This window comes from Neobacillus ginsengisoli (assembly GCF_030813055.1).
Map to the genome: position 1 here is coordinate 57,672 of NZ_JAUSTW010000011.1, position 50,262 is coordinate 107,933.

Annotated in this window: 50 protein-coding genes and 1 pseudogene (1 of these 51 cut by a window edge); 45 read left to right on the forward strand and 6 right to left on the reverse strand. The window is 37.0% G+C overall.

The features are described 5' to 3' along the window. From J2S10_RS24265 to J2S10_RS24370, 22 genes and pseudogenes are all read left to right on the forward strand, one after another. Positions 1 to 1,133, forward strand: the 3' portion of a protein-coding gene (locus tag J2S10_RS24265; protein WP_307413249.1) for a glycine C-acetyltransferase. It extends 64 nt beyond the left edge of the window; only the last 1,133 of its 1,197 coding nucleotides appear in the window; its start codon lies beyond the left edge, outside the window; its stop codon occupies positions 1,131 to 1,133. 102 nt (positions 1,134 to 1,235) lie between these two features. Further along, positions 1,236 to 2,213 (forward strand): L-threonine 3-dehydrogenase, encoded by a 978-nt coding sequence (locus J2S10_RS24270; RefSeq protein ID WP_307413251.1) that lies wholly within the window; start codon positions 1,236 to 1,238, stop codon positions 2,211 to 2,213. Between the two features lie 64 nt (positions 2,214 to 2,277). After that, the gene (locus J2S10_RS24275; RefSeq protein WP_307413253.1) at positions 2,278 to 3,681 is read left to right on the forward strand and encodes an amino acid permease; all 1,404 of its coding nucleotides are present in this window, start codon (positions 2,278 to 2,280) and stop codon (positions 3,679 to 3,681) included. Between the two features lie 81 nt (positions 3,682 to 3,762). Beyond that, positions 3,763 to 5,325 (forward strand): L-serine ammonia-lyase, iron-sulfur-dependent, subunit alpha, encoded by a 1,563-nt coding sequence (gene sdaAA / locus J2S10_RS24280; protein ID WP_307413256.1) that lies wholly within the window; start codon positions 3,763 to 3,765, stop codon positions 5,323 to 5,325. 1,570 nt (positions 5,326 to 6,895) lie between these two features. After that, positions 6,896 to 8,425 carry a PucR family transcriptional regulator gene (locus tag J2S10_RS24285; RefSeq protein ID WP_307413257.1) on the forward strand — a complete coding sequence of 510 codons (1,530 nt, stop codon included), beginning with the start codon at positions 6,896 to 6,898 and terminating at the stop codon, positions 8,423 to 8,425. A gap of 160 nt (positions 8,426 to 8,585) precedes the next feature. Then, positions 8,586 to 9,236, forward strand: a complete 651-nt coding sequence (locus J2S10_RS24290) for an aspartate/glutamate racemase family protein (protein WP_307413258.1) — start codon at positions 8,586 to 8,588, stop codon at positions 9,234 to 9,236. A 75-nt stretch (positions 9,237 to 9,311) separates the two neighbouring features. Beyond that, positions 9,312 to 10,235: a DMT family transporter gene (locus tag J2S10_RS24295; RefSeq protein WP_307413261.1), complete on the forward strand. Its 924-nt coding sequence runs from the start codon at positions 9,312 to 9,314 to the stop codon at positions 10,233 to 10,235. Positions 10,236 to 11,642: 1,407 nt separating this feature from the next. Next, complete coding sequence (locus J2S10_RS24300) at positions 11,643 to 13,211, forward strand: glutathione ABC transporter substrate-binding protein (RefSeq protein WP_307413263.1); 1,569 nt, start codon at positions 11,643 to 11,645, stop codon at positions 13,209 to 13,211. A gap of 87 nt (positions 13,212 to 13,298) precedes the next feature. Further along, positions 13,299 to 14,222 (forward strand): nickel ABC transporter permease, encoded by a 924-nt coding sequence (nikB, locus tag J2S10_RS24305; protein ID WP_307413265.1) that lies wholly within the window; start codon positions 13,299 to 13,301, stop codon positions 14,220 to 14,222. A gap of 12 nt (positions 14,223 to 14,234) precedes the next feature. Beyond that, positions 14,235 to 15,131 carry an ABC transporter permease gene (locus J2S10_RS24310; protein WP_307413268.1) on the forward strand — a complete coding sequence of 299 codons (897 nt, stop codon included), beginning with the start codon at positions 14,235 to 14,237 and terminating at the stop codon, positions 15,129 to 15,131. Between the two features lie 15 nt (positions 15,132 to 15,146). Beyond that, positions 15,147 to 16,136 (forward strand): ABC transporter ATP-binding protein, encoded by a 990-nt coding sequence (locus J2S10_RS24315; protein WP_307413272.1) that lies wholly within the window; start codon positions 15,147 to 15,149, stop codon positions 16,134 to 16,136. Next, a complete protein-coding gene (locus tag J2S10_RS24320; RefSeq protein ID WP_307413274.1) occupies positions 16,129 to 17,097 on the forward strand; it encodes an ABC transporter ATP-binding protein in 969 nt (322 codons plus the stop codon). Before J2S10_RS24315 ends, J2S10_RS24320 begins: the two co-directional genes overlap by 8 nt. Before the next feature lie 32 nt (positions 17,098 to 17,129). Beyond that, the gene (locus J2S10_RS24325; RefSeq protein ID WP_307413277.1) at positions 17,130 to 18,002 is read left to right on the forward strand and encodes a sugar phosphate isomerase/epimerase family protein; all 873 of its coding nucleotides are present in this window, start codon (positions 17,130 to 17,132) and stop codon (positions 18,000 to 18,002) included. A gap of 36 nt (positions 18,003 to 18,038) precedes the next feature. Then, positions 18,039 to 19,097 (forward strand): Gfo/Idh/MocA family protein, encoded by a 1,059-nt coding sequence (locus J2S10_RS24330; protein WP_307413280.1) that lies wholly within the window; start codon positions 18,039 to 18,041, stop codon positions 19,095 to 19,097. A 3-nt stretch (positions 19,098 to 19,100) separates the two neighbouring features. Further along, positions 19,101 to 19,988 carry a sugar phosphate isomerase/epimerase family protein gene (locus tag J2S10_RS24335; protein WP_307413283.1) on the forward strand — a complete coding sequence of 296 codons (888 nt, stop codon included), beginning with the start codon at positions 19,101 to 19,103 and terminating at the stop codon, positions 19,986 to 19,988. Between the two features lie 170 nt (positions 19,989 to 20,158). Next, positions 20,159 to 21,313: an ROK family transcriptional regulator gene (locus J2S10_RS24340; RefSeq protein ID WP_307413285.1), complete on the forward strand. Its 1,155-nt coding sequence runs from the start codon at positions 20,159 to 20,161 to the stop codon at positions 21,311 to 21,313. 36 nt (positions 21,314 to 21,349) lie between these two features. Next, on the forward strand, positions 21,350 to 22,387 hold the full coding sequence (locus J2S10_RS24345; protein ID WP_307413287.1) for an asparaginase: 1,038 nt from the start codon (positions 21,350 to 21,352) through the stop codon (positions 22,385 to 22,387). A 56-nt stretch (positions 22,388 to 22,443) separates the two neighbouring features. Then, positions 22,444 to 23,091, forward strand: a complete 648-nt coding sequence (locus J2S10_RS24350) for a copper homeostasis protein CutC (protein ID WP_307413289.1) — start codon at positions 22,444 to 22,446, stop codon at positions 23,089 to 23,091. Positions 23,092 to 23,558: 467 nt separating this feature from the next. Continuing rightward, positions 23,559 to 24,082, forward strand: a pseudogene (locus J2S10_RS24355) (glycoside hydrolase family 38 N-terminal domain-containing protein); the annotation flags it as partial. Between the two features lie 861 nt (positions 24,083 to 24,943). Next, the gene (locus J2S10_RS24360; protein ID WP_307413291.1) at positions 24,944 to 25,423 is read left to right on the forward strand and encodes a DUF6530 family protein; all 480 of its coding nucleotides are present in this window, start codon (positions 24,944 to 24,946) and stop codon (positions 25,421 to 25,423) included. Between the two features lie 28 nt (positions 25,424 to 25,451). Continuing rightward, positions 25,452 to 25,808, forward strand: a complete 357-nt coding sequence (locus J2S10_RS24365) for a GIY-YIG nuclease family protein (protein ID WP_307413294.1) — start codon at positions 25,452 to 25,454, stop codon at positions 25,806 to 25,808. A gap of 575 nt (positions 25,809 to 26,383) precedes the next feature. Continuing rightward, positions 26,384 to 26,890, forward strand: coding sequence for a reverse transcriptase domain-containing protein (locus J2S10_RS24370; protein ID WP_307413296.1), 507 nt, complete (start codon positions 26,384 to 26,386; stop codon positions 26,888 to 26,890). Positions 26,891 to 26,954: 64 nt separating this feature from the next. Here the strand turns inward: J2S10_RS24370 and J2S10_RS24375 are convergent, their stop codons facing one another. The 3 genes from J2S10_RS24375 to J2S10_RS24385 are packed head-to-tail and all read right to left on the reverse strand — an operon-like array spanning position 26,955 to position 28,295. Next, positions 26,955 to 27,482 (reverse strand): permease, encoded by a 528-nt coding sequence (locus J2S10_RS24375; protein WP_307413298.1) that lies wholly within the window; start codon positions 27,480 to 27,482, stop codon positions 26,955 to 26,957. Next, a complete protein-coding gene (locus tag J2S10_RS24380; RefSeq protein WP_307413300.1) occupies positions 27,479 to 27,961 on the reverse strand; it encodes a hypothetical protein in 483 nt (160 codons plus the stop codon). The genes J2S10_RS24375 and J2S10_RS24380 overlap by 4 nt, the downstream gene beginning before the upstream one ends. Then, entirely contained in the window at positions 27,954 to 28,295 is a 342-nt protein-coding gene (locus J2S10_RS24385; RefSeq protein WP_045524374.1) for a PadR family transcriptional regulator, read from the reverse strand. Before J2S10_RS24385 ends, J2S10_RS24380 begins: the two co-directional genes overlap by 8 nt. 396 nt (positions 28,296 to 28,691) lie before the next feature. On the opposite strand from J2S10_RS24385, the gene J2S10_RS24390 reads away from it, so the two are divergent. The 4 genes from J2S10_RS24390 (at position 28,692) to J2S10_RS24405 (ending at position 32,311) form a co-directional block, all read left to right on the forward strand. Then, positions 28,692 to 29,159: a UPF0158 family protein gene (locus J2S10_RS24390; protein ID WP_307413302.1), complete on the forward strand. Its 468-nt coding sequence runs from the start codon at positions 28,692 to 28,694 to the stop codon at positions 29,157 to 29,159. 84 nt (positions 29,160 to 29,243) lie between these two features. Then, positions 29,244 to 29,813, forward strand: a complete 570-nt coding sequence (locus J2S10_RS24395) for a hypothetical protein (protein ID WP_307413303.1) — start codon at positions 29,244 to 29,246, stop codon at positions 29,811 to 29,813. Between the two features lie 252 nt (positions 29,814 to 30,065). Further along, a complete protein-coding gene (locus tag J2S10_RS24400; RefSeq protein WP_307413305.1) occupies positions 30,066 to 31,352 on the forward strand; it encodes an IS110 family RNA-guided transposase in 1,287 nt (428 codons plus the stop codon). Between the two features lie 521 nt (positions 31,353 to 31,873). Further along, positions 31,874 to 32,311 (forward strand): VOC family protein, encoded by a 438-nt coding sequence (locus J2S10_RS24405; protein ID WP_093274033.1) that lies wholly within the window; start codon positions 31,874 to 31,876, stop codon positions 32,309 to 32,311. Positions 32,312 to 32,512: 201 nt separating this feature from the next. On the opposite strand, the gene J2S10_RS24410 is transcribed toward J2S10_RS24405, so the two are convergent. Next, positions 32,513 to 32,899 carry a peptidoglycan-binding domain-containing protein gene (locus tag J2S10_RS24410; protein ID WP_307413353.1) on the reverse strand — a complete coding sequence of 129 codons (387 nt, stop codon included), beginning with the start codon at positions 32,897 to 32,899 and terminating at the stop codon, positions 32,513 to 32,515. A gap of 462 nt (positions 32,900 to 33,361) precedes the next feature. Further along, positions 33,362 to 33,754, reverse strand: coding sequence for a hypothetical protein (locus tag J2S10_RS24415; protein WP_218350943.1), 393 nt, complete (start codon positions 33,752 to 33,754; stop codon positions 33,362 to 33,364). A gap of 425 nt (positions 33,755 to 34,179) precedes the next feature. On the opposite strand from J2S10_RS24415, the gene J2S10_RS24420 reads away from it, so the two are divergent. The 16 genes from J2S10_RS24420 to wrbA (J2S10_RS24495) all read left to right on the forward strand — a co-directional run bounded on the left by J2S10_RS24420 (position 34,180) and on the right by wrbA (J2S10_RS24495) (position 44,999). Further along, positions 34,180 to 34,605 carry a hypothetical protein gene (locus J2S10_RS24420; protein WP_307413308.1) on the forward strand — a complete coding sequence of 142 codons (426 nt, stop codon included), beginning with the start codon at positions 34,180 to 34,182 and terminating at the stop codon, positions 34,603 to 34,605. 360 nt (positions 34,606 to 34,965) lie between these two features. Then, on the forward strand, positions 34,966 to 35,328 hold the full coding sequence (locus J2S10_RS24425; protein WP_307413310.1) for a DUF3231 family protein: 363 nt from the start codon (positions 34,966 to 34,968) through the stop codon (positions 35,326 to 35,328). 626 nt (positions 35,329 to 35,954) lie between these two features. Beyond that, positions 35,955 to 36,431, forward strand: a complete 477-nt coding sequence (locus J2S10_RS24430; RefSeq protein WP_307413312.1) for a hypothetical protein — start codon at positions 35,955 to 35,957, stop codon at positions 36,429 to 36,431. Between the two features lie 227 nt (positions 36,432 to 36,658). Continuing rightward, on the forward strand, positions 36,659 to 37,213 hold the full coding sequence (locus J2S10_RS24435; RefSeq protein ID WP_307413314.1) for an NADPH-dependent FMN reductase: 555 nt from the start codon (positions 36,659 to 36,661) through the stop codon (positions 37,211 to 37,213). A gap of 209 nt (positions 37,214 to 37,422) precedes the next feature. Continuing rightward, positions 37,423 to 37,845, forward strand: coding sequence for a MarR family winged helix-turn-helix transcriptional regulator (locus J2S10_RS24440; RefSeq protein WP_307413315.1), 423 nt, complete (start codon positions 37,423 to 37,425; stop codon positions 37,843 to 37,845). A 65-nt stretch (positions 37,846 to 37,910) separates the two neighbouring features. Next, the gene (locus tag J2S10_RS24445) at positions 37,911 to 38,309 is read left to right on the forward strand and encodes a DoxX family protein (RefSeq protein WP_307413317.1); all 399 of its coding nucleotides are present in this window, start codon (positions 37,911 to 37,913) and stop codon (positions 38,307 to 38,309) included. Between the two features lie 128 nt (positions 38,310 to 38,437). Continuing rightward, positions 38,438 to 39,376 (forward strand): ring-cleaving dioxygenase, encoded by a 939-nt coding sequence (locus J2S10_RS24450; protein ID WP_307413319.1) that lies wholly within the window; start codon positions 38,438 to 38,440, stop codon positions 39,374 to 39,376. A 22-nt stretch (positions 39,377 to 39,398) separates the two neighbouring features. Beyond that, positions 39,399 to 40,007 carry a flavin reductase family protein gene (locus tag J2S10_RS24455; protein WP_307413355.1) on the forward strand — a complete coding sequence of 203 codons (609 nt, stop codon included), beginning with the start codon at positions 39,399 to 39,401 and terminating at the stop codon, positions 40,005 to 40,007. Between the two features lie 25 nt (positions 40,008 to 40,032). Continuing rightward, on the forward strand, positions 40,033 to 40,977 hold the full coding sequence (locus J2S10_RS24460; RefSeq protein ID WP_307413321.1) for a ring-cleaving dioxygenase: 945 nt from the start codon (positions 40,033 to 40,035) through the stop codon (positions 40,975 to 40,977). Then, complete coding sequence (locus tag J2S10_RS24465) at positions 40,977 to 41,585, forward strand: alpha/beta hydrolase (RefSeq protein WP_307413322.1); 609 nt, start codon at positions 40,977 to 40,979, stop codon at positions 41,583 to 41,585. Before J2S10_RS24460 ends, J2S10_RS24465 begins: the two co-directional genes overlap by 1 nt. An 18-nt stretch (positions 41,586 to 41,603) precedes the next feature. Then, positions 41,604 to 41,885 (forward strand): hypothetical protein, encoded by a 282-nt coding sequence (locus tag J2S10_RS24470; protein ID WP_307413324.1) that lies wholly within the window; start codon positions 41,604 to 41,606, stop codon positions 41,883 to 41,885. 64 nt (positions 41,886 to 41,949) lie between these two features. Then, entirely contained in the window at positions 41,950 to 42,084 is a 135-nt protein-coding gene (locus J2S10_RS24475) for a BA3454 family stress response protein (RefSeq protein ID WP_307413326.1), read from the forward strand. Between the two features lie 50 nt (positions 42,085 to 42,134). Further along, positions 42,135 to 42,833 (forward strand): pirin family protein, encoded by a 699-nt coding sequence (locus J2S10_RS24480; RefSeq protein ID WP_307413328.1) that lies wholly within the window; start codon positions 42,135 to 42,137, stop codon positions 42,831 to 42,833. A gap of 99 nt (positions 42,834 to 42,932) precedes the next feature. Beyond that, positions 42,933 to 43,544, forward strand: coding sequence for an NAD(P)H:quinone oxidoreductase (gene wrbA / locus J2S10_RS24485; protein ID WP_307413329.1), 612 nt, complete (start codon positions 42,933 to 42,935; stop codon positions 43,542 to 43,544). Positions 43,545 to 43,821: 277 nt separating this feature from the next. After that, the gene (locus tag J2S10_RS24490; protein WP_307413331.1) at positions 43,822 to 44,253 is read left to right on the forward strand and encodes an organic hydroperoxide resistance protein; all 432 of its coding nucleotides are present in this window, start codon (positions 43,822 to 43,824) and stop codon (positions 44,251 to 44,253) included. A gap of 122 nt (positions 44,254 to 44,375) precedes the next feature. Continuing rightward, a complete protein-coding gene (gene wrbA, locus J2S10_RS24495; RefSeq protein WP_307413333.1) occupies positions 44,376 to 44,999 on the forward strand; it encodes an NAD(P)H:quinone oxidoreductase in 624 nt (207 codons plus the stop codon). A gap of 225 nt (positions 45,000 to 45,224) precedes the next feature. Here the strand turns inward: wrbA (J2S10_RS24495) and J2S10_RS24500 are convergent, their stop codons facing one another. Beyond that, positions 45,225 to 46,460 carry an IS110 family RNA-guided transposase gene (locus tag J2S10_RS24500; RefSeq protein ID WP_307413335.1) on the reverse strand — a complete coding sequence of 412 codons (1,236 nt, stop codon included), beginning with the start codon at positions 46,458 to 46,460 and terminating at the stop codon, positions 45,225 to 45,227. 425 nt (positions 46,461 to 46,885) lie between these two features. On the opposite strand from J2S10_RS24500, the gene J2S10_RS24505 reads away from it, so the two are divergent. The 3 genes from J2S10_RS24505 (at position 46,886) to J2S10_RS24515 (ending at position 49,955) form a co-directional block, all read left to right on the forward strand. Then, entirely contained in the window at positions 46,886 to 48,295 is a 1,410-nt protein-coding gene (locus J2S10_RS24505) for a M1 family metallopeptidase (RefSeq protein WP_307413337.1), read from the forward strand. Between the two features lie 273 nt (positions 48,296 to 48,568). After that, positions 48,569 to 49,042 (forward strand): GNAT family N-acetyltransferase, encoded by a 474-nt coding sequence (locus J2S10_RS24510; RefSeq protein ID WP_307413339.1) that lies wholly within the window; start codon positions 48,569 to 48,571, stop codon positions 49,040 to 49,042. Positions 49,043 to 49,373: 331 nt separating this feature from the next. Beyond that, positions 49,374 to 49,955 (forward strand): DUF1003 domain-containing protein, encoded by a 582-nt coding sequence (locus tag J2S10_RS24515; RefSeq protein ID WP_307413341.1) that lies wholly within the window; start codon positions 49,374 to 49,376, stop codon positions 49,953 to 49,955. Positions 49,956 to 50,262: the final 307 nt, after the last annotated feature.

The following is a 50,262-nucleotide window of genomic DNA, read 5'->3' on the forward strand; positions in this document are numbered from 1 at the left end:
TATATAACGTCATTGATACAGTAGAAGGCCCCAATGGCCCAATCGTGACAATCAATGGCAAAGATGTCATCAATATGTCATCCAACAATTACCTTGGGTTAGCAAACAATGAAAAATTAATCCAAAAGGCGAACGAAGCGACGAAACAGTACGGTGTGGGTGCCGGTGCCGTTCGGACAATTAACGGAACTATGACCATCCATAATGAATTGGAAAAAAGGATTGCCGAATTCAAGCATACGGAAGCGGCAATTGCTTTCCAATCAGGATTTAATTGCAATATGGGCGCAATCTCGGCGGTCATGACGAAGAAGGATGCGATTATTTCCGACGAATTGAACCATGCATCGATTATTGATGGCTGCCGTTTGTCCGGAGCAAAAATCATCCGGGTCAAACACCAGGACATGGATGACCTAAGGAGGGCTGCAAAAGAAGCGGTCGAAAGCGGTGCCTATGAAAAAATTATGTATATCACCGATGGCGTTTTTTCAATGGATGGGGATGTGGCGAAGCTTCCTGAAATCGTGGAAATTGCCGAGGAATATGGCTTGCTTACATATGTTGATGACGCACATGGTTCAGGCGTCATGGGCAATGGCGCCGGCACGGTTAAACATTTTGGCCTTTCCGATCAAATTGATTTTCAAATCGGAACGCTTTCCAAGGCCATTGGTGTCGTGGGCGGCTATGTGGCCGGTACCCAGCAATTGATTGATTGGTTAAAAGTGCGTGCCCGTCCATTCCTATTTTCAACATCGCTGACGCCAGGAGCTGCCGCTGCCTGCATTGAAGCCATCAACATCATGACGGAATCAACGGAGAGAGTCGATCAGTTATGGGAAAATGGCCGCTATTTAAAAGAAGGCTTGATAAACTTAGGGTTTGATATTGGCCACTCGGAAACACCGATTACACCATGTATCATCGGCGAAGAAACATTAACGCAGCAATTATCCCGCCGCCTAATGGAAGAGGGGGTTTACGCCAAAGCCATCACCTACCCAACGGTGCCAAAGGGAACAGGCAGAGTGCGCAATATGCCGACAGCGGCCCATACAAAAGAAATGCTAGACCAAGTGCTTGCTGTATATGAAAAGGTTGGAAAAGAACTGGGTGTCATCCAAGTTTAAAAGATAGACAGGGGAGGGCCCCGTTTTCAGAATGGGTCCTTCCCTGTTACAACTTGATACCATGTTCATTTTTTGAGGAAAATACTCAGGAGGTTGTTTACGATGAAAAAAATTCTTGTGACCGGAAGCTTAGGCCAAATCGGTTCAGAGTTAACGATGAGACTGCGGGAACTTTACGGAGAGGAAAATGTCCTTGCCACTGATATCCGCCATGTTGACGGCAACCCAGTCGTGGAAAATGGTTTATTTGATACATTGGATGTGCTGGATGGGGATAGAATGCAGAAACTGGTCAATGACCATCACATTGATACGATTATCCATTTGGCAGCGCTGCTATCGGCAACAGCCGAGAAAAAACCGCTGCTAGCCTGGAATTTAAATATGGGCGGATTGGTGAATGCGCTCGAGGTGGCGCGAAATTCCGATTGCCAGTTCTTTACACCAAGCTCGATTGGCGCCTTTGGTCCGTCCACGCCAAAAGACAATACCCCCCAGGATACAATCCAACGGCCGAACACGATGTACGGTGTCACCAAAGTAAGCGCCGAATTGCTATGTGACTATTATTTTGCAAAATTTGGCGTCGATACCCGCGGCGTCCGCTTCCCCGGATTGATTTCCTACAAAACACTTCCGGGTGGAGGAACGACAGACTATGCGGTTGATATCTACTATGAAGCGTTAAAGAACAAAAAATACACGTCCTATATTGCGAAAGGCACTTACATGGATATGATGTATATGCCGGATGCGATTGATTCGATTATTAAATTAATGGAAGCGGATTCACCAAGATTAAAACATCGAAATGCCTTTAATATTACAGCCATGAGTTTTGAACCTGAAGAAATTGCCGCTTCCATCAGAAAATTTATACCGGAGTTTACGATGAATTATCAGGTAGATCCAGTCCGGCAGCAGATTGCCGACTCTTGGCCAAACAGCATTGATGCGGCCGCTGCCAAAGAGGAATGGGATTTTAACCCGCGGTACGATTTAGACCGTATGACAAAATCCATGCTCGAAAACTTAGCGAAAAAATTGGGCATTCCATTTGGGGAACCTGTATTGGTTTAAAAGAAAGAATAACATCAAGAAGAAAGAGTTTAAAAAAATCCAATTAGGGAAAGTAGGGCAGTTTATGTCAAAAAACCAGGAATTAAAGCGGGGGCTTAAATCGCGTCATATCCAAATGATTGCTTTGGGTGGGACCATCGGGGTTGGGTTATTTATGGGATCGGCCAGTACGATTAAATGGACGGGCCCATCGGTTATGATTGCCTATGCAGTTGCAGGTCTCTTCTTATTTTTCATTATGCGCTCGATGGGGGAAATGCTTTATTTGGAACCAACCACCGGTTCATTTGCTGACCTCGGCAATAAATATATCCATCCTTTGGCCGGTTATTTGACAGCTTGGAGCTATTGGTTCCAATGGATCATTGTCGGCATGTCGGAAATCATCGCGGTTGGTTCGTATATGAATTATTGGTTCCCACATCTGCCAACATGGGTCCCTGGGGTGGTCGCGATGGTGATCCTTGGCGTTGCCAACATGATTTCGGTTAAAAACTTTGGTGAATTTGAATTCTGGTTTTCATTAATTAAAGTTTTAACGATTGTCGTCTTAATTATTGCTGGTATTGGCATTATTCTCTTTGGCTTCGGGAATGGCGGCCATGCAATTGGATTTTCGAACATTTGGAAAAATGGCGGCTTTTTCACCGGTGGCTTTAAAGGATTCTTCTTTGCCCTTTCCATCGTAATCGGCGCTTATCAAGGAGTGGAACTGATTGGGATTACGGCCGGTGAGGCAGAAAATCCACAAAAAACGATCACACATGCTGTGAAAACAACCGTTTGGCGTATTTTAATTTTCTATATAGGTGCGATCTTTGTCATTGTAACCGTTTACCCTTGGAACCAGCTCAATCAAATTGGCAGCCCATTCGTTTCGGTTTTTGCCAAAATTGGAATTACGGCTGCAGCCGGCATTATCAACTTTGTCGTTATCACGGCAGCAATGAGCGGCTGTAACAGCGGCATCTTTAGCGCCACACGGATGCTTTACACATTGGCGAAAAATGGACAGGCACCAAAGATTTTTGCCAAATTATCGGAAAATAAAGTTCCTGTCTATTCAACCTTAACGGTTTTAGTCGGCTTGGTCATTGGGGTTGTGTTGAGCTATGTTGCACCGCCATCCATCTTCGTGTATGTTTACAGTGCGAGTATACTTCCAGGAATGATTCCATGGTTTGTATTGCTCATCAGTGAAATCAGATTTAGAAAAGTAAATGCTGGTGCAATGGAAAAACATCCATTTAAAATGCCTTTTGCACCGTACAGCAACTATGCTACCATTGTATTTTTACTGGTCGTCCTTGTCGGTATGTTTATCAATCCAAGCACGCGCATCCCGTTAATCGTGGGAATTGCATTCCTTGCCATCATGACAGCCATTTTCTATCTGTTAAAAATGGAAAAACGCGTACCGTTAGACGAGGCCGAAAACGAAAAAGGCACAAAACCACAAGCAGTATAATATAAAGAAAACAAAGGATGAAAGGGGGGACGGTTCTAATGCTTCATGCATGGGGACCGTCTTCTTTGAGGGAGTGATATTATGTCTTTCACGAGTTTAAGAGAAGTAATTGAACTGGCCGAGCAGCAAAACATAACGATTGCGGAATTAATGATCCAAACTGAAATACAGCAAAAGAGCATTCCACGGGAAGCGATTATCGAAAAAATGGCCGAGCAATTTACGGTAATGGAAGATGCTGTCCTCAGAGGGACGACAAGTGCTGTCATGTCCCGTACCGGCTTGACCGGCGGCGATGGGTACCGCCTTCACCAATATGCCGAAAATGGAAAATCCTTTATCAATCCCGTGACATTAAATGCCGCAGCCAATGCGCTGGCCGTATCAGAGGTCAATGCGGCAATGGGGCGGATTGTGGCGACACCGACTGCAGGCTCAGCGGGAATCTTGCCGGCAGTACTCGTTCACGCTCTGGACAGCGGAAAATTCCCACGGGAGCGGATCGTACTGTCGATGTTCACTGCCTCTGCCCTTGGCTTGGTGATTGCCAATAAAGCTTCCATATCAGGGGCTGCCGGCGGATGCCAGGCGGAAATCGGCTCAGCAACCGCGATGGCAGCCGGCACTTTAGTTGAGCTTGCCGGCGGAACGCCAAAGCAGGTTGGAAATGCCGTCGGAATTGCGTTAAAAAACTCACTGGGCCTGGTTTGTGATCCGGTTGCCGGACTGGTGGAAATTCCGTGCATCCTGCGGAACGGATTGCACGCGATTACCGCCCAGGCTGCGGCAGATATGGCGTTAGCGGGGGTAGTCAGCATCATCCCACCGGATGAAGTGATCCATGTGATGCATGAAGTCGGGCAGCAAATGCCGGAGTCGTTGCGGGAAACAGGGATTGGCGGACTTGCCGGGACCCCGACAGGAAAAAAATTAAAAGAGCAGGTTTTCGGGGAAAAAAGCAGTGGATGTGGACCGGCCAAATACCAAAGCGCCTATGAGATTATCGGGCCTGTCATGGTTGGGCCATCCAGCTCTCATACCGCCGGGGCTGTCCGCATCGGCAATATTGCACGCCAGTTGTTAAACGAACAACCATTATATGTGAGGTTTTCGTTAATGGGCTCCTTCGCCGAAACCTATCAAGGCCATGGGACAGACCTGGCACTAATAGCCGGTGTGATGGGGCTGTCAACCATGGATGGAGGCATTCCAAAGGCAAAATCCATTGCTGAGGAAAATGGCTTACAATACGTGTTCACGAAACGGGTGCTTGGAAGCTATCATCCGAATACGGTGCTTGTAGAATTATCTGGGGCAACGCGGACTGTAAAGGTACTGGCCAGTTCCTTAGGCGGCGGCAAAGTAGAGGTTCAGGAATTGGATGATTATCCGTTAAAGTTTTCCGGTGAACGGCCGACACTTGTAATTCACCATACCGACCGAAAAGGGGTCATTTCCGAGCTATCAGACATTCTTTATCAAAAAGGGCTTAATATTGCCCGTATGGCGAATGAACGTTCAAAAATCAATGGTCCAGCGATTACAATTTGCGAAATCGACAATCAGAATGGGGAAGATCTTTTAACCATATTAAAAAACGAAATTCCAATCATTGATGAAATTTTAATAATCCAAACTAAATAATGATTTCGTGTATGGCGGTTCTGACTCTCGGCGCGATAAAGCATGATACCGCTGGGGGTCAGACTCCAATTTTTATATGGTTATTAACTGAAATAAAAATGGTATATGGGGAAAAGCAAATGTCATTTTCGTTTTTCTAATTTGCAATCGTATTTATGAAAAACTTTCTAAAATTGGTGGATTCTTATTTGATTTATTGCCGATTCCGGCGCCCAGATCTTTACGGAGGTTTTGGTTTGTAACGAAAAAATGCTTAGTGGTTTAAAGGTCAATGAAACGTATATCAAAGTAAAAGGTCAGTGGATGTAATTTTATCGAATCATTTTTCCATGTTGTAATTTCTAAAAGGATTTTGGTGTCCTTTCTTTCAGATAACAGCCGTTCCATCTCTTCTATTTGCGTTTCATCCAGATGTGGTCTAGGAGTCCCCACCAATCAATTCTTACGACTTTAGAGTAAAGGACAATTAAGTGAAAAAGATGGAGGGATAAGTGCAGCAAGGTCATAATAAAGTGACCCCGAAAAGTTAGACAGGATATTTTATTAGGCAACTTTTAGGGCTTGAGTTCGGTATTGCACCGGACTCAAGCCTTTTACTTTTTCTTTTTGTTCGTAATCGTGTCCGTGGTTGTATAGTGCTATACATTATTATCACCAAAATTTTATTATTGGTATTTTCGTAATGTTTATTCTTTTATTCACCATGAGATGTATTTTCTTTAGACGCATTATTTATAATAAGGTGAAATATTCCGTTGTAACACAATAGATAAACGATTCGTTTTCTTCAATTTTTGAAAAAGCTACTCAAAATCAATTTCCATCTGGAGTGTCTGTTCGCCCCCGAACACCGGTATTAATTTTAACTAAAGCCCCTTTTTTCTTCGGGTATAACAAGGATTGTGAGTTTAGTCTTCACGACTGAACAAGCAATCCTTGTTATTTTAGTCGTGTCTTATAATCATGTACGTAAAAATATTGTGCTACCACATTTGGGAATCTCTTTTCAGACAAGAGATTCCCTTTAAGTAGCTCAAATCACAAAAGAAGCCGATCCAAAAGAGAGTCGGCTTCTTTTGTTATATTGGGATGTTGGATGGCAGTCAGCAAAAAAAAATAGTTGACGTCTAGTTAACGCCGGTTACGATAGTCGTAATGGACAATTTTTCGTACCCGAGGATTCATGGAATTATGTTTTTCACAGCTATCAACAAATATAGACTACTATTTCATGTTAGGTTTTAAATAAATTGTTCTCCCATATGTATCGCTTACGCCACCTGTTATGTTTCCTGAGCAACGTTAACAGCCTTATAAATGCAAGTAATGTAACGCAGCAACTGTTACTTATAAAAGAAAAATATGATTGTAAAGAGGCACTTAGGATAAATACAAGTTGTCTCTTTATTTAGGTTTTCCAGTTTCTTACTTTTTGTTGTGTTTTGTAAATTTTAATAGAGATAACTGAAATTTTGTCTACACTTGAAATTGTAATGTACAGTCATGAGAAGGGCATGTAGAATATTTTTTAATAGACTGTGTAAATAAATAATGGAATAGGTGAAATAAGATGAATCCAGCCGGGATTACATTACGTGAGTTACTCGACCTCCCAGTATTAAAAGATGCCAAGGTAATTAGTGGCGAAAAGGGGCTAAATAGAGTAGTTCGATACATAGATATTATGGAGGTGCCGGACATTAGCGGCTGGTTGAGGGAAGGAGAATTACTCCTTACAACAGCGTATTCCATTCGTCACGAGCCGGCATTACTTCCAAAATTAGTGAAACAATTGGCAGAGGCAAATGCTGCGGCTTTAGCGATTAAACCGGAAAGGTTTTTACATGAAATGCCTAAAGCAATGATTCAAATGAGCAATACATTTGATCTACCTATTATTCAGCTTCCAAAAGGTATTCCTTACATTGATATTACTCATGCAGTAATGGAACAAATCATCAATAAGCAATCATCATTACTTAGAAAATCAGAAGAAATCTATAAGATGTTGACCACTTTAGTTCTTGAGAATAGTGGGATTCAAGCAGTGGCCGATAATGTTTCTCTATTATTAAAATTACCCATTTGGCTTATAGATAAGACGGGGGAAACAATCGTCGCCTCACCGTCCAATGCCCATTATCATTCCTCACCAAATCCGCGCTATTGGGAAATTAGGGTGGATAAGGAGATGGTAGGAAAGCTGATTGTTGACAAGGAGAAATTAGATGAGCTAGACCAGGTTTGTATTGAACAAGCACGGCTTGTGTTTTCGTTAGAATTAATGAGGAGAAAAACAGCAGTGGATACGGAAAAGAGGTTGCGCGGCAATTTTGTTGATGAGCTATTATCCGGTTTGCCACTATCGAAACAGGAGATTATGAGTAAAGGGAGTCAATTAGGTTTAAAACCAGAGGCGATTTGGGAAGTCGCCATTATTGAAGGCGAAAAAGAGGAGATATCCAGACATATCGATAAATTAAATCATACATTAGCCGAAGAATCTCAAAAGCATCATATTAAATCACATATCCATTGGATAGGTGAAAGATTAGTTTTATTACTTGGATCACCAAGCCAAGAAATACCAACTCAGAATCCGAAGAAGGACACCTTTAATTGGAGAGAAAAATTGATACCCTTTATTCAGCATTGTAGTGGGATTCGAATTGGATTTGGGGAGAAAGTTCAATTATGGGATGTACAGAAAAGTTATGTAGAAGCAAAAAAAGCCGTCATTTTTGGTATGAGGTTAGATAATCAAAAAAGGGTTTTTACTTTTGAAGAAATAGAAATGTTTCATTTATTAATGGATGTTTCCGAATCAGTGGAAATGGACAAGTTTGTAGAAAAAAAGATAGGGAAGCTTAATCAATATGATCAGGAGAATGGAACAGACTTTGTAAAAACATTATATTACTATATTTATACACGAGGCAGTTTATTAGAAACGGCAAAACATTTGTTTTTACACAGAAATTCAGTTGAATACCGAGTGGATAAAATTCGGGAATTATTTGACATCCACACGGAAAATAGCCAAGAAAGATTGGTTTATTTCTTTTGTATCTCTTACCACTTATTCAAAAATAATGAATAAAACAGGGTATGTTGTGCCGAGAGCACAACATACCCTGTTTATTTTTGGTTTCAGGGGACGTGTTCATCTTGTTAAATATACATTAAAATTTAAATATTCATTACTTTCAACTTTTTCTGAATAATGGAGAAATAAAACATTTTAGAAAGGAGATCAATAAATGATTGGTGTCATACGGGTTTTTACGACGGAGATAGAAGAAATTCTTGAACAGCATAGAAAAATAATTTCCAAAAGCTACGGGGTCCCAACAATCAATAAATGTATACCTGATCAGCCGCTAGGAATCTTTAATGTTGAAACAGAAGAGATGGCAGTCCCTAAGATCGTAGCGTTAGGAAAAAGGTTGGAGCAAGAGGGATGCAAGGCTCTAACCATTATCTGTGCTGCTGATCCTGCAATTGAGGAGCTTAGAAAGGAAGTAGCCATCCCAGTCATTGGAGCAGGAAGTGCAGCGGCCCTTACAGCTTTAGCCCTTGGTCAGCCAGTGGGAGTCCTCGGAATCACCGATACGCCGCCACCGGTAATAGAAAACCTATTAGGAAACCTATTAGTAGGGTATTTACGGCCAGAAGGAGTGACAAATACAACCGACCTATTGACTCCAACTGGTAGAACACGAGGGTTGGAAGCTGTTAAACAATTATTAAACCAAGGGGCAAAAGTTATTGTGTTTGCCTGCACCGGTTTTTCAACAATTGGCCTAGCAGACCTATTACGGCAAGAATTAGATGTTCCTATTATTGATGGAGTGGAAGCAGAAGGATTGTTTGCATCCACACTTTACAAGCAACAGGCTTCAAATGCATGACAATCATGGCAGCGGCCACGTTTAACCATGCGAAAAGCTTAAAATAAGGTTTTTGCTTTGAAAGAGGGTTATTTTTTGGCCAAATCCTATCTCATTCTTTTATCTTGTGTTTTTATTTGGGCAGGGAACTACCTCGCCCGGCAATTCCTGCTAAAAGAATTTTCTCCTTTTTTTCTTTCTGCTTTTAGCTTGACTGTTATATCGATTTTCTTTTGTTTGATGGGGTTTATTACTAAATCCTTTGTTCGACCGCGACGGAAGGAATTCATGCTTTTGTGTTGTGCTGGTTTAATAGGATTGGTTGCCAATCAAATATTCTTATTTACAGGCTTAAAATATTCAACAGCGACCAATGCCTCGTTAATTTTCAACATGTCTCCACTGATTACAGCCGCGCTTGCGGGTGTAATCCTTAAAGAGAAGATTACACGGCAGATGATTATTGGTAGTTTCATTGCCATTATTGGACTATATTTTGTATTATCTGTCAAAGGACAATTTGTCTTCGGCATGGGGGATTTGTTATTACCTGGTGCCACTACAACATTTTCCTTCAACCTTATTTTTGTCCGTTTGCTGTCGAAGCGTCTATCACCATTCATTATTACGTCCTATAGTTTTTTTATTGGTGCTATTATTTATGATCCTTTTATCTTAATAGGGACGAACATTAATTGGAATCATTCAATTTCAATTTGGTTATTTGCTGTCATGTCAGTGTTGATTGGCCAAGGAATAACCACCATGATGTGGAATAGTGCTATGAATAACCTAGGCGCTTCAAGGTCTGCTATCGTGCTAAACTTACAACCAATTATGACGATGCTACTAGATTTTTTGATTTACCAAAATCCCCTTACTGTAAAAAAAATATTTGGTGCTGTACTCGTTTTTACAGGTATTCTTCTAAGCACAGTGCAAATAGGTTTTATTTTTAAAAAGAGAATGGGCACACGGGAGAAACAAATCACAGAGGGTCAAATAGTAAAAAAACTGTAATCATCATGAAATTTTTTCACTTTTCTAAAAATTATATAGGTCGTGCAAGGAAGTAGTTCCAGAAAAATTACAAAATATAGACAGGGGGTATTTTTGTGAATCATGAACAAGACGTAAAAAAACATCCGCGTATTTTTGAACCATTTGCACAGTCTTTTACGGCAACACTCGCTATAGTGAAGAGTAAAAAGGCCTGCTATTGTTTGATTTAACAAATCACTTGGGAGTTCTATTCCTTCTAGTTCTAATCAAGAATTTGACCATTTGCTGTTCCTTCGACTGGGGCTCCGCAAGGTTTTGCTAAGGCAATAGATGAATCCATACTTGAACTCGTTGATCTTTCTGTTTACTACAAAAAATAGACTAAATGTTTCTAGGAAAACCAACCAGCTTGAGTGTATTTGAATCTAGAACTTAGGCTGGTTAAATTGCCCGCTTTTATTCTATGTGTATAACGGGGTACTATAAAACAGCAGTTCATATTCAATACATAACTTCTTTGTATAATCCTGTTAGTTATAAGGAAGTGGAATTCACATGACTAAAGAAGGGATATAAATAAATATGTCAGACGTTTAATCGGAACTGCCAAATATAATGTGAGCCTAGAAAACAAGCAGTATATTACAAAATTTGGATGGAGCCAGCAGAACTTTAGTTGGTTCTAAAACATGATAAGGATGTAAACGATAACAAACTAGTTAAGAGGGGGAAGTCAAAGCATTGAAACTATTTAAATCATTACTTACAGGGATAGCCATTTCCAGTTTGCTATTCACAGGTGCTTGTAGTAGTAGCACAAGTGAATCAAAAAAATGCATCAGGGGATGCGAATGGCAAAGTTACATTAGAGTATTGGCATACTTAAAGTTATCAGGAAGAAAAGGTACTTAAAGAGAACACTTCCGATATTCCCCCATCGTAAGTCATTTAATACAGACTTCACGTAATCACCTCGATTTTTTATCTACAGTGGTTAACAAATCCCTTTAAAGGATGAATCTTTTTTAAATTTGTAAAATTTTTATTTTTCTAAAAACAGATTGAAAACGTTTCTGACAAAAGATATAATGATTTTAATCTCACCATGAATCTTAAAATAGTATTTGTTATAACTTTACATAAAAGGAATTTTAAGAGGTTTAAAAATTTTTATTACATTAATTTCATCACTGGAGAAACTAATAGTAAAAATCGACAAAAAATATAAAGTTTTCAGCTGTTTTAAACCTATTGGTAACACCGTGGACAAAATTCGTTAATTGGATTTAAGATTACTTTCCATCAATGTTTCTGTAACAGGAAGAGAAGATTGAAGTAATCAAATCATATTTATTCAGGGGTATGACTGAGAAAATCACAACGAGACCGAAATACCTGAAAAAACTAATAAAAGGGGGAAATCAATTGAGAAAGGCTAATCTTTGGAAAATGCTGCTGTTTGTTGTCATCTCGGCAGTGGTGGTTGTTGGATGTTCCAGTAAAGAAAGTAGTGTGGAAAAGAAAGATGGAAACAAAACAAGTAATAAAGAAATGGTAATCGCTGTAAATGAAAATTTTATTTCAATGGATCCACACAATACAGGTGATACCAATTCAAACTCTGTACAATCAGCAATGCTTGAAGGTCTATTGGGATTTGATGCAGATGGAAAAATTACCCCAAAATTAGCTGAAAGTTACACTGTCAGTGAAAATGCATTGGAATACAACTTTAAACTTCGAAAAGGTGTAAAGTTTCATGACGGAGTAGATTTTAATGCTAAGGCAGTAAAGGTCAATTTTGAAAGAATTATGAAAGATAATAGTCTTCGTTTAAACAGTCGTGGATTTAATCTTATAACGAAAATAGATATCATAAATGATTATGAAATTAAGGTAACGCTAAAAGAACCTTATGCAGGAATGTTAACTAGATTTGTATCCGCGAAAATTCTTAGTCCTAAGCTACTAGCAGAAGGTAAGGAAAAAATTGCGAAAGACCCTGTCGGTACAGGTCCTTTTAAATTTGTTGAATGGATTCAAGGAGATCATTTAACAGTCGAACGTTTTGATGGTTACTGGGGTAAAGGGGAAAGGGTAAAGAAAATAACCTATAAACCAGTTCCAGAAAATGGCTCAAGAGTGGCCATGCTAAAAACAGGTGAAGCTCAGGTAATCTATCCATTACCAAGTCAAAACATAAAAGAATTGGAGAACAATAATGCCATTAAAGTAGAAAAAATTCCTTCTACTATTGCTCAATATGTATCCATTAACACAATGAAAAAACCGTTTAACGATCCTCGCGTCCGCCAGGCATTAAACTATGCAGTAGACAAGGATGCCTTTATAAGTGTTGTAAATTCAGGATTGGGGCTTCCATTAGACTCCATTATTCCTAACAAAACACTTCATTATGTGAAACAGAAAGAGTATAAACAAAATATCGAAAAAGCAAAACAATTGTTAAAAGAGGCTGGATATGATAATGGCTTCAAAACGGAAATTTGGGGGAACACCAATTCAGACACGATGAAAGGGATGCAGTTTATCCAGCAGCAATTAAAAGCAATTGGTGTAGATTTAAAAATTAAATCAATGGAAGAAGGTACCCTTTCAGACGAAATTTACGGAGCACAAAAACCTGAAGATACAAAATTACAGATGTGGTACGTAAGCTGGTCGGCCTATCCTTCTGATACAACAAATGCAACGAAGCCATTATTCTATGGCGGATCCTTCCCTCCAAATGGTGCCAATACTGCTTATTATAAAAATGATCAAGTAGACAAATGGATGGAGGAGGTTAACAAAACGGCAGATCCAACAAAACAGGATGAAATCTATCGTGATATTCAGTCCACCATCTATAAAGATGCGCCTTGGATTTTCCTAGGTGTGGATGAAATTCTAGCTGGTAAGAGAACAAATGTTGATGGCGTGGTCATTACACCAGATGGTGGAATTGACGTCACGGATGCAAATATGAAGTAAGTTAAATGAAGTAAAAGTCGTTGTAATAAAGAGGCGGAGGGGTGTTTTCCCGAAGCTTCTTTCCTTCTTTAGAAAGGGGTTTTCAACTTGATACAATATATTTTAAAAAGAATCCTTGAAATGATTCCAATCCTATTTATTGTTTCGATCTTAATCTTTCTCTTTACTCACTTAATTCCAGGGGACCCTGCCCGTTTAGTTGCGGGTAAGGATGCCACGTTAGACGAGGTAGATGTTATTAGAGCACAGCTAGGACTCAATCAACCCATTTGGGAACAATATCTTACCTATATGAATCATTTATTTCATGGCAATTTAGGCACATCACTTAAAACAAAACTACCTGTTACAGATATGTTTGGCGACCGTTTTATGCCATCTATTTATTTAACATTAGCGAGCATGGTATGGGCTTTAGAGGTCGGTTTACTGATTGGTACGTTATCAGCCGTTTTTAAAAATAAATGGCAGGATTATCTAGGGATGGTGACTGCCGTTTCAGGAATCTCGTTACCAGGTTTTTGGTTAGGATTAATCCTCATTCAGATTTTCTCAGTGCAGCTGGGATGGTTTCCAACAGGAGGTGCTGAAGGCTGGAAAAGCTATGTTTTACCTTCGTTAACTCTAGGAGCAGGTATTATGTCAATGCTTGCACGTTTTACAAGGTCCTCATTGTTAGAAACTCTCAAAGCTGATTTTATTCGAACGGGACGAGCGAAGGGGCTAAAGGAGTCAGTTGTTATTCCTAAACATGCACTAAGAAACTCATTGATTCCAGTTGTTACCATTGCAGGTCTGCAGTTTGGATTTTTATTAGGTGGGTCTGTAGTGGTAGAAACGGTTTTTAGTTTTCCAGGAATGGGCCGGTTATTAATTGATTCCATAGCCTTTAGGGATTACCCAGTCATTCAGGCAGAATTATTACTGTTCTCCGTTGAATTTATTGTCGTAAATTTAATTATTGACCTTTTATATAGTTTTCTCAATCCTAAAATCCGCTACGCAGTATAGAGGAGGGTAGTAATGGAATTATCTAAGGCAGTAAATCAGAATAACACCGTCATCACAGAGAAAAAGTATTCTCCGTTACAAGATTTTTGGAAAAATTGGAAAAGGCAAAAGACCGCGTTCTGGGCAAGTCTTTTTATTCTATTGCTGATTATCATTGCTGTAATTGGTCCTTACATAGCGCCACATGATCCATATAAACCTGATTATAATGCTTTATTAAAGGGCCCTAGCAAAGATCACATAGCTGGTACGGATGAATATGGTCGAGATATTTTTAGCCGTTTACTAGCAGGTGCAAGAATTTCACTTAGTGTTAGCTTTCTTTCTGTATCTATAGGAGCCATTATTGGAACTATTTTAGGACTTGTTAGTGGCTATTTTGGTGGATGGTTAGATCGTCTCATCATGAGAGCGAGTGACGTCATGTTTGCCTTTCCAGATATATTATTAGCGATTGCTATTGTCGCCATATTGGGGCCGGGATTAACAAATGTGGTCATTGCCGTATCCATCTTTGGTGTCCCATCCTTTGCTAGATTGGTTAGAGGATCCACGCTTGAGGCAAAAGAAACACTATTTGTAGAAGCTGCCAAATCAATGGGAGCATCGCATATTAGGATTATGTTTCAACATATTCTGCCTGAAACACTCGGTAGTTTAATTGTCTTTGTATCGATGAGGATTGGAACAGCTATTCTGGCTGCCTCCAGTTTAAGCTTCCTTGGTTTAGGTGCAAGCCCGGAAACACCGGATTGGGGAGCGATGTTGAGTCTTGGCCGTGATTATTTAGGTACATCTCCACATGTAGTCATAATGCCAGGTATTGCCATCTTTTTAACCGTTTTAGCATTCAACGTCGTCGGTGATGGTTTACGAGATGTGTTGGACCCTAAAACGAAGAATGAATAAGGGAGTTTGAAAAGGATGGAGAAGCTGCTGCAAGTAGATAATCTTGAAACTGTATTCACGAAGGATAAACAAAAAATTAAAATTTTACATGGTGTTAACTTTCACATTAATAAAGGCGAGGTTATCGGCCTTGTTGGTGAGTCTGGAAGTGGAAAAAGCATAACATCACTTTCAATCATGAAATTATTCAAAGGGACGAGTGGAGAAATTACCAGCGGCAGGATTCAATTTAATAATGAGGATTTAGCGAATAAATCCGAAGATGAAATGAGAAAGATTCGCGGGAAACAAATCGCAATGATTTTTCAAGAACCCATGACATCCTTAAATCCGGTGATGAAAATTGGGGAACAGCTACTGGAGCCAATTCGCCTTCATTTAGGATTAAAAGAGAAAAAGGCACGGGAACATGCGGTCTCAATCTTAAAAAAGGTAGGCATCCCAAGAGCAGAGGAAATTATGAGTGAGTTTCCGCATCAGTTATCTGGAGGTATGCGTCAAAGAATCATGATTGCAATGGCTATATCCTGTCATCCTCAGTTACTGATAGCGGATGAGCCGACAACTGCACTTGATGTCACAATCCAAGCACAAATATTAGATTTAATGAAACAGCTTCAACAAAAGGAAAAAATGTCTGTTCTATTGATTACCCATGATTTAGGTGTTGTCGCAGAAATGTGTGATCGGGTGGTAGTTTTGTACGCAGGAAAAGTGGTTGAAGAGGCTGATGTATTCGATTTATTTGAAAGTCCAAAACATCCTTACACAAAAGGACTAATTGGTTCTGTACCAAAGCTTGGTCAGAAAAAGGATAAATTGGATTCCATTAAAGGAAACGTCCCAGATCCAAGTAATTTGCAAAAAGGATGCAAATTTGCTCCAAGATGTAACGATGCGATGTCTATTTGTATTAAAGAAGAACCACCAGAAATGAATTTTGAAAATGGCAGGTCTTGTAGTTGTTGGTTGTACAAAGAGGAGAGGGGGCGCATTCGTGTCTAATACTCTTTTAAAAGTAACTGGGTTAAAAAAGTCATTTTCCATTCCTGATGGCATGTTTGGAAAGAAGAAAACGTTAAAAGCCGTCCATGATGTATCATTCATGATTCCGGAGGGGAAGACCTTTAGCCTTGTTGGGGAAAGTGGCTGCGGAAAATCAACAACAGGGAGGTTGATTTCTAGGCTAATTGCACCGAGTCAGGGAGAAATCTGGATTGACGGGGAAGAAATTTCGCAAAGAAAGGAATCTCAATTAAAAATAATGAGAAAAAAGGTGCAAATGATTTTCCAGGATCCCTATGCCTCTCTTAATCCTAGAATGAAAGTTCGCGATATCGTAGCAGAACCACTTGCAATTCATACAAACCTTTCAAAAGCACAACGGTATAAACGGGTATCTGAAATTTTAGAAGTCGTGGGGTTAAGTGAGTATCATGCCAATCGATACTCTCATGAGTTCAGTGGCGGACAGCGTCAGCGCATTGGCATTGCTCGGGCACTTATCATGAAACCAAAGTTGATTATTGCTGATGAACCAGTGTCTGCATTAGATGTTTCGATCCAAGCCCAGATCCTTAACCTTTTGAAGGATTTACAATCTGAATTTAACTTAACCTATTTATTTATTTCACATGATTTAAGTGTTGTTGAGCACATAAGTGACCATATTGGAGTTATGTATTTAGGAACCATTGTGGAGTCTGGTCCGAAGGAGATTTTATTCTCAAACCCGCAGCATCCCTATACAAAAGCACTATTGTCATCCATTCCGATTCCGGACCCGAGATTAAGAAGGGAAAGAATTATTTTACAAGGTGATTTACCTAGTCCGGTTAATCCGCCAACAGGCTGTCGGTTTCATACACGCTGCCCCGTTGCGATGGATATTTGTAAAGTTACGGAACCTTCCGTTAAAAAAGGTGGAACAGCAGACCATTTTGTTGCTTGTCATTTAGTAGAATAGTAGTTTTAAAAAAATAATAGGAGTGATTTTTAATGAAAGTAGGATTAAGTACGTACAGTTTGGTTAGAGAATTAAGAGAAGGTACCATGACGATATTAGATGTCATCCAATGGATTGCTGATCATGGCGGCGAACATATGGAAATCGTCCCATACGGTTATTCTGTAGTAGATAATGTAGACCTAGCCGATCAAATAAAGGAAAAAGCTGCATCTTTAGGTGTTGAGCTGTCAGCCTATTCTATGCCTGCAAACTTTGTTCAAGAGACAGAAGAAGCTTTTCATGAAGAAGTGGAACGGTTAAAAAAACATGTTGATATTGTGAATCGTTTAGGTATCAAGATCATGCGTCATGATGTAACGGCATTTACTTTACAGCCGGAAGAAATGACGATTCATTATTTTGATAAGCATTTTTCAAAATTAGTAAAAGGATGCCAGCTGCTTGCTGATTATGCAGCACAGCTCGGTATTACTACCACCATTGAAAATCATGGATTTAATGTACAATCGAGTGATCGTGTCCAACGGGTGATTCATGCCGTGAACCGTGAGAATTTTAAAACAACACTTGATGTTGGGAATTTCCTTTGTGTCGATGAAGACCCGCTTGTAGGGGTGAAGAAAAATATTAAATATGCCGCTACTGTTCATTTTAAAGATTTCTATATTCGTCCTTACTTTGAAAACCCTGGCGATGGAGTTTGGTTTAGGACGGTCAATGAAAACTATTTGCGGGGAGCCATTGTCGGCCATGGAGACCTAAATATTCGTGAGATTATGAAATTAGTGAAAAACTCCGGATATGATGGCTATTTAACGGTAGAGTTTGAGGGAATGGAAGATTGTAAAGTCGGCTCTAAAATTGGAATGGATAATGTAAGAAGATTATGGGATGAAGTATAGTCATCGAATAATACTATGTTGAAAGGATGAATGAATTTGGATCTTTTACGAGTTTGTGTGGTTGGCACCGGTTCGATTTCTGATATGCATTTTCAATCATTTGCGAACAACCCAAATGCCATTTTATATGGAGTATATGATTATTCACAAGAAAGAGCGGAAGAAAAGTCAAAGAAATATGGAATAGAAAAGGTGTATGCCTCTTTGGAAGAGGTTTTTCATGACCCTCATGTAGATGCAGTCAGTATTTGCACCTGGAATAATACCCATGCTGAAATTTCCATTGGTGCCTTAAAAGGCGGCAAACATGTTTTGGTTGAAAAACCACTGTCTATGACTGTAGAAGAAGCATTAAAGGTGGAGGAAGCAACACGAAAATATAATAAAACATTACAGGTTGGCTTCGTGAGGAGATTTGCAACGAACGCGAAGCTATTAAAATCCTTTATTGATCATGGAAAGTTAGGAGAAATCTATTATGCCAAAGCCTCGTGTCTACGTCGGTTGGGGAATCCAGGAGGATGGTTTGCTGATAAAGAACGCTCTGGAGGTGGCCCATTAATTGATCTTGGCGTACATATTATTGATATTTGTTGGTATTTAATGGGGCGTCCAAAGGTGAAATCCATCTCAGGGAACACCTATCGGAAACTAGGAAACCGTGGAAACATAGAGAATTTACGTTTTTATAAAGCAGCAGACTATGATAATGGAAAAAATACCGTGGAAGATTTAGCAAATGCCCTCATTACATTTGAGAATGGTGCTTCATTGCTAGTAGATGTTTCTTTTACTTTACATGCACAGAAAGATGAAATTCAGGTAAAATTATACGGGACTAAAGGCGGAGCTGAATTAGAACCGGAGTTAGTTTTAATTAGTGAAGAAAATGACACCATTCTGAATGTTCACCCACAAATTGATCATCTCACATTTGATTTTTCCAATGCATTTCAAAATGAAATTGATTCGTTTGTGACAAGCTGCTTAACGGGCACAAAACCAGTAGCACCTATTGAAGATGGTGTTGAAATCATGAAAATTTTAGCTGGTATTTATGAAGCCTCAGAAAAGAAGTGCGAGGTGACATTTTAACCAATGAATCGTATAAAAGTTAACAATAAAATTGGTGTAATTGTTGATAGTCTTCGATTACCACTCCGGGAAGGACTAAAAGCAGTAAAAGATATGGGAGCTGATGGTGTTCAAATCTATGCTGTTTACGGTGAAATGGCACCTGAAAATATAAGTGCTATTTTACGTAAGGAGCTAAAAGCTTATATTGAGTCACTAGGATTAGAAATCTCGGCACTTTGTGGTGATTTAGGAGGTCACGGGTTCCAGGACCTCCATCAGAACCGAGAGAAAATTGAAAAATCTAAACGGATTTTGGATCTCGCGGTGGAACTTGGGACCAAAATCGTAACGACTCATATCGGTATGATTCCGGAAGAAAAGAAAAGTCCAATTTATGAAGCCATGCAAATAGCTTGTGAGGAGCTAGGGGTTTATGCAAAAAGTATGAATGCATACTTTGCAATCGAAACGGGTCCTGAAACCGCTTCAAGATTAAAAGACTTTTTGGATAGCTTAAGTACCAATGGTGTCTCAGTCAATTTTGACCCAGCCAATATGGTGATGGTAACGGGTGATGATCCTGTAGAAGGTGTAAATCTCCTCAAAGATTATATTGTCCACACCCATGTGAAGGATGGGATCCGGTTAAAACCAGTAGATCCTCGTAATGTCTACGGGGCCCTAGGCTATGGAGGCGGTACTGACCATGAAAAAATCGCCCAAATGGTAGCCTCTGGTGAGTATTTTAGAGAATTGCCGCTTGGCAAGGGAGTGGTTGATTTTCCCCGATACTTTGCGGCCTTACAAGAAATCCATTATGACGGTTATTTAACGATTGAGCGAGAAGTTAACACGAACCCAGTCAAAGATATCTCTGAGGCGATAGAATTTATTAAAACATTCAAATAAGATATAAACCCGTGATTTTAGCTATCATAGCGCATCCTATGAGGAGAACCCAATTCTCTCTCTAGGATGTTACTTTTAAAAAATGATGTTAGTTCTTTCTTATGTGAGAATTAACATGATTTTTTAAGGAGATTTTTCAAAATTATTACTTAAAAAAAGGATGTAATGGAATGGAAAAACAAGATCAACTTTTAATGAAAAAGCAGAACAAGAACTTAGTCCTTGAAATTATCAAAAACCAATCTCCTATTTCTAGAATGGAAATTGCGAAAGTAACTGGAATGAGCCCAACATCCATTACCAGAATCGTTAATGAGTTACATTTACAAGGATTTGTGAGAGAAACGGAATTAGTTACTTCTGGAGTAGGAAGAAAGGCTGTATTACTTGATGTCTGTGGTGATGTTCTTTATACAGTTGGTGTAGAAATCGATAAATTAATTATCAAGATAGGTATCGTAAATTACGTAGGGGAAATTGTTGCATGGAAGGGTATTCCCAGAGACGTCTCTGAGAGTTACTATGAAACGCTTGAAAAAGTGAATGTGAATGTAAAGGAATTGATTTCTAAAAATTGTATCCTTAATAAAAGAATTATTGGGATAGGGGTAGGAATACCAGGCTCTATTGATTATAAAAATGGCGTTGTAAAGGTATCGGATCAACTAAAATGGAAAAATGTAAATATTGCTAAAGACCTTAAACAACTAACCGCATTCGATGTCATGATCGACAATGAATTAAAAATGAAGATAGTGGCTGAGAATTCTAAGGGAATCGCAAAGGATTCTCAAAATGCGGTCCTTGTCGGGATTGGATCGGGTATCGGTTCTGCTATTATTCTTAATGGAGAAATCTACCGTGGGGATTCCAATAATGCAGGGGAAATCGGTCATACGGTTATTGATCCGACTGGAAATGTATGCAATTGCGGGAAAATAGGCTGCCTTGCAACCTATATATCCGAAGGGGCTCTTATCGATGATAGCAGGAAAGTAAAGGAGATTGACACTATTGATGATGTATTTGATTCCTACCGAAATGGCGAGTCATGGGCAATCAATATTATGGATCGAACATCGACCTACATAGCTCTTGCGATTAGCAATATATTATGTCTTTACAATCCAGAGGTCATTATTCTGAGTGGAAATACCATTGAAAAACTTCCTGAAATTAAAGAACCGATCAAACAGAAATGTGAATTATATATTTGGGAACCATTAAAAGAAAGAATCAAAATTGCCTTTTCGCAGTTAGGTGATCGTGGGGTTGTACTTGGTGCAGCGATTCAGGCGCAAAATCTAATGCTAGATTTAGAGTAGTTAGTGATTTTTTTTAACAAGAGGAGATGTAGATTCATGAATTCAGTACCCTTAGTGGAGGAAACAAGAGCGGGATTAATTGAAAATATTCATTCAGGAATGATTTGCGGAGTAAATGAAAAATTAGAAACTGTATACCATGTGGGAAATCAGGAGCATTACACGTATTATCGGTCTGCTGCCAAGCCGATCCAAGCGTTACCCGTATTTCTATTGAATGTTATAACTAAATACGGTTTAACAAGGGAAGAAGCGGCTCTGTTTACAGCTTCTCACAGAGGTGAAACCTGTCATATAGCTGCTCTTGAATCGATGTTGAAGAAATTACCAGTCAATGAAGACGAATTATTTTGTCCTTATTCATATCCTTTAAATGTGGAACCGAGAGAGGAAATGTTAAGAAGAAACAAGGAAAAAAGAAAGCTTTACCATAACTGTTCAGGTAAACATATGGGTTTTATCACAGTTTGCCGTGAACTAGGGTATCCTATTGAAGGATATTGGGAAGTGGATCATCCGCTCCAACAACAAATATTGAATATTCTTTCGAGGTTATCTGAAGTTCCCATTTCTGAGATTAAAATTGGAAAAGACGGCTGCGGTGTCCCTGTTTTTGCGATTCCATTAAAGAAAATGGCCATGACCTACCTAAAATTAGCTTGTCCAGATTTAATTAAGGACCCATTATTGCAAAAAACAGTTACTCAAATGATTAGCATTATGAATGAGCATCCAATTATGGTTGCTTCCGAGCAATTTATTTGTTCCCTATTGCTTCAAGATCAAAATATCGTGGCAAAAGGCGGAGCGCAGGGGGTCTATTGCTTCGGTTTGAAGAAGGAAAGACTTGGATTTTCCTTAAAAGTGTTAAATGGTTCAGAAGAGGTCTGGCCTATCATCGTAGCCGCTATTCTTGAACAAATTGGTTATAAAAATAAAGATACAATTAATAGTTTAAGAGCTTTAAAACCATATATCATTAAAAATGATGCAGGGGCTGAAGTTGGGACGGTTTATGAAAGGTTCTTGCTTATAGGAGCACATGATGAACCTGCAAGTAATCAGGAGATTTGATATGAGTTGGTGGTTTCTAGAGTTTTCATTGAGTAGTATCTACAAGGTGGGTGTTTATGCTAAAAGAAGTTTGTGTAGAAAATTTTACATTGGTTCCTGAGGCTATTGCAAGGGGGGCTCGTCGCATTGAGCTTTGTGACAACCTATCTGTAGGCGGCACCACAGTTAGTCATGGGGTGGCTGCAAAAACCATTCAATACTGTAAAAGCAAAAATATTAAGGTTATGACAATGATCAGACCTAGAGGTGGAAGCTTTATTTATAATAAAGAAGAAATAGAGATTATGCAGAATGATATTGCTCATTTCAAACAGTTGGGGACAGATGGAGTGGTGCTGGGCTGCTTAGCTGATTCAGGGTGGATTGATGAGGTTGCAATGCTTTTACTTCTAGAATTAGCAAAAGGACTGGATATCACCTTTCACATGGCGTTTGATCAGATCAAGCCCGAATATCAGGTTGAAGCGATTGATTGGCTTGTTAAACATGGTGTGAATCGGATTTTAACTCACGGAGGACCGATGGATTCCCCGATTGAAGATAACCTGATCCGGTTGAAGGAATATGTAGATTATGCTGCAGGCAGAATAATGATCCTGCCTGGCGGGAACATCACAGAAAAGAACCTAAATGAAATTGCAACGAAATTAAATATTAGAGAAGCTCATGGGACAAAAATAGTAGGGGAACTCTTAACTAGGTAAGATATTTCAATTCATTGTCACCGTCCCATTATTGTTATTTCAGGTTCAGGGGAGGAATCGGAGATCCTATATTTGTCCAGACAAGATTTTAATAATAATGAAAAAAGCTAAAGGCTTTTCGGCAATCTAAAAGGAGAGGATACGCTCTCCTTTTTCTATTTTAAAAATATTTTAATATGTTTACATACTAAGTTTGTTTAGTTGAATCCCAGCCATTTCTTACACTATCTATTTATGAGCAAGAGAAGAATAAAAACTACTTAAATCAGTCATTATTATAATCCATGTTGCTTGAAACTATCTTTATGAAAATGGACTATTTTTAGAATCACTGAAAAATCTTTATGACTTAAAGATTCTCTATTGCTACTTGAAGAGGGATTTTTTATTGTTAACATTATAGTATTTATGATAAAAATGATAGCGTTTTCGAGTTGCTATAAAACAAATGAAGGAGGGGAAGCTTTGTGACGAAGACTGCTCATATTATATCCTATTCACACTGGGACAGAGAGTGGTATTTATCCTTTGAGAAACATTGCTAATACTTCATTCGGCTTATGAATAATCTAATCGAGCAGTTCGAAAAGGATGGAAATCTATTTAAATCGTTTCACCTGGATGGTCAAACAGTTCTTCTAGAAGATTATTTCGAGGTTCATCCGGAAAAGCGGGCGATTGTCAAAAAGCTAATTGAAGAAAAAAACTATATATAGACTGGTATGTTCTACAGGATGCTTTTTTAACAAGCTCAGAATCAAATGTCCGGAACTTATTAATTGGAATGAACGAGGCAAAATCCTATGGGCATGTATCAAAGTTGGGGTATTTTCCCGATACGTTTGGGATTTATGGGCAAGCGCCACAGCTATTAAAACAAGCGGGTATCGATATAGCAGCATTTGGACGGGGGGTTAAACCTACCGGGTTTAATAACACAGTTTCAGACTCGCCGTCGTTTGAGTCACCTTTTTCCAAAATGGTTTGGAAATCTCACTAAGTTCAACTTAGGTCGTCATAAGAGTATGGAGGGTGGCACACATTGTCACAAAATCGACCCCATATGTATAATCAACTTGTGCCTAATGTAACGTACATAAGAACGTCAAATCTTGAAACCTAAACAATTGCTATCTGTACTATGGATTTTATTGACTTAAGTTTATTTCGGTAACAGTTAAACGATAATGTGAAAGGAAGCCACATACAGTTGGTATAACTGATTTCCGATTAAGCAAGGACGTTACCGTAAAACTCTACTTAAACAGTAACGAAAACATATCGTAACGACTGAACAATTCTTTCACCCATTGGAAGGCCCTAAGAAAACCTTATACCTTGTTGTGGAAACAAAATGAATACCCTCATTTTAAATGAGACAATAATCGATTAGACAAGTATAAGAAGGGAGTAGATTTAACCGACACCCTTGGTAGTAAGCAAAATTGATTTAGATACAGGGGGAGGTACCATATCGCAAAAACAGGGGGGCATTGATATACGCCTATTGCCTGGTGTAACGCAAACATGGACGTCAAATCTCGAACCCTTGGGAGCGTAAGTGAAGTGTAAAATATAAAGGTGTTTGGAGTGTTTGAAAATATGGGTACAAAAAAATCGTTGTAGTTTGTGAAAAATTTCACTTAAACTAACGTGGCAGTATTCTTGAATAAGAATAAATAAAAAAGTCGATTTTTAAAAATTGACTTTTTTGTGTAGAAATTTTCCTCCTGAAATATCCGGTTTTTTCGATAAGCCCTTTTTTAAGATAAATTGACATATCATTTAAGAAGTGTTAAATTTCAATTAGTAATTCAGTAATTTACTAAATTACTAAATAGGAGGCTAAATAATGAAAATACCGACTACTTTAAAACATAAACCCGTTATCGTATCTGAGAATTATGAAAATGTTGATGGCAGAAATGCATATCATACCGATGCAAAAGGACTTTCATTAGGCTTGGCACAGTGGAATGATCGGGGAAAAGTAGATATTTCCGCTAAAGTATGGAGGCACACAGGGGAAAAATGGTCAAGACAGTCTGAAGAATTACCATTTCACCGTGTAATTGACCTTGCCATTCTGATATGTAGAGCAAAACTTCATTTTCAAGATGCTTACCGTTATGAAAAGCTGTATGATTGCGAAAACCCTATTATAGATAGAGTAGGGCTGCAAGGAGATGCTATGACGGTGGCTGTATGTACGGAAAATGAAAAAATTAACGAAGACATTAAATTATTCAGCCAAGCTCTAAGTGATGATGATGAGCTTATTGGTGAACGATTGCGTGTTCTATCAAGAATCTTAAAAGAGATGGGATATTAAGCAATAGACCCCGAAGGGAGAGAGAACGGTGGATAAGAGCAGGCGTAAGGAATTAAAAGAGGAATTTAAGCAAACTAAGACCTATATGGGCATATATCAAATTAAAAACAAGGTTAACGGAAAAATTTATGTTGATAGCTGTCCTAACTTAAAAAACAAGTGGCTAACACTGAAAATGCAACTAGAAATGGGGAGATTCGCAAATGCCCAGTTGCAAAAAGATTGGAGTCAATTAGGGGCAGATTCATTCGTCTACGAGGTACTAGAGAAGAAGGAAGTGGAGGAAGATATAGACAAACGCTGGCATCTTAAGCAAATGGCAAAGCACTGGATGGAGAAATTGCAACCTTATGGAGACAGAGGATATAATAAGCCGGCAAATTAAAGCACTGCTTCGGTGCTTTTTATTTATCTTTTTTTGTGAATAATTTCACTTAAACTATCGGGTGCTTGTGCGGCCCAGCTTAGGTCGTATCATATAGCGGGTGGGATTCCCGTCGAGTAAGAACTAGCCATTCGCTCGTAGCGAGTCATGGAGGGCTAATGGAGACATTAGTCTTTAAGCGTAGACAGTTAGGTAGTGGGCCGAAAGCCAAATGGTTGAAGGGATTGAGCTCCATAATGTTAGTAAATCGAGAGGGCTGATGCCTTAAGCACAGCAGAAAGCAACATTTTATTCTTCGTTAACGGCAAGAAGGATAAAACCTCTCTGGGGTCAGAGACCTTGGCACGTTACACATCGATATGATACGGCAACTCGGGAGACCCTACCGGTCTTTTTTATTTAGAAAGAGTATGGTGTACAAGCGATAAAAAGCTAGGAAACCAAATGCCGATGTAGGGAGTCGGATAGCAGCGTAGTACCAATGAAGTTGGGTAATGCCGATGGAGGAAAGGCTAGCTACCAGTTATCACCCTTACTAGGGACACATTTACTACACACAGAGGTAGGTATAATAAATGGAAACAAAACTATTGAGGATAGCAGAATTAGCAAAATCTGATCCTAAATTGAAATTTACATCTCTTGCACATCTATTAAATAAGGAAGCATTAGTCCAATGTCATTTTGAACTTCACAATAAGAAGGCAACAGGGATTAACGGTACAACTAAAGAGCAATACGGTGAAAGTTTAGAAGAAAACATAATTGATTTAGTAAGTAGGCTTAAAAGCAAAAGCTATCGTCCTGTTCCCGTAAGGAGAATGTATATTCCAAAGCTCAATTCAAACAAGAAAAGACCATTGGGAATACCAGAACATGAAGATAAAATTGTTCAAAGAGGCATTACAAAGATACTAAATACCATTTATGAAAATAACTTCCTAGACTGTTCCTTTGGATTCCGCCCAAATCGTAATTGCCACGATGCTTTGAAAATACTGAACTTCTATATTGAAAAAAGGTCAGAAAAAGAGGATGCAGTGAAAACTGTATCCTCTAATCTTTTGCTGCACGCAGTATAGTCCGTTGTAGGTTCAGCTACAAAATAATCTGGGATTGAGTGGTTAAAGATTTATCGATCTAAATCTAAACGTCTTTAGTTATATCATACTTTAACAATTGTCGATGCTTATAAAATTTCGCAAAAATAATACCCATTAAATAGAAAAATAACAAACCAAAACAAATGTGAATGAGTGTAAATTTAACTCCAAATGAAGCAAATTCATATACAATAACCGGTAATTTTGCAGTTGTCCAAACTCCTAAAAAAAATACAATATAGCGTATGCTTGCTCCTTTTTTTAATAATAGTGCCGCAATTGGAAAAGCTACGTAGAGGGGACCAGCTGCAATTACTCCTAATAATAGGGAGAACAAAATGCCATAGATGCCGGATTTTTCTCCCATATATCTAATAAGTGTTTCTTTCTCCACCCATTTGTCAAGCAAACCTACGAATATTAAGACAGGAGGGAGTAGAAACAGCATATCTAAAATGCTTTTTCCTGTTAATTGAAATGCGTTCCATCCCACCGATTGGTTTATAAAGGTAAGGATAATGAGCCCAAATAATAAAATGAAAAAGAAACGATACCTTTTTAATTCATTCATCCCATCACCACCCAAATAATATATGAAAATATTAGAGACATTACCACTGCAGATACGTTGCGAGAATAGGCAAAACTTCGCCCAAATATCTTTTGTTCCATAGGTAAAGTTGTGATTCCTACGGACATTAATGTAGACATTAATACAGCTACTTGAGGGAGTCCTGCACCATTTTGGACTAATGTGTGTCCAAGAGGAAATACAACAAAGCTTGGAACTAGTGCAATAGAACCAATTAATGCTGAATAAACAATACCTGTCAATCCAGATTTTTCTCCAATGATTGAAGAAATTAAGGATGGAGTTAATATAGATAGTGATAGCCCAACGAAAAGCATAATTGATAACATGTCAGGTATAATATTACGAAAGCTTTTCCATGACTTTAATAGAGCATCTCTTGTTTTATTTCGATCTTTTATAAAAGAAATACTGAGAAGAATGATAGCCATAGCGTAAAGGATAGCACCATTAATCATGATTAGACTCCTTCCATTCTTTGTATTTATTTAAGAAAAATGATAAGTTCTTCATTTTTTCTTCTATATCTATTTGAAAATCTTCTAATTTTCTTTTTCCAACTGTAGTAATTTTGTACATTTTTATCAGCTTATCTTGATTAGATGTGTCCAAATAAGACTCAACAGCACCTTCTTTCTCTAATGTTTTTAATGTGCGATAAAGAATGGCACTATCAATTGGGTTGATGGGAAGCTCTTCTTCACATTTCTGCAGGAGTTTCCCTCCATAGCTATCTCCCTCTGTTAAAAACAGCAGAAGAAATGCACCTGTATGTCTCCCTGTATGTTTCATGAAATATATAACCTCCTAATTTAAATGTAAAATTATTTTAGCAATACCTTACTGTTAATAACAGTATACTGTTATCAACAGTAATATGTCACTGACAGTATGTCCTTTTTTAAAAATTTTTTGTTCAATTTTTCAGTTCAGCTTTCGTAGGGTTAGTTGGATGGTAGCTTAAGAATGGAATTACAGTTCCATCTCGTGTGATGACAGAACAAGCGGGGATATTGTTTAAGAGGAATCCATAGTTATCACCTATGACTCCCTTATAATTTAGAATGACAGAAACATATTGATGGTTTAAGAATTTTGTCTTTTACTGATTTAATAAGAAATTAGAATGTGAAGGATTGCACTTAAACTAACGGGTGCATTGTAAAAAATTTCAAAAGGTGATCTAAAATGAGTATACAAGTAAAACTGAAAGATTTAATCGAGGAAATGGAAATACAGTTTGAAGAATCACATTCATTTCTAAATATTAAGACGGGTGAAATAGTGTTAGTTTCATCGGATGACTTAAGAGCTGTTGAGGACGAAAGACCATTTGATTATTTAACAGAATGGGAACAAGAAAATAGAATGATTGCAATTGATGTGGTTGAAAACTTTGAAAATTATATAGAGTTACCTACTAAATATGATGTGAATGAATATGAAATAATGGAAAACTTTTGCCTAACAATAAGTGATCAACGAAAGCAGGAATCCTTATTAAGGGCAATTAAGGGCAAGGGTGACTTTAGAAGATTTAAGGACAAAATAATAGATTGTGAAATGGAAGACCAATGGTATTCATACCGTGACGAGTGTTTTAAACAAATTGCGATTGAATGGTGTCGGGAAAATAAAATAAACTTTATTGACTAGAAATAACATGGGGTGATTACTAAAACAAAAAGCAATCATAGTACAAATAATGAATTTCATTGGTATTGGCGAGGAGTGGAAAGTATGAAGAAAAAGGCATGTATAGTTAGTATGTGTTTACTGTTGTTTTTTCTAACATCTTGCATGAAAACTAGTAATCAATCAACAAAAAATGTTTCGTCTTCCAACTCAACTACATCAAGCAATCTAAAGAAGAATACAGAGTTAAAGGGACAGGATGTATCAGATATTACAAAATTGATTACACCTGATGAACTTGTGTATTTGCATGATGGAGTTAAGAAGACTTATACGAAAGAGGATCAAAAATTTCAAACAATTATACAATTAAATAACAAGAGGCAAACAAAAAAATTAGGTGCATTAAAAACTGAGCTTATTTACTCTAATGGTTTTCCAAGCCATGGTGATTATTTAATTTATAAATTTACAAACACCAATTATGCCCCAATCTATTTCGAGTTAGTTCCATCGCCTGATGAAAGGTTTGAAAACTCGGTTGTGAATTATTATGGATCAAATACCTTACCATCATATGTAAAAAAAGACGATCCAACAAAATTTAGAACCTATGGACATCTTGCACCTGCTGATGAACTGCTTGCACATTTAAATGCTAAATTGAAGAATTGAATCAAATGGCTGTAGTGGCTATTGACGTGACAAATAAAGATTGTGAAAAAAAGTGTACTTAAATTAACGGGTGCAAGAGCTGAAGATCCAGCTGCTATTTTAATGGCTTTTTTTGATTATTGCACTAACTGGCAGCATTCCTGTAATGAAGAAATATGAGGTTTGAACATAAAAAAGCCCCTTGGTAAGATATGAGTGTCATAGCTTGCAGGCAAAAAGGACAATAAACATAAATACCAGGAGGCTATTTAAATGAATTATAACCAAAACAAAAAATTAGCTCAAATTACTTCTCAGACTCTAATTATAGGTGTTGATATTGCTAAATACAAGCATGTGGCAAGAGCTCAAGACTTTAGAGGTTTAGAATTTTCGGCACCATTTTACTTTGAAAATACAAAATCTAGCTTTAATTGTTTCTTAGAGTGGATTAAAAAGTTAATGGATCAAAATAAAATGGATAAAGTGATCGTTGGAATGGAGCCAACAGGTCATTATTGGCTTAATTTAGCTCACTTCCTTAAAGAAGAAAATATCAAGTTTGTAGTCGTAAATCCTATGCATGTAAAGAAAAGTAAAGAGTTGGATGATAATTCTCCAACTAAAAATGATGTAAAGGATGCAAGAGTTATTGCACAGTTGGTCAAAGACGGGAGATATGCTGAACCGAACATTCCGCAAGGAGTTTATGCAGAACTCCGAGTGGCTCGAAAAATTCGTGATCTCTTAGCTGTTGACCTTCAAGCAGTTCAGGGGCAAATCCATAATTGGATAGACCGCTACTTTCCAGAATTCCTTACGGTATTTAAAGATTGGGAAGGTAAGTCGGCAATCCAATTATTAAAACTAAATTTATTGCCACATGAGTTAATCAACCTTTCAGAACAAGAGATATTAGTACATCTCCGAAAAGCTGTTAAACGTGCAGTGGGACTCAGTAAAATAAAAGAACTAAAGCAGGTTGCCACCGATTCTATCGGCATTCGTGAAGGTTCGGATATGGCTAAATTAGAGCTAAGCACGTTAATAGACAAATATGAACTTATAAAGGAAAAGTTGGAAGAACTGGAATCTAACATAGATAGACTTCTTGAACAAATTCCAGGTGTGGAACAAATGTTGGCTATTAAGGGAATAGGCAAATATACGATTGCAGGCTTTTATTCAGAGGTAGGAAACCTAGGTAACTACACCCACCCAAGGCAGATTATCAAATTAGCTGGGCTTAGCCTAAAGGAAAATACATCTGGAAAGCACAAAGGACAAACCAAAATTACAAAGAGAGGAAGGAAGACTTTAAGAGCACTGCTTTTTCGAGTAGCAATGCCTTTAGTCGCTAAAAATACTGCTTTTAAAGCATTACATGAGTATTTTACAAAACGCCCACATAATCCTTTGAAGAAGATGCAATCGCTAATTGCAATATGTAATAAGCTTATTCGTATTCTGTTTACTATCGGTAAAAAGCAGTGTGAATTTAGTGAAGAACGTATGTTAAGGGACATTCCTCATATGGCGGAATTACAGATAGCAGCTTAAATTTCTTTTAGTGAAATTCATTAGGTAGTAGTTTTATTGTTTTAGACATTTGAAGCACGGATTAGTCAGTAAATCAACTAAAATACGGGCAAGGACCCTGTCTGGCAGCATGACTGACATCTACCTCATGGAAAGGTTGGACGAAGGAATTTTGGAGCTTAGACTCTGTGAGAAATGGGAGGGTTGACCTCCATGAGAAATGTGGAGATCTACCAGTGCGACCATACTTTATCTAGTTATCCAACTTTTGGATAAGGTTGGTTTGGTTAACTATAAGTTTCTTTTTCATTTTGTCCCCAAAATTATCCTTTAGTACACTATAATTCCAATATTCAAATGGACTTTAAAACAAACTACTACGAAATTTGGAGAAAACAAGAGAAATCGTGAGATTTTCCTTTCTATATAGAGGGAGAATAGTTGAAGAAGGATATTTACCTGTTTTAAGCGAATTAGAATTTCAAACAAACCTTACACGAATACAGGTATTGAAAATAACAGGAACATAGGAGGTATGAGATATGAAGATCAATAGAATAGATCATGTGAGTATAAACGTAAATGATCTTTCAGAGGCTAAAGCGTTTTTTCTTGATTTAGGACTTGAAGTGCAAGCGGAATGGGAATTGGATGGAGAACAGTTGGACAGAATAGTTGGGCTTAATGATGTTAAAACGGCATGTGTAGGATTGGGGATGCCAGATGGTCAGGCATGGATAGAGTTAGTCAAATTTTATACGCCGTCAGATGAAAAAGATATTCAGCAACCTTTTGCAAATACGCTGGGTATCCGACATATTTGCTTTGCTGTTGAAGATATTGAAGCTATTGTTGCAAAATTGAAAAAGAAGGGCACGGAAATCTTTAGTGAGATACAGCAATATGAAGAAAGTTATAAGTTATGCTACGTTCGTGGTCCAGAGGGAATTATTTTAGAGTTGGCGGAGAAAATCAGATAAATATTGAATGGGACTTTAAATGATTTAGGTCTCCAACTTTAAAGATTTCTTCTTAAACTATCGGGTGCTTTTGTTCAATAAGGCATTTTAAATTTTTAGGTGTCAAATAACTCTATAGACCAGAGAAATGGCGTGCCAAAACTAATGTCAGTTTGCACGCCATTTTCATTGCCATTTATACGATATGCAACTCAAAACGGATTAAACGGGATGTGGATGTGGATTAAACAATTTTCTTCGTGTTCTTGGGTCAACAATCCCTGACAGGGAAAGCCCGTTATGGTTTTGGAATTTTCGCACTGCATCTGTAGTATGAGAGCCAAACCACCCGTCAGGATATCCAGTATGATAGCCATAGGAATTCAATAGTTTTTGTACAGCTTTAACATTTTCAATTAATAATTTCCATGTAAGAGATCTTACAATGCCATCACTTTTTATTTCAAATCGGTCCTGAAAATTTTTTGTTGCATTACTTGTCTTTGAATCAAATATACCATCTATCGTAAAGTTGTTATAATTAAGTGCTAATCCATTTAAATCCATTTGCAGTAGTTTTACATAATGACCTTTAGAACCTATCCCAATCGTTGGTAACCCGGCATATCTCTACATCCTTTCATGATGTTAAACATGATATCGTCTAACGAAAGTGTATGGGGATGAAATTTGTCCTGTTCCAACAGTGCAGTTACTAATCTTATTAGAGTATTCTGTACAGCATCTTCAAGGGTAACTTTGCCCAAAGTTATCTCTAATGCTAATTGAACGGCTATGAATAATGGGTCTATCAACTTGAAAAGCAGGATACTAATAGATTTGTGAACTATTTCACTTAAACTATAGGGTGCTTTACTTCAATTAGGGTAAAGCCTTTTTCTTCTTCAACTAATGTGGCAGTTTAATTTAAGTGTAATTATTCACAATCTGTATTATTAAATGTCCTTTTCCTCCACACAAAAAGACTCCCACCAGATGAAAAAGGAGAATGAATTCATTATGAAATCATCCCCTCAAATAGTTTGAAAATGCTTATAGTGATATTACTCCTCAATGACTAGCTAAACGTTTTTCAAAATCCGCCTTAAACAACAGAATAGCATCAATATTTACAGCAAAATCGTGGTCACTGATATTAAAATTAGTTATAAACTCGTCAGACCTCTCACGAACCATAATTGTCGGACGGATATTGTCTCCAATAGCGTCCTGAGTTACACCACTTCCATAAATATACCAGTTAGTTTCAGTAGGCTTATTTGCTGCATTTTTAGATAAGTCATTTTTTATTATTTCGCATAAATTATCCATAAAATCTTCATTAAGATTAATGTTTTTTCCATATTCACCATCAACAGATATATCAGCATCTCCATACCAAATATTCCTGCTTGTTCGCTTTCCGTCATTTGAAGTGTAAGTTTCATCAAACAAAATCTTCATTTTCATTACCACCCCGTTAAAATACAATTTCTTCACACTATTATACACCAATTAGAAATTGTAAAATAGCTTGCTGTTAGTCTCACTAAACTTGTAAGAGTTAGGCAAGCTAACTTCATAGTAGGGTTCCTCCTAAAGTTGTGAGTTAGAGTGGTGTCTATACTCATATTTTACTAAGGAGCCCTATTTTTTTCAAAGTTGAAAAATAACGATCTACAGGAATGCTATCGGGGGCTTTTGTGAAAGAAAACGGTTGCCAATAAACTGGTTGCTTTTCTTATTCAATTAAATTGGTAGGTTTGTTGAAGAATCTTTTTAGGATTGTTTAGAGAGTGACTAAATATGGTGATTTTTTTAATTTGTCCTAGCACTCAAATAAAATCCGAGTAAATTGTTAGTACAAGCTATAAAATGAGGTGATTACAATGCTCGATAAGCGAAATGAACCTGATTGGGCGGATATGAGAAACAATCGAACTAATCGTTGTGATTGTGACTGTAATGGAGTTGGTCAACCGAATGAAGGTTGTTGCCGTGGTTCTAACCTAAGACCTCCAGGTATCAGAAGAACAAGCACTCGTGGAGTTTACTTTGCAGATGCTGATTTAAGATGTAGTGGAGTATTTTGTGAGGGGTTTGACCAAGATACTATATATGAATGGAGTTTAATTTCCATTTCGGGAAATCCAAGAATCGTCGGAGATTCTCGTAAAGTAGGCAATGACAGGGTGGAAGTCGCTGGGTCTGGGGAATTTGAATTAGATGTGAGAGTTACATTTAGGTGTAGAGCTGAAAATGAAACAGATACAGTTGACTGTGTCCGAACAGCTATCAGAGAATTTAAACAGTGAACAAATAAAGAAACATCGCAGTATATTTTAAAAGTGGCTGTTCAGTCTCTCTTTATTCAACTAAATGGGTGCTTTAACTTCACAACAAAGGGGCTGTTTTCGGCAGTCCTTTTTCATTCCCGTTGTTTAACTAACGTGGCAGTTTAATTAAATAAACCTAAGTACAAATTAATACTTTTGATGGATAAAAGTTAACCGAAGAATATGATTTGAAATGGGGAAAATACTAAGACAAAAAATAAAAGAAGGTAGTTACAATGCAAACAATTGATTTGCAAACAATTAAACCACATAATTTAAGTTCTAATAAAACAAACAAAACCGAAAGTCTAACTTCGGGCTACCTATATGGGCAACAGCATGTCAAAATGTATTTTACTCTATTACCTTCAATACGTTGAGGACCAAAATATTAAAATTTTTTTAGAGAACGCATTAAGATTAAGCATGGAGCTTTTGAAAACAACAGAAGAGATATTCAAGAAAGAAAATTTCCCAATTCCGAAAGGTTTTTCAGAAGAAGATCTTAGCGCTGGTACTACTCGTTTATTTGAAGATGAATACTTTGTTCATTATTTTAAATATGCTTCGAAAGCTGGTATGTGTAATTATAATTTTGCTGTACCACTTGTTTTTAGAAATGATGTAGAAGAGTCTTTTTCTTACTGTTTGGAATCTAACAGTGGCTTGGATGAAACAAATCAAAGAAATATTATTGAATAGAGGACTCATCATAAAACCACCTATTATTCCAGTACCAGATAAAGTGGAACTTGTTCATCAAGATTTTTTAAATGGTTACTTTTTACATGTGCGACCTTTATATGCATTAGATATTGCCATCTTTACGATAGTATTGAAAATAATGTAGCGAGCAAAGCGTTAAGCAAGGCAATTCATTAGAAAAAGGTTAGACAAATCGATGTGGGATGCCTATAAATATGCAGCTGGTATTATGTGAATAATGACATGACTTTGTACCACGTTATGCCAAACAAATGAATTCTGCAATTGGGTAGTTAGAGCAAATTGTCACTTTACATGGAGCCTCTACGGGCTTGAACCCTAAAGCCAGCATGAATGAGACGGGCAAGCCATTAAGCTGTTAAAACCTGCCTCTTTACTTAACGTGTACGACTAGTCCTATATGATAGCTCACTATTTGGTTGAGATGGCTCTAGAATCTGTCTTGACTGGCTCAAAAATATGGCAGTCGTGTTACTTTTTAATGGCCATAAGGAACCAAAATAACGTTATTCTACTGTGGGTCAGAATAGTTGAACAGGGGATAATAAAATAGCTTAGCTTGAGGTATGTTAAGAAAAACATTATGAAGGAAGTTGGTTTAAATGAATAAAAAGAAAGCATTCTCGTTAGCTATGGTAATAATTCCCTGGTTTTCTGTTTTATTCATGGATAAAAAATCATTAATTAGATATTTACCTGTAGCAAGTTTTATTAATTTATTTTTAAGTGTTTTTAGTGTCATGGCAAATAAAAGAAAATGGTGGGTAAATAAAAATCCATTTTCCCCTGGTAATGTTGATTTCTCATATATATTAGGACCATATTTTGTTGCAACGCTATGGATATTTAAATTAACTTATGGTAATTTTACAAAATACTTAATTACCAATGCCATTTTGAATATCCTTAATGCTTTTCCACTTGGTTCTATGTGGGAAAATTTTGGTATATTTAAATTTAAAAAAGTAACTCATACCTCTTGGTATTTTATTTGTGTATTTTTGGCAATTATTATTTATGGCTATCAGTACATTGTGGAAAAGATAATTATAAATAAAAATAAGATTGAATCTGTGTAACATTAGATTTTTATTAGTTTATTTAAATGTCTTGTGCTTTAAGATGAGGTCGCTGTTGCGACTCTTTTTGTTTGTTTCCATTATATTTAATTGTTAATGCAATTAATCACATTTTATTTCCCTTGGGGCGGGTTAGATTTTATATTTGACAAATAAAATAAACCAACATATTATCCTTATTGTGAGAATCTTGATTTCGAAATAAAATTAAGAGAGGAAAATGTTAAATGACAAAAGTTGGTATTTTACTAGGAAGTCTACGAAAAGAATCTTTTTCAAAAAAACTTGCAGCTAATGTAGCATCCTTATTCCCTGAAGGATATGAAGCAGAATTTGTAGAAATCGGAAATTTACTTTTATATAATCAGGATTTTGATGATGAAAACAATGTTCCATCAGAGTACACTACATTTCGCAACAAGATGAAGGAAATTGACGCAGTTTTATTTGTAACTCCTGAATATAACCGTTCTATCCCAGCTATATTAAAGAATGCATTGGATGTGGGTTCTCGTCCTTATGGTGCAAGCGTATGGAATGGCAAGCCAGCTGCAATTATCAGCCAATCCCCTGGTAATTTAGGTGGTTTTGGTGTTAATCACCACTTACGTCAACCGCTTGTATTTTTGAATATGCCAATACTTCAACAACCAGAAGCGTACATTGGAAATGTTGCCAATTTATTGGATGGAAACGACAAAATTAAAGACGAAGGAACCGTTAAATTTTTACAATCCTTCGTTGATGCCTTTGTTGATATGATTAAGAAATATCAAGCATAAAAAATTTTGTTCTTTTTTACAAGGCATCGGTGTTCACCTCAAATCCGATACCTTTCAGTTTGAAATCGGGAGCTTTAACATCCAGGCTTATTGAAGGATGCAGTTTAGTAAAAAATGAAATTAGGTTATTGACAAATAAATTTATAAGTATTATTATTATCTCAGATTCAAGATAATTTAATTCAAGATTTTTTAAGGGGGTGAAACCAATGGAGAGGAAATGCAATAATCTGCTCTTTCTGATATTAATGCAAACATCTAAAGCCATTCACGATCGAATAAAAGATGAAATGGCAAAAAATAAGTTAGGTATTACGGAATTTTCTGTTTTAGAAGTACTTTACCAAAAGGGGAAACAAACAATTCAACAAATTGGAAATTGCATTTTGATCTCAAGTGGTTCGATGACCTATGTTATAGATAAGCTAGAACAAAGAGGTTTATTAAGCCGTAATGCCTGTCCAGATGACCGCCGAGTGATACACGTGATATTAACTGATGATGGAAATCGATTGATGAACGAAATCATGCCGAAATATAATGAGATCATTACTAATATGTTTGACTCATTAGGCTCTGATGAGGCGGATACATTGGTGGAGCTTTTGAAAAAAGTAAGAAATAAGGTTTAAGGTTGCATTTTTTTTGAAATAATATCTCGAATCCGAGATAAAATACAATTTAGGAGGATTTTAAGATGATAAATATTGGTTTATTAATAATTCGTTTGGTAATTGGAGTATTGTTTATCGGTCATGGTGCTCAAAAATTGTTTGGTTGGTTCGGTGGCTACGGATTAAAAGGAACTGGTGGATGGTTTGATTCCATTGGGATGAAACCAGGAGTAACAATGGCTCTTTTCGCAGGATTAGCTGAACTTATTGGCGGAATATTGTTTGCTTTAGGACTTTTAACCCCACTTGCAGGAATTTTGATTGCGGGGACTATGGTAATGGCGATTGTAAAGGTTCATGCTCCAAACGGATTATGGGCAACATCAAATGGATACGAATATAACTTAACGTTGCTTGCAGTTGCTATTGGAATAGCTTTAATCGGTCCTGGTCAATATGCTTTAGATTCATTTTTATTCTAAAATATCTCAAATTAAGAACTCTTAAATTAAAAGTAATGTCGTTGGATTTTAATTAATGGACTAGGAACAAAATAAGGTATCGAGTTCCTTTATATAACTGGATTTTAAATTAAAAAGGAGTGTTAAAAATGTGTAAGAAAATAATGGGTATTCACCATATCACTGCAATTGTCGGGCATCCACAAGAAAATGTAGATTTCTACGCAGGAGTATTGGGGTTACGTTTAGTTAAGCAAACTATCAATTTTGATGATCCAGGTACTTACCATCTTTATTTCGGTAATGAAGGTGGAAAACCAGGAACCATCATTACCTTCTTTCCATGGGCAGGTGCTCGGCAAGGAATCATTGGAGACGGTCAAGTAGGAGTGACTTCTTATGTTGTTCCAAAAGGGGCTATGGAATTCTGGGAAAAAAGACTAGAAAAGTTCAATGTTCCTTTTACTAAAATGGAACGCTTTGGAGAGCAATATTTGGAGTTTGATGACCCTCATGGGCTTCACCTTGAAATTGTGGAAAGAGAAGAAGGCGAAGTAAACACATGGACTTTCGGAGAGGTAACGCCTGATGTTGCTATCAAAGGTTTTGGCGGAGCAACTCTATTATCGGCCCAGCCTAATAAGACAGCTGAGTTGTTAGAAAAAGTAATGGGTCTTGAATTAATCGGCAAGGAAGGAGATTTCGCTCGTTATCGTTCCACTGCTGATATTGGAAATATTATCGATGTTAAATTAACTTCTATTGGACGTGGACAAATGGGTGTAGGCACTGTTCACCATATTGCATGGCGTGCTAAAGATGATGAAGATCAACTAGATTGGAAGCGGTTTGTAGAACGCAATGGATATGGTGCCACTCCTGTTAAGGATAGAAACTACTTTAATGCTATTTACTTTAGAGAGCATGGAGAAATCCTATTTGAAATTGCCACTGATCCTCCAGGATTTGCTCATGATGAATCCGTAGCGACAATGGGTGAAAAATTGATGTTGCCTTCACAGTATGAACCTCATAGAGAGAAGATTGAACAAGTTTTGCTACCGTTTGAGGTAAGAGAATTAGATTGACAAGAAGAAAGGAATGGTTTCTTTGCTTTCAATCGATCCAGCATCATTGTCTGAAAGAGAAAATTATAAATTTTTAATAGGGAGTATAATCCCAAGACCAATTGCTTTCGTCACATCGATTTCAAAAGATGGTATTTTGAACGGTGCTCCATTTAGCTATTTTAATATCGTGTCATCCAATCCCCCGCTGATTTCATTATCTATTCAACGCTCAGCGGGGAGACAAAAGGATACAGCAAGAAACATCATCGAGTCAAAAGAATTTGTTGTTCATATCGTGGATGAACAAAATGTTGAAAAAATAAATAAAACAGCTGCAAACCTTCCTCCTGACGAGAGTGAGATTGACTTAGCAAACTTAACTCCAGTAAAAAGTGTGAAGATTTCAGTTCCAGGAGTTAAGGAAGCAAAAATCAGAATGGAATGTACGTTGGAGCACTCTTTAGAACTAGGAGGCTCGGATACGCCAGGGTGTGAACTGATTATAGGAAAAATCGTTCAATTTCATATTGAAAACGATATTTATGAAAATGGAAGAATTGATCCACGGGGCTTAGCTGCTGTTAGTCGATTGGCTGGAAATTATTACGCCAAAATTGGTGAGATTTTCGAAATTGAAAGATCCAAGTAGCCATTGAAGAAGTGGAGGCAGAAACATGCAAAAAACAGCAGGTATTCATCATATCTCAGCCATGGTAAATGATGCACAATTAAATATTGACTTTTATGCAGGTGTTCTGGGATTAAGGCTTATAAAAAAGACAATCAATTTTGATAGGCCAGAAGTGTATCATCTTTATTTTGGGAATGAAATTGGTCAACCAGGAACTGTGATTACGTTTTTCCCATGGGCTAAACAGCTAAAAGGTAGAATTGGAACTGGTCAGGTTGGAGTAACCAATTATGTTATACCAAAGGATTCGGTTCCTTTTTGGGAGAATCGATTACGAAAATTTGGAGTGGAGTTTACTTCATCCGCTCGCTTTGGTGAAAAATATATTAAATTTAACGACCCTGACGGACTACAACTTGAACTGATAGAACGAGATGAGGGACCAATGAATACTTGGGACTTCGGGGGAGTTCGAGCAGAAAATGCCATTAAAGGTTTTGGCGGTGCTGTTCTGTTTTCTGCACAGCCTCATAAGACAACGGATGTTCTAGAAAACGTTTTGGGGTTAGATTGCATTGGCCAAGAAAGTGAATTTTTAAGATTTAAATCTGAAGGAAATGTTGGAAACACCATTGATATTCACTTAAATCCTTCAGTCCGAGGACTAATGGGAGCAGGAACGGTTCACCATATAGCATGGAGAGCTAAGGATGAGGAAGACCATCAAAGGTGGAGATCACTTCTTCTAGAGAAGGGACTTTATCCGACAGAAATTCTTGACCGAAACTACTTCAAAGCACTTTATTTTCATGAAGAAGGCGGTATTCTCTTTGAAATAGCCACCGACCCACCAGGTTTTTCAGTGGATGAACCTGCCGATGGACTTGGAACTAAACTTATGCTGCCGTCTTGGTTAGAGTCAAAACGAGAAGAATTAGAATTAACCTTGCCTCCTGTGGAGGTTCGTGTTCTGGAGGGAGATAAATAATGAAACATATATTCAATAAAGGGCAAGAACCTACAAAACCAACATTATTATTGCTTCATGGTACTGGTGGCAATGAATTAGACCTGTTACCTCTTGCGGGAAGAATTGATGATGAGGCTTCTGTATTAAGCGTTCGTGGAAATGTTTTAGAAAATGGAATGCCTCGGTTCTTCAGAAGATTAGCTGAAGGAGTCTTTGATGAACAAGACCTTATTTTTCGAACCAAAGAATTAAATGAGTTTCTTGACGAGGCAGCAGAAAAGTATGGTTTTGATAGAGATAATATTGTTGCTATTGGATACTCAAATGGGGCCAATATAGCTGCAAGTTTATTGTTTCACTATCAAAATGCTTTAAAGGGTGCCATTCTTCATCACCCAATGGTGCCAAGAAAAGGAGTTGATCTTCCTGATTTATCAGGTAAGAATGTGTTTATTGCTGCGGGAACAAATGATCCAATATGCTCGCCAATGGAATCTGCTGAATTAGAATCTTTATTAAAAAAAGCTAATGCGAATGTTGAACTTCATTGGGAGAATAGAGGTCATCAATTAACCATGGAAGAAGTTGAAGCCGCTGCAAAGTGGTATAAAGAACTTTATAAGTAACGTGGGGGTCATATTTAAATGCTATTGATTCGTCATTCTATCGGGAGCCGCCTACTTTGCCAAACTGAACTTTATACGATTGTAAATAAAGGTGAACGTTGGGAGATTAGCCTGCCAGTTGATGAAGAAACGTCTTCAAAAATTTTGAATTTTAAGCATGAGTTAAATGTATTTCAGGTAAATGAAACGGAAAAGACCTGGTATTACTCTTCTGATGCACAAGTAAATTATCAACCTAATGAAAAACAATTAGTGATACTGGCGGACCATAAAACGGTATATCCAACTATAACACCTTGAATCCAAGAATACTATTTAAACGGTGATACAAAGGGACAATTATTGTTGAAAGGAGAAATTAAAAATGTTTGAGGTAATGGTTACAGTTAATTATAAAGGTAAAAATTATCAAACCAATGTCCTTGCTAAAAAAGGAATGACTTGTGAAAAAATTATGCACATAGCCGAAGAGCAAGTAGTTAAACAATGGAGTAAATAGTACGTTGTCACCAAATGGGTTGTTGAAAATGAACTTAGGAGAGAAATTTTATGCTAAAAAAAATCGAAAGTAGCAAAATGGGTTCTAGTGATATTGGATGGTTAAAAAGTAAATTCCATTTTTCGTTTGCAGATTATTTTAATCCTGACAATATCCAATTCGGCGTTTTACGAGTAATCAACGATGATTTGGTTGAAGCGAAAAAAGGTTTTGGTGTCCATCCTCATAGGGATATGGAGATCATATCATACGATGTCAATGGGGAATTAACACATGGTGATAGCATGGGAAATAATAACACTGTTACTCGTGGTCAAGTTCAATACATGAGTGCAGGTACAGGTGTACTTCATAGTGAGTATAACCTAGGTGAAGATACACTTAGATTTTTGCAAATATGGATTCTCCCCGTAAAAAATGGACTTGAGCCAAACTACGGTGATTATAGATTCAATTGGGAAGACAGAAAGAATAATTTTTTGCATATGGTTTCAGGATTAAACGGAAATGCCCCAATCAAAATTAATCAGAATGCAAACATTTTTTCATTGGAATTGGATCAAGGAAATGAGATTACCTTCCCTGTAAAAGAGGGCAGGCAGGCTTATTTAGTTCAAATTGAAGGCACTTCCGTAATTAATGATATTGAGTTGTCCGATAGAGATGGAATGGAGATTGTTGAAGAAGATATTCAAATTAAAGCCGTTGAAACGTCACACATCTTAATTATAGAAATGAAAAAAGAATAGTGAATAAATAAATTAGGAAGATAGAAATAATAGGTGGTGTAATAAATGAGTTTCTTATCCAAACTATTTGGAAATTCATCTGATAAGGAGGCAGAAAAAATGACAAATGTAAAATTAGCAGTGATCTATTACAGCATGGGAGGAACAAATTATCAATTATCACAATGGGCTGCTGAAGGGGCAAAAGAAGCAGGTGCAGAAGTAAAGGTTCTTAAAGTACCAGAACTTGCACCACAATCAGTTATTGAAGGAAATCCAGGTTGGAAAGCACATGTAGAAGCAACAAAGGATGTTCCAGAGGTTAAATTAGAAGACCTGGAATGGGCAGATGCCATTATTTTCAGTGTACCTACTCGATTTGGTAACATGCCTGCACAAATGAAACAATTCTTAGATACAACTGGTGGTCTGTGGTTTAATGGGAAGCTAGTGAATAAGGTTGTAAGTGCAATGTCTTCCGCTCAAAACCCGCACGGCGGTCAAGAGGCAACTATTTTATCACTATATACAACAATGTATCACTGGGGTGCCATTGTCGCTGCTCCTGGTTATACTGACCCAGTAACATTTGGAGCAGGTGGTAACCCGTATGGAACAAGCGTTACTGTTGGTCAAGATGGAAAAATGATTGAAGATGTTCAAGCAGCGGTAAAACACCAAGCTAAAAGGACTGTAACAGTTGCAGAATGGGTTAAGAAAGCCAACCAATAAAATTTTATAAACTAATCGGGCCTCCCGATTAGTTTTTTAAGTAAATAGAGATAGGGGAAATGCATTTTGGGGGCTCTATGCCTGCATCTTTTCACATAGATTAAATTTTTAAATCTTTTAATCTCCAAGGAATATTAATAACATACCAAAGAGAAAATAATGATGAAAATCTAGTCAAACAAACAGTAGTTGTAATTTAGGAAAATAGAGAAATTTTTTTAGGTACTTTTTATTAATAACCTTAATGTAATTACATTTTTCAATAAAGGAGAAAATGATGACTGAACAAGAACCTTTATTTACTGCCTCTGCCACAGCGGTTGGGGGAAGACAAGGAAGAGTGGAATCGTCCGATGGCAATATAAAAATGGATTTAGCGATGCCAGGAACCCCAAGAGCAAAAGAATTACCAAATGCTACAAATCCTGAACAGTTGTTTGCTTGTGGTTACTCTGCTTGTTTTGATGGGGCTATACAACACATAGCAAGGCGAGAGCATGTTAAATTTGATTCCCAAGTAACTGCAAATGTAAGTTTTTTTAAAGATGATGTTGATCAAGGATTTAAAATTGCTGTAACGTTACAAGTAAAAGGAAATGGCATTGAAAAAGAAAAATTAGAAGAGCTTGTACATAAGGCCCACGAATTCTGTCCATATTCAAAAGCTACAAGAGGAAATATTGACGTAACTCTTGAAGTGGTTGAATAATAAATATCCATATGATAATGACCTAAAATTAAATTTAAATTGAAAATGACAAGAGGGGCAATTAATAATAATCCAAGTTCAACTATAAATAATTTTTCTTTATAAAAAGGAGAATGACATTAATGTCAAATGTGAATCTTGCAATTGTATTTTATAGTTCAACAGGTACAAATTATCAATTATCACAATGGGCTTTGGAGGGTGCAAAAGAAGCTGGTGCAGAGGTCAAGGTATTAAAAGTTCCAGAATTAGCTCCACAATCTGTCATTGATTCAAATCCCGCGTGGAAGCATTATTCTGAAGAAGTTGCAGCTTGTGTTCCAACTGTTTCACTAGATGATCTAGAATGGGCAGATGCAATTATTTTCAGTGTACCAACTCGATTTGGGAATATGCCATCACAAATGAAGCAGTTCTTAGATACAACGGGCGGTTTATGGTTTAACGGAAAGTTAGTAAATAAAGTTGTAAGTGCTATGACTTCTGCACAAAATCCACATGGCGGTCAAGAGGCAACTATTTTATCTTTATATACAACAATGCACCATTGGGGAGCGATTATTGCAACTCCAGGATATACTGATTCAGTAATATTTGGAGCAGGCGGTAATCCATATGGAATAAGTGTAACAGTGGATCAGAATGGAAAAATGGTTGAAGATTTTTCAGCTGTCCAGGCTGCCGTTAAACATCAAGCTAAAAGGACAGTAACAGTTGCAAAATGGGTAAAGAAAGCGAATCAATAAGTATGAGAAACTAATCGGAAAAATCCGATTAGTTTTTTTGTGGGTAAAATGTTGATTTCAAGCAGATTGTGAATTGATGTACTTAAAGTAAACCAGCTAATAGTTTGTCAACATTTTTCAATCAAAGCTTAAAATTTTTTATGATATACTAAAAATGTGCATGCCAAATAACCTTCCTTCATTATACTTTTGGAAGGTTTTGTATTGTTTAGTTTTATTTATTATTTAAGCTATATCTTGGAAAGTTGAGTTGCTTTTTAACATTGCATAGATCCATTGTAAAAGCTTATTTGCACAGGCTATTACAGCTACTTTATAAGGCTTTCCTTCTTCCCGTTTCTTATCATAGAACTCTCGTAACCTCTTGTTGCGTGGGAGTATATCTTTGGTTGTTTTCTTTTTTCGACAATCACGAATGGCACATTTAACGGCTAAATATAAGGCACGCCTAAGCCTGCTAGACCCTCTTTTGGTTATTCTGTTCACTGTTCCTTTGAACCTTCCTGATTCAAAGATACTAGGGTCAATTCCGGCAAATGCTACAAGTTTTTTAGGATGATTAAACCGATCAATCTCACCAATTTCAGAAATAATCATTGCCGCGATTTTTTCTCCGATACCAGGGATTGATTGGATAATTTTATATTCTATAAGTTCTTTTGCTAAAGCATCTATCTCAGCCTGAAACGTTGATAGGTGCTTTTGGTATTCTAAAAGCATATTGATATACATTTTTAGCGTTAAAATATGGCTTTGATATAAAGTTTTCTGAAAGGGATTTCGTGCTGCTGCAGTTATCAGTTCCTTTGCCTTTGTAGCCGCCCACTTACGAGAACGACTATTACAGTTTTCCTTTATTCTATCTGCTATCGTTTCCTCTTCAGCTTTTAAGACATCGTTAGATGTAGGATATTCTAGTAGAGTTAGTAAAGAAACAACAGAATATAAGTCCCCAAAAACACCTTTATACTCAGGGAAAACCTGATCAAGAACTGCTTGAAACTGGAGCTTAGATTGTACAAATATTTCAGTTAAGTTTTCGTGTTGCCGTGTTAGATTACGAAGGTTTAAGAGGTGAATTCCTCGTTTTTTATAGGGCTCCAAATCCTCTTTATAGTACAATTCACAGAGATGATAAGCATCGATTTTATCTGTTTTTACTTTCCGTAAACTCGAGCTCCTTGCACGATAGGAGATAAGTGGATTTATTATAATTAATAAATAATCCCTGTCCTCAAAATACTGAACAACGGGAGTATGATAATGCCCTGTAGCTTCAAGAACAATTGGAGGTTTAACTCCTGTTACGTTCTCAATTTCTCTAAGAAATTGATGTAAAATATCTAATCCCTCCAGAGTATGTGATACTTTAAAACTACTTTTGTAAGGTTTTTTCTTATCCAAGAAAGCTTGAACCTGACTTTCGCCTTTTGCTATATCCAGACCAACGACTGGATTCATTTTTAAATCTCCTCCTCTAATAAATAAAATCACCGGTACCCCTAATTCCTTCTTGTAGTATCATAGCTTCGCTTGTTATACGAGATCCATTGTCCCAACCAGCCTCAATCATGTTTCTACAAGTAGGGGGCGAACTGTTTAGCTGACGGGATCTAAGTCCCACGGGTGCTTACGTTCTACCCCGGCTACCGTTATAATAAAACCAAATAAAAATTGGTCAACCAGAAATATCTGGCTGACCTTATAATACGAACGGGTGTTTTACTTTCACAACAAACGGGCTGTTTAGGCAGTCTTTTTTTTTTATAGATATTTAATTAAAGGCACCAAAAAAAGGAAGGGAATAACAGTAACAATCGAGAATACTCATTGTTATTGGAATATTAAGGAAAGGGTGGGGGACGATTTATAATAAGAAATGTGTTTTGATTTTAATACCTTTAATAATTGTTATTTCATTCGCTACTTGGTTGCTATTAAAAGATATTAAACAAGCAGAATCATCTAAAATTGAAAAAACACCCAAAATGCAATTCTCTCCAAAAAGTGTGTCCCCAGGAAGTCAAAGCCAATATTATATCAGGTTGTCAATGAATCAAGACGGAAGGTTTCATTTAGAAACAACGGTAAAAGTAAAAAACGCTTCTAAAGATTCGTGGGACAATTTAGTGTTTTACTTTATTCCGAATATGTTTACAAAAAAGAATTCACCACAATTAGAACAGCCATCTACAGATCAATTTGTTAAAGTAGCAATCGATGGTGCAAAAGTTGATTTTAAACTAGATAAGGATACATTAAATATTCCTCTGGCAAGAAAATTAGACTCTAATAAAGAAATTACAGTTGATTTTGTCTATGATTTTACTCTCCCAGAAAAGGGTTATAGATTTACAAAGAATAATGGAAATTTTTATTTGGCACAATTCTATCCTATGGTTACTACATATAGAAATCATCAATGGAATAAGGAAGAATATAAAACCCATGGTGAAACATATCATACAGCATTCAGTGATTTTAAAGTAACCTATGACATTCCAAATGAGTATACCTTAGTCTCAACTAGTGAAAATGATAAATATCCTAGCGAAAACAAAGGTTCATTCGAAGTTAAAAAAGTAAAAGAAATTTTTATGGCGATACTTAAACAGCCAATTGTCACTGAAAAAAAGGAGGGACACGTAAATATCAGGGTATTTGGAAATGAAGAAGATAAAAATTTAATAAAGGAAATAAGTGAAACAGCCTCAGATGCCCTAAGCTTCTTTGAAAAGAATATTGGCTCTTACTCGTTCAAACAATTAGATATAGTTTTAAATCAGATGGGAATGGAATATCCAGGTATAGTAACTGCGGGGTCAATTCAAAATCTGACACAAGTTAACCCTGATTCTCTAAAATATATGGTTGTTCACGAAATTGCACATCAATGGTTTTATGCAGTTGTCAGTAATGATCCTTATAATGAAGCTTGGTTGGATGAAGGGTTCGCTGATTTTGCTGGAAAACTATATTATTTTTCTAAATCGAAACATGATAACCCTTTTGAATCAATACCAATAAACGACTTAGATCTTCCTGTAAATATGCCTCTAAATAAGTATTCATCAAATTCAAGCTCATATTTTTATGGTAAATCAGAAGTTATGCTATGGAAATTTTTTGAAAAAAGGGGTGGGATTAAAGAGGCTGAAAAATTCTTGAAAAATTATTATGATTTTTATAAATACAAAGAGGTAAATACGCAAGAATTTGTTAGATTTACTAAATATTATTTCAATTTAAAAAGTAACTCTGTATTCAATGAATGGTTATTACTTAAGGACTCGTAAAACGTTAGTTTTACAACAAATGGGCTGTTTCGACAGTCCTTTTTCATTATCGTTATTCAAGTAACGGGGCAGGTTAGTTGAACAATCGTCATTAGCTTTTATTCAACAATCGGGCCATTTAATAGAATAAGGAAAAGGATTATTAGAGGCAAATCAAAGTGGTTTAATCAGAATATATTTTTGTTTTCATAAAATGGGTTTGGTATTCCAATATTTTATCGAAACAGGAACGCACGTTTGTTAAAATAAAGTAAACGATAAAGGAGGAGTTTGATGAGTAACGTAATGCTTCGGAATGTGGTTGGGGATGACCTTCCTATTTTTTTCAAGCACCAACAGAACCGTGAAGCAAACCATATGGCTGCCTTTACGAGTAAGGACCCCGGTGATTGGAATAGCTTCATTACACACTGGAACAAAATTCTTACGGATAAGGATATTATGAAGCAGACGATCATTGTCGAAAATAACGTGGTTGGCCATATTTCATGTTTCGAGCAGTTCGGAGAACCAGAGGTTAGCTATTGGATTGGAAAAGAATATTGGGGTAAAGGAATTGCAACTAACGCTTTAAGGGAATTTCTAAAACACGTTACAATTCGTCCCCTTTATGCTCGTGCTGCGAAAGACAACATTGGATCACTCAAGGTACTGGAAAGATGCGGATTTACGATCACTGGTCAAGACAGCGGGTTTTCCAATGCACGTGGTGAAGATGTGGAGGAGTTTATTCTCACCCTCATTTAAGAAATCAAAAGGTAGGGTGCTTATTACGTTATAGGGCGCTTTTCTTTAGTAAGAAGGCGTCTTTTTGATATTCCCCTACACATTAAGGGATTAGATTTTGTTAAGGTAAAAAAAGATTGTGAAGATTATCACTTAAACTATAGGGTGCGTTTGTTTAAGAAAGAGAATACTTTATACCATTTCCATTAGGGCTGTCCACAAGCTTTAATAGCCTGATTTCAATTGAATGGGACAATTAAATACTATAATATTTCTCATAAAAGATTAATATAAAATTAATCCAAATAACAATCTTATACTACTAAAATAAATATAAAAAGGGGAAATTAAGTTGAAACAAAAGCATTATAAAAATCAACCAAGTTCGATTAAGCTTCCTCATGATGGAAACAAAGTAGCAGCATTGATGGAATCTGGGCGAGTAGATGAAATTGTAGCGGAATACAAAAGAACCATTTTAAATCGGATTGATGATGAATATAACAAAAACACTAAGTTTTCAAATAAGGTAGCGGATCAAATTGCTCAATTCGGTGGTAGTTGGAAATTTATTAATATTTTCGGCATTATCCTATTTATATGGATGCTATTCAACACCTTAGCGTTAACCAAATCGTTTCATTTTGATGAACCACCTTTTATTCTTTTAAATTTGTGTTTATCATTTTTAGCAGCTTTTCAAGCTCCAATTATAATGATGAGCCAAAACAGGCAAGCAGCCAGAGACAAAAATGAATCTATCGTCAATTTTGCCATTAATTACAGGGCGGAGGAAGAAGTCGATGATATGCAAGGGCATTTGCACCGAATTGAAGAAGATGAAATAAAGCGATTTGAGTATCTGGAAAATGAATTAAAAACAGTGAAAAAACTTCTTTTATCAATTGAATCAGAAATTAAGAAATCAAAATAATAAATAAAGATTACATCTGTGAAGAATCAAATGATATTTGGTTCTTTTTTACTATCAGTTTATGAAGGAAATTAATCGCTCCCTTTATTTGTTATATTTTTTCTCTTCATCCTCGTCCATAAAATCCATGAATACAGACTGAATTATATCTTAAGAGTATGGGAAGCCCTTTTAAATTAGAATGTGAAATTTTTCACTTAAACTAAAGTGGCAGGATAGCATTCCTGTAGATTGTTAAATATCAGGTTTGAAAAAAATAGAGCCCCTCAGTAAGATACGAGTATAGAGACCAATCTAAACTCAGTTT

Bases quoted from the DNA above. Each gene is read 5' to 3' on its own strand.
- J2S10_RS24345 (WP_307413287.1), top strand. From the start codon at position 21,350: ATGAATTCAGTACCCTTAGTGGAGGAAACAAGAGCGGGATTAATTGAA.
- J2S10_RS24460 (WP_307413321.1), top strand. From the start codon at position 40,033: ATGCAAAAAACAGCAGGTATTCATCATATCTCAGCCATGGTAAATGAT.
- J2S10_RS24435 (WP_307413314.1), top strand. From the start codon at position 36,659: ATGACAAAAGTTGGTATTTTACTAGGAAGTCTACGAAAAGAATCTTTT.
- J2S10_RS24395 (WP_307413303.1), top strand. From the start codon at position 29,244: ATGAAGAAAAAGGCATGTATAGTTAGTATGTGTTTACTGTTGTTTTTT.
- J2S10_RS24380 (WP_307413300.1), bottom strand. From the start codon at position 27,961: ATGATTAATGGTGCTATCCTTTACGCTATGGCTATCATTCTTCTCAGT.
- J2S10_RS24350 (WP_307413289.1), top strand. From the start codon at position 22,444: ATGCTAAAAGAAGTTTGTGTAGAAAATTTTACATTGGTTCCTGAGGCT.
- J2S10_RS24480 (WP_307413328.1), top strand. From the start codon at position 42,135: ATGCTAAAAAAAATCGAAAGTAGCAAAATGGGTTCTAGTGATATTGGA.
- J2S10_RS24445 (WP_307413317.1), top strand. From the start codon at position 37,911: ATGATAAATATTGGTTTATTAATAATTCGTTTGGTAATTGGAGTATTG.
- J2S10_RS24370 (WP_307413296.1), top strand. From the start codon at position 26,384: ATGGAAACAAAACTATTGAGGATAGCAGAATTAGCAAAATCTGATCCT.
- J2S10_RS24310 (WP_307413268.1), top strand. From the start codon at position 14,235: ATGGAATTATCTAAGGCAGTAAATCAGAATAACACCGTCATCACAGAG.
- sdaAA (WP_307413256.1), top strand. From the start codon at position 3,763: ATGTCTTTCACGAGTTTAAGAGAAGTAATTGAACTGGCCGAGCAGCAA.
- J2S10_RS24285 (WP_307413257.1), top strand. From the start codon at position 6,896: ATGAATCCAGCCGGGATTACATTACGTGAGTTACTCGACCTCCCAGTA.
- J2S10_RS24415 (WP_218350943.1), bottom strand. From the start codon at position 33,754: ATGAAGATTTTGTTTGATGAAACTTACACTTCAAATGACGGAAAGCGA.
- J2S10_RS24335 (WP_307413283.1), top strand. From the start codon at position 19,101: ATGAATCGTATAAAAGTTAACAATAAAATTGGTGTAATTGTTGATAGT.
- J2S10_RS24470 (WP_307413324.1), top strand. From the start codon at position 41,604: ATGCTATTGATTCGTCATTCTATCGGGAGCCGCCTACTTTGCCAAACT.
- J2S10_RS24275 (WP_307413253.1), top strand. From the start codon at position 2,278: ATGTCAAAAAACCAGGAATTAAAGCGGGGGCTTAAATCGCGTCATATC.
- J2S10_RS24475 (WP_307413326.1), top strand. From the start codon at position 41,950: ATGTTTGAGGTAATGGTTACAGTTAATTATAAAGGTAAAAATTATCAA.
- J2S10_RS24510 (WP_307413339.1), top strand. From the start codon at position 48,569: ATGAGTAACGTAATGCTTCGGAATGTGGTTGGGGATGACCTTCCTATT.
- wrbA (WP_307413329.1), top strand. From the start codon at position 42,933: ATGACAAATGTAAAATTAGCAGTGATCTATTACAGCATGGGAGGAACA.
- J2S10_RS24465 (WP_307413322.1), top strand. From the start codon at position 40,977: ATGAAACATATATTCAATAAAGGGCAAGAACCTACAAAACCAACATTA.
- J2S10_RS24405 (WP_093274033.1), top strand. From the start codon at position 31,874: ATGAAGATCAATAGAATAGATCATGTGAGTATAAACGTAAATGATCTT.
- J2S10_RS24490 (WP_307413331.1), top strand. From the start codon at position 43,822: ATGACTGAACAAGAACCTTTATTTACTGCCTCTGCCACAGCGGTTGGG.
- J2S10_RS24290 (WP_307413258.1), top strand. From the start codon at position 8,586: ATGATTGGTGTCATACGGGTTTTTACGACGGAGATAGAAGAAATTCTT.
- J2S10_RS24440 (WP_307413315.1), top strand. From the start codon at position 37,423: ATGGAGAGGAAATGCAATAATCTGCTCTTTCTGATATTAATGCAAACA.
- J2S10_RS24420 (WP_307413308.1), top strand. From the start codon at position 34,180: ATGCTCGATAAGCGAAATGAACCTGATTGGGCGGATATGAGAAACAAT.
- J2S10_RS24400 (WP_307413305.1), top strand. From the start codon at position 30,066: ATGAATTATAACCAAAACAAAAAATTAGCTCAAATTACTTCTCAGACT.
- J2S10_RS24385 (WP_045524374.1), bottom strand. From the start codon at position 28,295: ATGAAACATACAGGGAGACATACAGGTGCATTTCTTCTGCTGTTTTTA.
- J2S10_RS24390 (WP_307413302.1), top strand. From the start codon at position 28,692: ATGAGTATACAAGTAAAACTGAAAGATTTAATCGAGGAAATGGAAATA.
- J2S10_RS24360 (WP_307413291.1), top strand. From the start codon at position 24,944: ATGAAAATACCGACTACTTTAAAACATAAACCCGTTATCGTATCTGAG.
- J2S10_RS24325 (WP_307413277.1), top strand. From the start codon at position 17,130: ATGAAAGTAGGATTAAGTACGTACAGTTTGGTTAGAGAATTAAGAGAA.
- J2S10_RS24450 (WP_307413319.1), top strand. From the start codon at position 38,438: ATGTGTAAGAAAATAATGGGTATTCACCATATCACTGCAATTGTCGGG.
- J2S10_RS24500 (WP_307413335.1), bottom strand. From the start codon at position 46,460: ATGAATCCAGTCGTTGGTCTGGATATAGCAAAAGGCGAAAGTCAGGTT.
- J2S10_RS24315 (WP_307413272.1), top strand. From the start codon at position 15,147: ATGGAGAAGCTGCTGCAAGTAGATAATCTTGAAACTGTATTCACGAAG.
- J2S10_RS24375 (WP_307413298.1), bottom strand. From the start codon at position 27,482: ATGAATGAATTAAAAAGGTATCGTTTCTTTTTCATTTTATTATTTGGG.
- J2S10_RS24430 (WP_307413312.1), top strand. From the start codon at position 35,955: ATGAATAAAAAGAAAGCATTCTCGTTAGCTATGGTAATAATTCCCTGG.
- J2S10_RS24425 (WP_307413310.1), top strand. From the start codon at position 34,966: ATGTCAAAATGTATTTTACTCTATTACCTTCAATACGTTGAGGACCAA.
- wrbA (WP_307413333.1), top strand. From the start codon at position 44,376: ATGTCAAATGTGAATCTTGCAATTGTATTTTATAGTTCAACAGGTACA.
- J2S10_RS24270 (WP_307413251.1), top strand. From the start codon at position 1,236: ATGAAAAAAATTCTTGTGACCGGAAGCTTAGGCCAAATCGGTTCAGAG.
- J2S10_RS24340 (WP_307413285.1), top strand. From the start codon at position 20,159: ATGGAAAAACAAGATCAACTTTTAATGAAAAAGCAGAACAAGAACTTA.